The sequence below is a fragment of the Halomonas sp. MMSF_3323 genome (genome assembly GCF_030733595.1).
Lineage (GTDB): Bacteria > Pseudomonadota > Gammaproteobacteria > Pseudomonadales > Halomonadaceae > Halomonas > Halomonas litopenaei.
In genome coordinates, this window is the sequence record NZ_JASHIT010000002.1 from 113,146 (window position 1) to 169,904 (window position 56,759).

The 56,759-nt window shown below is 64.1% G+C and carries 50 protein-coding genes, 2 tRNA genes and 1 other RNA gene (1 of these 53 running past the window's edge); 35 read left to right on the forward strand and 18 right to left on the reverse strand.

Annotated features, from left to right (window positions below; genetic code table 11):
• Positions 1–91: 91 nt before the first annotated feature.
• Positions 92–1,030 (reverse strand): LysR family transcriptional regulator, encoded by a 939-nt coding sequence (locus RBB39_RS01570; protein WP_045993168.1) that lies wholly within the window; start codon positions 1,028–1,030, stop codon positions 92–94.
• A 137-nt stretch (positions 1,031–1,167) separates the two neighbouring features.
• On the opposite strand from RBB39_RS01570, the gene RBB39_RS01575 reads away from it, so the two are divergent.
• Positions 1,168–1,956 carry a transporter substrate-binding domain-containing protein gene (locus RBB39_RS01575; RefSeq protein ID WP_045993169.1) on the forward strand — a complete coding sequence of 263 codons (789 nt, stop codon included), beginning with the start codon at positions 1,168–1,170 and terminating at the stop codon, positions 1,954–1,956.
• Between the two features lie 154 nt (positions 1,957–2,110).
• Here the strand turns inward: RBB39_RS01575 and RBB39_RS01580 are convergent, their stop codons facing one another.
• The 9 genes from RBB39_RS01580 to RBB39_RS01620 all read right to left on the reverse strand — a co-directional run bounded on the left by RBB39_RS01580 (position 2,111) and on the right by RBB39_RS01620 (position 12,674).
• Positions 2,111–3,256 carry a metal ABC transporter permease gene (locus RBB39_RS01580; RefSeq protein WP_045993170.1) on the reverse strand — a complete coding sequence of 382 codons (1,146 nt, stop codon included), beginning with the start codon at positions 3,254–3,256 and terminating at the stop codon, positions 2,111–2,113.
• Positions 3,253–4,401 carry a metal ABC transporter permease gene (locus tag RBB39_RS01585; RefSeq protein ID WP_045993171.1) on the reverse strand — a complete coding sequence of 383 codons (1,149 nt, stop codon included), beginning with the start codon at positions 4,399–4,401 and terminating at the stop codon, positions 3,253–3,255. The genes RBB39_RS01580 and RBB39_RS01585 overlap by 4 nt, the downstream gene beginning before the upstream one ends.
• Complete coding sequence (locus RBB39_RS01590) at positions 4,398–5,234, reverse strand: metal ABC transporter ATP-binding protein (RefSeq protein ID WP_045993172.1); 837 nt, start codon at positions 5,232–5,234, stop codon at positions 4,398–4,400. Before RBB39_RS01590 ends, RBB39_RS01585 begins: the two co-directional genes overlap by 4 nt.
• Positions 5,235–5,289: 55 nt before the next feature.
• Positions 5,290–6,297, reverse strand: a complete 1,008-nt coding sequence (locus RBB39_RS01595; protein WP_052704379.1) for a metal ABC transporter solute-binding protein, Zn/Mn family — start codon at positions 6,295–6,297, stop codon at positions 5,290–5,292.
• Between the two features lie 263 nt (positions 6,298–6,560).
• Positions 6,561–7,007 carry a manganese-binding transcriptional regulator MntR gene (gene mntR, locus RBB39_RS01600; RefSeq protein ID WP_045993173.1) on the reverse strand — a complete coding sequence of 149 codons (447 nt, stop codon included), beginning with the start codon at positions 7,005–7,007 and terminating at the stop codon, positions 6,561–6,563.
• Positions 7,008–7,162: 155 nt separating this feature from the next.
• A complete protein-coding gene (locus RBB39_RS01605; RefSeq protein WP_045993174.1) occupies positions 7,163–9,682 on the reverse strand; it encodes an EAL domain-containing protein in 2,520 nt (839 codons plus the stop codon).
• Between the two features lie 461 nt (positions 9,683–10,143).
• Complete coding sequence (locus RBB39_RS01610; RefSeq protein WP_239452562.1) at positions 10,144–11,559, reverse strand: ATP-binding protein; 1,416 nt, start codon at positions 11,557–11,559, stop codon at positions 10,144–10,146.
• On the reverse strand, positions 11,559–12,233 hold the full coding sequence (locus RBB39_RS01615) for a response regulator transcription factor (RefSeq protein WP_045993176.1): 675 nt from the start codon (positions 12,231–12,233) through the stop codon (positions 11,559–11,561). The genes RBB39_RS01610 and RBB39_RS01615 overlap by 1 nt, the downstream gene beginning before the upstream one ends.
• Positions 12,234–12,485: 252 nt before the next feature.
• Positions 12,486–12,674 carry a DUF3008 family protein gene (locus RBB39_RS01620; protein ID WP_045992303.1) on the reverse strand — a complete coding sequence of 63 codons (189 nt, stop codon included), beginning with the start codon at positions 12,672–12,674 and terminating at the stop codon, positions 12,486–12,488.
• A 592-nt stretch (positions 12,675–13,266) separates the two neighbouring features.
• Between RBB39_RS01620 and thpD the strand changes: the two genes are divergently transcribed.
• A complete protein-coding gene (gene thpD, locus RBB39_RS01625) occupies positions 13,267–14,214 on the forward strand; it encodes an ectoine hydroxylase (RefSeq protein WP_249742732.1) in 948 nt (315 codons plus the stop codon).
• Between the two features lie 511 nt (positions 14,215–14,725).
• Here thpD and ssrA read toward each other — a convergent pair.
• Together ssrA and smpB are read right to left on the reverse strand one after the other, a co-directional pair.
• Positions 14,726–15,105, reverse strand: a transfer-messenger RNA (tmRNA) gene (gene ssrA, locus RBB39_RS01630).
• A 54-nt stretch (positions 15,106–15,159) separates the two neighbouring features.
• Positions 15,160–15,651 (reverse strand): SsrA-binding protein SmpB, encoded by a 492-nt coding sequence (smpB, locus tag RBB39_RS01635; RefSeq protein WP_045992293.1) that lies wholly within the window; start codon positions 15,649–15,651, stop codon positions 15,160–15,162.
• Positions 15,652–15,872: 221 nt separating this feature from the next.
• Between smpB and RBB39_RS01640 the strand changes: the two genes are divergently transcribed.
• Together RBB39_RS01640 and RBB39_RS01645 are read left to right on the forward strand one after the other, a co-directional pair.
• Positions 15,873–16,307, forward strand: a complete 435-nt coding sequence (locus tag RBB39_RS01640; protein ID WP_045992292.1) for a type II toxin-antitoxin system RatA family toxin — start codon at positions 15,873–15,875, stop codon at positions 16,305–16,307.
• A gap of 88 nt (positions 16,308–16,395) precedes the next feature.
• On the forward strand, positions 16,396–16,695 hold the full coding sequence (locus tag RBB39_RS01645) for an RnfH family protein (RefSeq protein WP_045992291.1): 300 nt from the start codon (positions 16,396–16,398) through the stop codon (positions 16,693–16,695).
• A gap of 148 nt (positions 16,696–16,843) precedes the next feature.
• Here RBB39_RS01645 and RBB39_RS01650 read toward each other — a convergent pair whose 3' ends face one another.
• Positions 16,844–17,299, reverse strand: a complete 456-nt coding sequence (locus RBB39_RS01650; protein ID WP_045992301.1) for an outer membrane protein assembly factor BamE — start codon at positions 17,297–17,299, stop codon at positions 16,844–16,846.
• A 72-nt stretch (positions 17,300–17,371) separates the two neighbouring features.
• Here RBB39_RS01650 and fur point away from each other — a divergent pair, with 72 nt between their 5' ends.
• Complete coding sequence (fur, locus tag RBB39_RS01655) at positions 17,372–17,818, forward strand: ferric iron uptake transcriptional regulator (RefSeq protein WP_045992290.1); 447 nt, start codon at positions 17,372–17,374, stop codon at positions 17,816–17,818.
• 228 nt (positions 17,819–18,046) lie between these two features.
• Here the strand turns inward: fur and recN are convergent, their stop codons facing one another.
• Complete coding sequence (recN, locus tag RBB39_RS01660) at positions 18,047–19,720, reverse strand: DNA repair protein RecN (protein WP_045992289.1); 1,674 nt, start codon at positions 19,718–19,720, stop codon at positions 18,047–18,049.
• A 397-nt stretch (positions 19,721–20,117) separates the two neighbouring features.
• Between recN and grpE the strand changes: the two genes are divergently transcribed.
• The 5 genes from grpE to RBB39_RS01685 all read left to right on the forward strand — a co-directional run bounded on the left by grpE (position 20,118) and on the right by RBB39_RS01685 (position 25,593).
• Positions 20,118–20,762 carry a nucleotide exchange factor GrpE gene (gene grpE / locus RBB39_RS01665; RefSeq protein ID WP_045992288.1) on the forward strand — a complete coding sequence of 215 codons (645 nt, stop codon included), beginning with the start codon at positions 20,118–20,120 and terminating at the stop codon, positions 20,760–20,762.
• 159 nt (positions 20,763–20,921) lie between these two features.
• Positions 20,922–22,847, forward strand: coding sequence for a molecular chaperone DnaK (gene dnaK, locus RBB39_RS01670; protein ID WP_045992287.1), 1,926 nt, complete (start codon positions 20,922–20,924; stop codon positions 22,845–22,847).
• Positions 22,848–22,937: 90 nt separating this feature from the next.
• Entirely contained in the window at positions 22,938–24,074 is a 1,137-nt protein-coding gene (gene dnaJ, locus RBB39_RS01675; protein ID WP_045992286.1) for a molecular chaperone DnaJ, read from the forward strand.
• Positions 24,075–24,300: 226 nt separating this feature from the next.
• The gene (locus tag RBB39_RS01680) at positions 24,301–25,215 is read left to right on the forward strand and encodes a DMT family transporter (RefSeq protein WP_124805079.1); all 915 of its coding nucleotides are present in this window, start codon (positions 24,301–24,303) and stop codon (positions 25,213–25,215) included.
• Positions 25,216–25,320: 105 nt separating this feature from the next.
• Positions 25,321–25,593 (forward strand): DUF2218 domain-containing protein, encoded by a 273-nt coding sequence (locus RBB39_RS01685; protein WP_045992284.1) that lies wholly within the window; start codon positions 25,321–25,323, stop codon positions 25,591–25,593.
• A gap of 22 nt (positions 25,594–25,615) precedes the next feature.
• Here RBB39_RS01685 and corA read toward each other — a convergent pair whose 3' ends face one another.
• Entirely contained in the window at positions 25,616–26,581 is a 966-nt protein-coding gene (gene corA, locus RBB39_RS01690) for a magnesium/cobalt transporter CorA (RefSeq protein ID WP_124805080.1), read from the reverse strand.
• Positions 26,582–26,763: 182 nt separating this feature from the next.
• Here corA and RBB39_RS01695 point away from each other — a divergent pair, with 182 nt between their 5' ends.
• The 3 genes from RBB39_RS01695 to RBB39_RS01705 all read left to right on the forward strand — a co-directional run bounded on the left by RBB39_RS01695 (position 26,764) and on the right by RBB39_RS01705 (position 29,182).
• Positions 26,764–27,294 (forward strand): MarR family winged helix-turn-helix transcriptional regulator, encoded by a 531-nt coding sequence (locus tag RBB39_RS01695; RefSeq protein WP_124805081.1) that lies wholly within the window; start codon positions 26,764–26,766, stop codon positions 27,292–27,294.
• Complete coding sequence (locus RBB39_RS01700; protein WP_260425398.1) at positions 27,284–28,219, forward strand: DMT family transporter; 936 nt, start codon at positions 27,284–27,286, stop codon at positions 28,217–28,219. Before RBB39_RS01695 ends, RBB39_RS01700 begins: the two co-directional genes overlap by 11 nt.
• 141 nt (positions 28,220–28,360) lie before the next feature.
• A complete protein-coding gene (locus RBB39_RS01705) occupies positions 28,361–29,182 on the forward strand; it encodes a bifunctional 2-polyprenyl-6-hydroxyphenol methylase/3-demethylubiquinol 3-O-methyltransferase UbiG (RefSeq protein WP_124805082.1) in 822 nt (273 codons plus the stop codon).
• A gap of 16 nt (positions 29,183–29,198) precedes the next feature.
• Here the strand turns inward: RBB39_RS01705 and RBB39_RS01710 are convergent, their stop codons facing one another.
• The gene (locus RBB39_RS01710) at positions 29,199–30,266 is read right to left on the reverse strand and encodes an esterase-like activity of phytase family protein (protein WP_124805083.1); all 1,068 of its coding nucleotides are present in this window, start codon (positions 30,264–30,266) and stop codon (positions 29,199–29,201) included.
• 152 nt (positions 30,267–30,418) lie between these two features.
• Between RBB39_RS01710 and dapB the strand changes: the two genes are divergently transcribed.
• The 4 genes from dapB to greA all read left to right on the forward strand — a co-directional run bounded on the left by dapB (position 30,419) and on the right by greA (position 36,514).
• Entirely contained in the window at positions 30,419–31,237 is an 819-nt protein-coding gene (gene dapB / locus RBB39_RS01715; protein ID WP_045992279.1) for a 4-hydroxy-tetrahydrodipicolinate reductase, read from the forward strand.
• Between the two features lie 376 nt (positions 31,238–31,613).
• Positions 31,614–32,759, forward strand: a complete 1,146-nt coding sequence (carA, locus tag RBB39_RS01720) for a glutamine-hydrolyzing carbamoyl-phosphate synthase small subunit (protein ID WP_124805084.1) — start codon at positions 31,614–31,616, stop codon at positions 32,757–32,759.
• 51 nt (positions 32,760–32,810) lie between these two features.
• Positions 32,811–36,041: a carbamoyl-phosphate synthase large subunit gene (gene carB, locus RBB39_RS01725; protein ID WP_108131793.1), complete on the forward strand. Its 3,231-nt coding sequence runs from the start codon at positions 32,811–32,813 to the stop codon at positions 36,039–36,041.
• Positions 36,038–36,514, forward strand: coding sequence for a transcription elongation factor GreA (greA, locus tag RBB39_RS01730; RefSeq protein ID WP_108131792.1), 477 nt, complete (start codon positions 36,038–36,040; stop codon positions 36,512–36,514). Before carB ends, greA begins: the two co-directional genes overlap by 4 nt.
• 113 nt (positions 36,515–36,627) lie before the next feature.
• Here greA and yhbY read toward each other — a convergent pair whose 3' ends face one another.
• Positions 36,628–36,954 (reverse strand): ribosome assembly RNA-binding protein YhbY, encoded by a 327-nt coding sequence (yhbY, locus tag RBB39_RS01735; protein ID WP_045992299.1) that lies wholly within the window; start codon positions 36,952–36,954, stop codon positions 36,628–36,630.
• Positions 36,955–37,236: 282 nt separating this feature from the next.
• Here yhbY and rlmE point away from each other — a divergent pair, with 282 nt between their 5' ends.
• The 18 genes from rlmE to RBB39_RS01825 all read left to right on the forward strand — a co-directional run bounded on the left by rlmE (position 37,237) and on the right by RBB39_RS01825 (position 56,412).
• A complete protein-coding gene (gene rlmE / locus RBB39_RS01740; protein ID WP_260425397.1) occupies positions 37,237–37,905 on the forward strand; it encodes a 23S rRNA (uridine(2552)-2'-O)-methyltransferase RlmE in 669 nt (222 codons plus the stop codon).
• A gap of 303 nt (positions 37,906–38,208) precedes the next feature.
• On the forward strand, positions 38,209–40,200 hold the full coding sequence (gene ftsH / locus RBB39_RS01745) for an ATP-dependent zinc metalloprotease FtsH (RefSeq protein WP_045992274.1): 1,992 nt from the start codon (positions 38,209–38,211) through the stop codon (positions 40,198–40,200).
• A 113-nt stretch (positions 40,201–40,313) separates the two neighbouring features.
• A complete protein-coding gene (gene folP / locus RBB39_RS01750) occupies positions 40,314–41,177 on the forward strand; it encodes a dihydropteroate synthase (protein WP_045992273.1) in 864 nt (287 codons plus the stop codon).
• A complete protein-coding gene (gene glmM, locus RBB39_RS01755; RefSeq protein WP_045992272.1) occupies positions 41,170–42,519 on the forward strand; it encodes a phosphoglucosamine mutase in 1,350 nt (449 codons plus the stop codon). The genes folP and glmM overlap by 8 nt, the downstream gene beginning before the upstream one ends.
• A gap of 182 nt (positions 42,520–42,701) precedes the next feature.
• A complete protein-coding gene (tpiA, locus tag RBB39_RS01760; protein WP_108131789.1) occupies positions 42,702–43,448 on the forward strand; it encodes a triose-phosphate isomerase in 747 nt (248 codons plus the stop codon).
• A gap of 4 nt (positions 43,449–43,452) precedes the next feature.
• Positions 43,453–43,887, forward strand: coding sequence for a preprotein translocase subunit SecG (gene secG, locus RBB39_RS01765; RefSeq protein ID WP_222516168.1), 435 nt, complete (start codon positions 43,453–43,455; stop codon positions 43,885–43,887).
• A 17-nt stretch (positions 43,888–43,904) separates the two neighbouring features.
• Positions 43,905–43,991, forward strand: a tRNA-Leu gene (locus RBB39_RS01770).
• 136 nt (positions 43,992–44,127) lie between these two features.
• Positions 44,128–44,204: transfer RNA gene (locus RBB39_RS01775), tRNA-Met, on the forward strand.
• A gap of 211 nt (positions 44,205–44,415) precedes the next feature.
• On the forward strand, positions 44,416–44,877 hold the full coding sequence (gene rimP / locus RBB39_RS01780; protein ID WP_045992269.1) for a ribosome maturation factor RimP: 462 nt from the start codon (positions 44,416–44,418) through the stop codon (positions 44,875–44,877).
• Positions 44,878–44,950: 73 nt separating this feature from the next.
• Positions 44,951–46,444 carry a transcription termination factor NusA gene (gene nusA, locus RBB39_RS01785; RefSeq protein WP_108131788.1) on the forward strand — a complete coding sequence of 498 codons (1,494 nt, stop codon included), beginning with the start codon at positions 44,951–44,953 and terminating at the stop codon, positions 46,442–46,444.
• 27 nt (positions 46,445–46,471) lie between these two features.
• Complete coding sequence (infB, locus tag RBB39_RS01790; RefSeq protein ID WP_045992267.1) at positions 46,472–49,009, forward strand: translation initiation factor IF-2; 2,538 nt, start codon at positions 46,472–46,474, stop codon at positions 49,007–49,009.
• Positions 49,010–49,030: 21 nt separating this feature from the next.
• Positions 49,031–49,447: a 30S ribosome-binding factor RbfA gene (gene rbfA, locus RBB39_RS01795; protein ID WP_045992266.1), complete on the forward strand. Its 417-nt coding sequence runs from the start codon at positions 49,031–49,033 to the stop codon at positions 49,445–49,447.
• Positions 49,447–50,400 (forward strand): tRNA pseudouridine(55) synthase TruB, encoded by a 954-nt coding sequence (gene truB / locus RBB39_RS01800; protein WP_045992265.1) that lies wholly within the window; start codon positions 49,447–49,449, stop codon positions 50,398–50,400. The genes rbfA and truB overlap by 1 nt, the downstream gene beginning before the upstream one ends.
• Positions 50,401–50,490: 90 nt before the next feature.
• Positions 50,491–50,760 (forward strand): 30S ribosomal protein S15, encoded by a 270-nt coding sequence (gene rpsO / locus RBB39_RS01805; RefSeq protein ID WP_045992264.1) that lies wholly within the window; start codon positions 50,491–50,493, stop codon positions 50,758–50,760.
• 225 nt (positions 50,761–50,985) lie between these two features.
• Entirely contained in the window at positions 50,986–53,118 is a 2,133-nt protein-coding gene (gene pnp / locus RBB39_RS01810; protein ID WP_306168676.1) for a polyribonucleotide nucleotidyltransferase, read from the forward strand.
• Between the two features lie 109 nt (positions 53,119–53,227).
• Positions 53,228–54,460, forward strand: coding sequence for an MFS transporter (locus RBB39_RS01815; protein WP_045992262.1), 1,233 nt, complete (start codon positions 53,228–53,230; stop codon positions 54,458–54,460).
• A gap of 115 nt (positions 54,461–54,575) precedes the next feature.
• Complete coding sequence (locus RBB39_RS01820) at positions 54,576–54,878, forward strand: hypothetical protein (RefSeq protein WP_222516164.1); 303 nt, start codon at positions 54,576–54,578, stop codon at positions 54,876–54,878.
• A complete protein-coding gene (locus RBB39_RS01825) occupies positions 54,871–56,412 on the forward strand; it encodes a sodium:solute symporter (protein WP_222516163.1) in 1,542 nt (513 codons plus the stop codon). The genes RBB39_RS01820 and RBB39_RS01825 overlap by 8 nt, the downstream gene beginning before the upstream one ends.
• Positions 56,413–56,582: 170 nt before the next feature.
• Here the strand turns inward: RBB39_RS01825 and RBB39_RS01830 are convergent, their stop codons facing one another.
• Positions 56,583–56,759 carry the final stretch of an acetyl-CoA C-acetyltransferase gene (locus tag RBB39_RS01830; RefSeq protein ID WP_108450007.1) on the reverse strand. It continues 999 nt past the right edge of the window, so 177 of the gene's 1,176 nt are visible here — the last part of the coding sequence; its start codon lies beyond the right edge, outside the window — the gene reads right to left on this strand; its stop codon occupies positions 56,583–56,585.

Here is a 56,759-nt window from a genome sequence, read left to right on the forward strand (position 1 = left end):
TGTAAAACGGCATCGTTGCAAGTCGATATCGAGACTAGGCGTTGTCGCGTTGACTAATCAAACCCTATGGCGTTGATCTTCAGGCAACGCCTCAGTAGCGGCAAGCTGCCTTGACGCGAGGGGCGTCATCCTGAAAGAAGCGCATGCCTCGTCTGAGATGGGACAGGCACGCCTCGGCGGCCACCGAGAGCGGTCGATCCTGGCGGCTGACGATCTGGGCGCGGGCACCATTGAGCACCGGATGGGCCAGCGGCAACACCCGGATCAGCCCCTGCTCGATATCGTCGGCAACGGTCAGTTCCGGCATGAAGGTGACACCGATCCCGGAGCGCACGAAGTTCTTCAGCACCGCCACCGAATTGGTGTGCAGCCGTGAGGTCAGATGCAGGCGCTCCTGGTGGGCCACCTGATCGACCATCTGGCGCATGCCGAAGGGGTTGTCCATCAGCGCCAGCGGCCAGTCGCTGATCTCGTAGAGGGTCAGCGGCGTCTGGCGCCGCGTCAGCGGGTGGTCGGCGGGTACGATCAGGTCCAGCGGGTGGCGGCGCTCGACATGGCAGTGCAGCGTCGGGTCCACCGGTGGGGCATAAAGCAGCGCCAGGTCCACCTCGCGATCGCGGATCAGGGCCATGGCCTCGTTGACGCCGGCCATCACCACCACGATGTCGATGCCCGGGTGGGCGGTCATGAAGGTCTGCAGCGGGGCGTTGATCAGATCGGCGATGAAGCCTTCGCCCACCGCCAGACGGACCTCCCCGCTGTTCAGGCTCTGCAGGGCGTTGAGCCGCGACAGGGTGGCGCTTTCGGCGTCGCACTGGGCGCGATGGTGGTCGACCAGCAGGCGCCCGGCTTCGGTCAGCGAGACGCCGTCGGGGTGGCGGGTCAGCAGGGGCGTCGCCAGCTCTTCTTCCTGGCGCCGGATCAATCGGCTGATGGCCGAAACGTCCACATTGAGGTGGACGGCGGCGGCGCGCAGCGAGCCACGGCGCTGCACTTCACACAGATAGGCCAGGGCACGGCCGTTGAGCATCGGAATTCCTTGGTCGTGGTGGGGCGGTGTCTGTCATTGTCCTGCAAGTGGCTTGGCGGCGCAGGCGGAGAGTGGCAGACTCATCAGGCCCAAAAGGCATAGATCAATAACCATAACGCAAAAAAGGAATCTCACGGATGCGATCGTTTTCCCGCCCCCTGCTGCTTGGCGCCCTGATCGGGCTCTCCGCCCTTGCTTCCACCACCGTTCAGGCGGATGAGCCACTCAAGCTGGGGGTGGATATCCCGTTCGAGCCCTTCGAGTATCGTCTTCCCGATGGCACCCTTGCCGGTTTCGAGGTGGAACTCGGGGAAGAGGTGTGCCGGCGCATCCAGCGCCAGTGCGAGTGGGTCGAGCAGAGCTGGGACGGCATCATCCCGGGGCTGATGGCGCGCAAGTACGACGCCATCATGTCATCGATGGCGATCACCGAGGAGCGCAGACAGCAGGTGCTGTTCTCCGAACCCTACTACTCCAACCCCAGCGTGTGGGTGACCCTGCGCGACCAGCAGATCGACCCCGACGATCGTGACAGCCTCGAAGGCCTGACGGTGGGTGTACAGCGCGGCACCATCCGCGATCGCTTCATCACCGACACCTATGGCGACATCATGGAGGTTCGTCGCTACGCCACCGCCGAGGACCTGGCGCTGGACGTCAAGACCGGACGCCTGGACAGCGCCTTCATGTACTACCCGCTGGCGCTGGCCAATCTGCAGGTGGACGAGGCCGACAGCGAGGTGGTGGTCAGCTCCGAGTTGATCCGTGAGCCCAAGTCGTACTTCGGCCATGGTGTGGCGGTGGCCTTCCGTCCCCGCGACAAGGAGCTCGCCGAGCAGTTCAACCAGGCCCTGGCCGAGATCAAGGAAGACGGCACCTACGACGAGCTGATGCACAAGTACGTGGACTACGACATCAAGATCTGAGGATGGTCTGGCCTGGCCGGACCCTCGCCAGGCCCAGTAAGCGATTTTGCTACCGGTAGTTGGAACACGAAAAGGGCGGCCATTGGCCGCCCTTTTTGTTGCGCTAGCTGGGCTTATGTCGCTGCCAGAGGCGTATCCGGGTCCGCGCGGTGCTTCAGGCCCCGGTCTCGGCCTTGGCGCCGGGCTCGAGTATCTCCCGGGCCAGGTTGCGTCCGGCCTGGGTCAGGTGCAGACGCTCGCCCTCCTGGACGACCAGATGGCGCTGGCGCGAGCGCTCCACCACCCGCTCGGCACGGGCGGGGTCCCACATCAGGTGATCACGCAGCGCCATGGTGACGTTTTCTACCGCCTTCTCCGGGCCGTCCTCGTGGTGATAGAGGTGCACCATCAGGGTACGGCTCTCGTTCAGCTCGCGCTGGCGGCGACGTTCGAGCCATTGAGCGAAGACGCCGTAGCGCGGGCCGAGGAGGAAGGCCAGGGCGAGGAAGACGCCGGTCATCACCGCCATCATGCCGCCGATGGAGACGTCCCAGGCCACCGCCAGATAGTAGCCCGAGACGCTGGAGGCGGCGGCGATCAGCGAGGCGTAGACGAAGATCTTCCACAGCCGGTCGGTGAGCAGGTAGGCCGCCGAGGGCGGCACGATGACAAAGGCCACGAACAGCACCGCGCCCACAGCGTCGAAGGCGGCCACCGCGGTGCCGCTGGTCAACAGCAGCAGCGCATAGAACAGCGCGGTCGGCGCGAAGCCCAGCGCCTTGGCCAGGGCGCTGTCGAAGGTGGCGAGCTTCAGCTCCTTGTAGAAGGCCGCTACGAAGGCCAGGTTCAGCGCCGTCATGGCGCCCATGGAGACCAGCGCCCGGGGCACCTCGACACCGCCGATAGGCAGGGTGTCGAGCCACACGAAGCCGATCTCGCCGAGCAGCACGGTGTGGGCATCGATGTGCACGTCGCTGGCGTAGAGGTTGATCAGCAGGACCCCGAGGGAAAACAGCACCGGGAACACCAGACCGATGGCGGCGTCCTTCTTGACCTTCTGGGTCGACACCAGCAGCTCGGTAAGAAACACCGTGAAGATGCCGGTGAGCGCCGCACCGATGATCTGCAGCGGGCCGCTGGCCTGGTGGGTCAGCAACCACACCACCACGATGCCGAAGACGATGGAGTGTCCGATGGCGTCGGACAGCATGCTGGTGCCGCGCAGTACCAGAAAGGTCCCGACCAGGCTGGAGGCGATGCCGACGAGGGCGCCGACCAGCATGATCATCAGCGGAATATTGTTGAACAGCGATGCCATCATGCGCGGCCTCCCCGGCCCAGGTCATCGAGGATGCGTTCGGCCTCGCGACAGCCTTCCGGCGTCAGTACCCAGCGCTTGTGGTCACCGGGTTCGTGGGACGGCGGGGTCTGCTGGGTGATCAGGCCACGGGCGGTCAAGCGCTCCAGCGCGCGCCGGCTGTCGGTGCCCAGGTAGGCGTCCACCATGCGTTTCTCGGAGCGATACTGGCGATCGGCGTGGTGGCTGGCGAGCTGGTAGAGGGTGGTGAGCACCCTCTGGTGACGTAGCTGGCGCCGATCACGCTGAAGCTTGAGGATTTCCCACACAAAGCCCCGGTGAGGCGCAAACAGCAGCGATACCAGCACCACGCTGGACAGGCTCAGGATGATCAGCGGCCCGGTGGCGAGCCCCGGACCGAGGGCACTGATCAAGGCGCCGGTGACGCCACCGACGATACCGAACAGCGCCGACAGCATGACCATGGTCTCCAGTTTGTTGGCCCACTGACGCGCCGCCACCGCCGGGGCGATGACCATGGCAGCCATCAGCACCACGCCGACCATCTGCAGGCCGACCACCACGGCCAGGGCGATCATCACTGTCATCAAGGCCTCGAGCAGTGTGACCGGCAGGCCCTGGGTGGCAGCGAATTCGGCGTCGAAGGACACCAGCTTGAATTCCTTCCACAGCCCACCGACCAGCACCAGCGCCACGCCGCTGACGCCGGCCATGATCCACAGGTCGCTGCGCAGGGTGGCGGCGGCCTGGCCGAACAGGAAGGCGTCGAGCCCCCCCTGGGATGCGTTGCCGGTGCCCTGGATATAGGTCAACAGCACCACCCCTATGGCGAAGAACACGCTGAGCGAGATGCCCAGGGCAGCGTCGGTCTTGAGCCGGCTCATGCGGGTCAGCAGCAGCATCACCAGCGCCGCCAAGGAGCCTGTGAACAGCGCGCCGGCAAGGATGCTGCCCATCTCGCGGCCCCCGGCGATGATGAAGCCCAGGCAGACACCGGGTAGCGCCGCGTGGGACAGGGTATCGCCGAGCAGGCTCTGCTTGCGCAGCACCGCGAAACAGCCGAGCACGCCGCTGACCAGACCCAGCATCGCCGCGCCCATCACCACGTTTTGCAGGGTGTAGTCGCCGAGCAGGGCGTTCAGGCTCATCTCGGCACCTCTTCGCGACTTTCCTGCGGGCGCGCCTCGGGGCGCTGGCCGGCGAGCTCGCGCTCGGCGGGAATGGCGCCGGTGACATCGTCGAGCAGGGCGATCTGGCCGCCGTAGGCGCGGCGCAGGTTGTCGGCGGTATAGACGTCGTTGACCGGCCCCTGGGCGATCACTCGCACGTTGAGCATCAGCATCCAGTCGAAGTAGCTGCGCACCGTCTGCAGGTCGTGGTGGACCACGATCACCGTCTTGCCCTGGTCCCGCAGCCTGCGCAGGATGTCGACGATGGCGCGTTCGGTGGTGGCGTCGACACCGGCCATGGGCTCATCGAGGAAGTAGACGTCGGCCTTCTGAACCAGCGCCCGGGCCAGGAACACCCGCTGCTGCTGGCCGCCGGACAGCTGGCTGATCTGGCGATCGGCAAAGCCGTCCATGCCGACCATCTCCAGCGCCTGCATGGCCTCGTGTCGCTCGCGGCGGCCGGGCCGCCTGAGCCAGCCCAGCCGGCCGTAGAGGCCCATGCCGACCACGTCCTGTGCGGTGGTGGGAAAGTCCCAGTCCACCGTGGAGCGCTGGGGCACGTAGCCGACCCGCCGCCGCGCCTGGCGGTAGGGGCGCCCATGCAGGGTGACGTGGCCGGCGACGCTGGGCACCAGGCCGAGGATGCTCTTGATCAAAGTGCTCTTGCCGGCGCCGTTGGGGCCGACGATGGCGGCCATGACACCGGGCGGTACGTCGAAATCGATGTCCCACAGCACCGGCTTGCCATGGTAGCTGACCGTCAGGTCCTCCACGTGGAGGGCCAGGTCGGGTTCGTGGAGCTGCTCGCTCATGGTGTGGCTCCTGTCGACCTCGCGGTGGCGTTCAAGCGCTGCGGGGTGGTGGTGTTCACTGGTCGGCGTCCTGGCTGGCGGAGGCGATCTGCGCCGCGAGGGCCTCAGGCAAGGGAGCGGGCTGACCGCCCAGGGCGCTGACGATATGCTCGGTGTTGCTCTTGAGCATGCCGATGTAGGTGCCCTCCAGGGTGCCCTTGGCGCCCATGGCGTCGGAATAGAGCTGACCGCCGATCTCGACCCGGTGGTCCTGATCGGCGGCGGCGTCGATCACCGCCTGGACGGTGCGCGGATTGATGGTGCTCTCGACGAACATGGCGGGAACGCCACGCTCGACCACCAGCTCGGCCATGCGGCGAATATCGGCCACGCCGGTCTCGGTGGCGGTGGATAGCCCCTGGATGCCGGCCACCTCGATGCTGTAGGCGCGTCCGTAGTAGCCGAAGGCGTCGTGGGCGGTCACCAGGATGCGCTGCTCGGCCGGGATGCTGTCGATGCTGGCCTGAATCCAGTCATCGAGTTCGGCCAGTGACGCCTGGTAGGCCTCGGCGCGCTGCTGCATGGCCTCGGCACAGTGCGGACGCTGCTCTCCCAGCAGTTCAGCGATGACCGGAACGTTCCGGGCCCAGAGTCCTGCATCCATCCACAGGTGGGGGTCGACGCCATAGGCGTCCTGGGTGTGGATAAGTTGGTCGTCGCCGACGGCCTGTTCACTTACCGCGGCGGTGGGCTTGATCCGGGAAAATCGATCGAACACCTTGCCGAGCTGGCCCTCCAGTGAAAAGCCGCTGTAGAGGATCAGCTCGGCCTTATCGAGATCGTGCACGTCGCGGGCGCTGGCCTGGTACAGGTGGGGATCGATCCCCGGCCCCATCATGGTGTTGACCGCGACGCAGTCGCCGCCCACCTGCTCGACCAGATCGCCGAGCATGCCGACGGTGACGACCACATCCAGCGGCGCCTGCGTCTTCGCGGCGTCGGATTGGGCGTGAACCTGGGTGGTGGTCAGAGCGGCCAGCGAGGCCAGGGTCAGCAGGGCCGAAGCCGGGGCTGAACGACGCATGAACAGGGCTCCTCGGGGCAAGAACGACGCGCAAGCAGCACCGAAGTGCTATTTGGCTATCATTTATAGACGTGGCTAAGTTTTGGCGCCTAAGGCCCCTCGCGTCAAGCGTAGAGCGCTAATCGAGGTGATCGAGTCAGGCTATTCGCGCGTTGGAGCGCACCGACAGGCCCACTAGCCTGGAGGTGGCCAGGGGCTGGCTGAGGGCTGGCATAGTGTTGGCAGAGGGGGGGCACGGAGCCTGATGGGCTCCGGCGATGGCGTCAGCGTTTCAGAAAGCGTTCGAAGGCGGCCAGGGTCTCGGCGCTGACATGGTGCTCGATGCCTTCGGCGTCGACCCGCGCGGTTTCGGGATTGATGCCCAGCTTGATCAGGAAGGCTTCGACGATCTGGTGTCGTTCGCGGCTGGCATCGGCCAGGGCCTTGCCCTTGTCGGTCAGGAAGATGCCGCGGTAGGGGCGCTTGATGATCAGGCCCTCGTCATCGAGACGCTTTAGCATCTTGGCGACGGTGGGCTGGGCGACGCCCAGGCGGCGGGCGATATCGGTCTGGCGCGCTTCACCGCCGTCGGTGATCAGATCCGAGATCAGCTCGACGTAGTCTTCGATCAGTTCGGTGCGGCGGGCGTCTCGTGCCTTGCGAAACCCCTCGACGTGGCTTTCCGGGGAAATCAGCGATGCGCGTTCGTCGTGGTTGAGGGGGTCGTTCATGGGGGATGGAGTCGCCTCGGGTCAGGGTGTCCATCTTGCCAATTGGTGGCGGTAATGCAAGTTCAGCAAAGGTGATACCTCACGTAGAGGTGTTCCGCGGGAAGAGGCGTACCCGCGTCGAGACCTTCTCGCATATGCCCATGTCAGAGAAATCGTCAGCCCTGAAGCAGTGGCATCGCCGATCCACCTGCCGGCAGTCGGCGGCGCGACGACAGGGCCAGGAATTGATGGAGGGGAAGGGGCTTCGAGTACAGGTAACCCTGGAATGAACGACAGCCCAGCTCCAGCAGCCGCTTTTGCTGCTCCACGGTTTCGACACCCTCGGCGATGACACCGAGTTGCAGGGTCTGGGCGAGGGCGATGATGGTCTGGGCGATGGGAGCCGCAGTGGGGTCATCGGTCAGATCGCGGACGAAGGCCACATCGATCTTCAGGCTGTCCAGCGGGAGGCGCTTGAGGTAGGCCAGAGAGGAGTAGCCGGTACCGAAGTCATCGATGGCGAAGCGCACCCCGAGGGTGCGCAGGTGGGTCAGGGTATCGATGACCGGATAGGCCTCACCCAGCATCAAGGACTCGGTGAGCTCCAGGGTCAGCTGGCTTGCAGGCGCCCCGGTATCCGTCAGGGCCCTCTCCACGCCGGTGACGAAGTCGGCGCGCTGGAATTCCCGGGCGCTGACGTTGACCGACAGGGTCCAGGCGCTTCTGTGGGGGTCGTGTTGCCAGTCGGCCAGCAGCTCACAGGTCTTGCGCAGCACCCAGTTGCCCAGTTCGATGATCTGGCCGGTGTCCTCGGCCAGGCTGATGAAGGCACTCGGCGAGACCAGCCCCAGCTCCGGATGCTCCCAGCGCAGCAGTACCTCTGCGCCGGTAATCGTGCCCTGGTGATCGACCTGAGGCTGCAGGTACTGGCGCAATTGCTCGCCGACGACCGCGTCCTTGAGCTGTCGCTCGAGCCTGAGTCGAGCATTCAGGCGCTCGACCATGCTGGCTTCAAAGGCGCAAGGACGCTGGGCGGCCTCGCTCTTGCTCTCGAGCAGGGCCAGGCCAGCGCGCTTGAGCAGTTCGCTGACGCCGAGGTCACCGCCACGAAACAACAGGTAGCCGCCGCTGACGCGGCAGCTGTGGCGCTCGCCGGCCAGCGAATAGTCGCCGTTCAAGGATTCCAGTACGCTGCGTGCCTTTTCCCTGGCCTGCCCCATGGCATTCTCAGGGGAGACCGAGAGACCGTCGTAGAGCAGCGCAAATTCATTGCTGCTCAGCCGCGCCAGATCGTTGGCTTGCCTGGCCCAGGGCCTGAGACGGGCCGCCAGCGCCTTGAGCAGGCGATCCCCGGTGGCCTGACCGAGGGCATCATTGATGCCCTTGAAGTTGTCGATATCCACCAGCAGCAACATGATGTGCCGGCCACTGATGTCGCTGGCCAGTTGCAGGGCGTGGATGCGCTCCTGCAGCGAGCTGCGATTGGGCAAGGTGGTCAGACCGTCGTGATAGGCCTGGTAACGGATATGCTGCTGGGCGTCATGGTGGGCGGAGGTATCGCTGAGGGTGGCGACAAAATGCCCACTTCCTTCCTCGTCGGCGCGTACACGATTGATGCTCAGGCGCGCAGGGAAGCGGCGACCTTGGCGGTGTCGGACCTCGACATCGCCGATCCAGGCGCCATTTTCTCGCAGCGAGCGCAGTACCTGGCTGCGATGCTGATCGAGCCGCAGCAGGGTGTTGAGCTTGAGCATCGAGTGGCCCTGGAGGTCGGTGTGGGGCACTCCTGTCAGGGTCTCGAAGGCGTGGTTGCACATGATCATGCGGGCACGCTGATCCAGCAGTACGACGCCATCGTGCATCGATTCGATGACATCCACCAACTGGCGGCGTGAGACCTGCATGCGCATGGCGCTGTCCTGTAGTCGCCTGTCGACAAGCACCGTGACCAGGGTGGCCACCGCAAACAGAAATGACAGCACGGCGACGGCGGTGGCCAGTAGCGAGCCGTGATGGGCCATTGGTGCCGTCGCCTGCCAGCCTGGGTCCGGCAGAAAGTACACCGCCATCATGGCCGAATAGTGCATGCTGCAGATGGCCAGGGCGGCGAAAACTGCTGCCAGCAGGCTGCCCAGGCGAATGCCCTGCACGCGGGGCAAATGTCTGGACGCATGGAAGCTGTAGATGCTGGCGATACCAAAGGGCAGCGAGATCACCAGTGACAGCAGCAAGGGAATGGGAGCGAAGCGCATGCTGGCAGGCGCCTCCATGGCTGCCATGCCGGTGTAGTGCATGGTGGCGATACCCAGCCCCAGCAGGCATCCCGCGATGATCTTGCGCGTGGTGGACAGTCCCCTGCGAGCCATCGCCGCCACGGCGATCAGGCCGGCGACCACCGCCGGCAGCAAAGAAGCCAGGGTCAGCCACAGACCATGATGGGCGGGAAAGGGCAGACGATAGGCGAGCATGCCGGTGAAGTGCATGCTCCAGATGCCTAGCCCCATCATGGTGCCACCGGCCAGCCACCAGGCCCTGCGTCGATGTTGCCATCGCGCAGAGTGAACGCGTTCGCCGACGGCCATGGCCGAATACACCGATACCAGTGCCACCAGACACGACAGGACGACGAGCCAGGGCGTGTGTACTCCTTGTATGGCCTGGGCGACCTGCGGGTAGGTAATAAAGATGGGCGGCATGGGTCGGGGTGGGTCCCTTGTAGTAAGGCCTTAAGACAACCTCTTCATTGATTAGCATGACCTGGCGCGTAGAGCAAAGGCTCCTGCCGGGCTGAGTGGTCGCCACGCCAGCATGATGGATCCGCGTTTGAGTATAGAATTGTCGGTCAATGCTTGCGTGATACAGGGCGCTATATTGTTGTCCTGGCGGTGAAAAAAGTGTAAATGCCGGCGTCTGGCTCAGAGAAGAAAATCATAGTAGGCAGGCGTTGTCAGGCGCTGAGACAGCGCTGATAAAGTGCCGTTGTCTTTAGTCGAGTCGACCTTGGTTGCCGATTCGGGCAAAGCTTTACGTGGCCCCCTGTTACATCAGGAAAGCATTCTGGTATTTCCGTGCCTCTTCACGATGAGCTTTGGAGCAAATGGGCGGACAGCTGTGACGTTTTCCTCCGGGTGGGCCGGTGACGGCCAGTGAAAGCGCTTCACCTCGCGGCGCTGGCGTGCTGACGCCAGCGGAGCGTGGCGTTCAACCCTCCAGACTCACGGTTGTTCAGGCTGACTTCGACCTCTTGCTGATGAGCCAGTGCAAGCACGATGGAAAGGCCCAGACCGCTACCGGTGATGGTGGCGTCGCTGGCGCGATGGAAGCGCTCGGCGACACGCTCCATGTGCGTATCGGGAATGCCGGGGCCGCTATCGAGGATGCTTAGGCGAACACCCTGGGGCTCTGCCTGGAGGATGGCTTCGATGGTGCCACCGTCGGGTGTGTAGCGCAGCGCGTTGTCCAGCAGATTGCGGATCATGATGCCGAGCTCCGTGGCATTGCCCATGACCGTGGTCGGGTCGACGTCTTCCAGGCGGAGTTGCTGGCCACGGGCGTCGGCCAGCGGCCAGAGCTCGGCCGCGAGGTCCAGCAGCAGGGAGCGCAGGTCTACGCTTTCCGGTGCCGCGGCGGTGTGGCGATCGACCCGTGCGAGTACCAGAAGCTGCTCTACCACGCGCTGGAGTCGTTCGACACCCTGACGAGCCTTGGGCAGGGCGTCGCCTTCGCCCGCCAGGGCGTTGTCCAGGTGGATCTTGAGGGCTGCCAGCGGAGTGCGCAGCTCGTGGGCGGCATCGGCGGTAAAACGTCTCTCCTTTTCCAGGGTCGCCTTGAGTCGCCCGATAAAGTCATTGAGCGACCCTCTGAGGCCAGCCAGTTCCGTCGGTACGTCCAGTGCTATGCGGCTGAGGTCGGCGGAGTCGCGATGCTCCACCTGCTGCGATAGTCGCTCGATGGGGCGCAGGCCGCGCCGGATATGACGCAGCGCCAGCAGCAGGCACAGCGGCATCAGCAGTAGCATGGGCCAGAGGTGATTGAGCGCGATGCGCTCGATGATGTCGAGAAAGAAGTCCTGCTCGATACCGATCTGTAGCCACAGACCACGACCCGGGTCATGCAGGGCAAAGACCCGCCAGCGAGACTCGCCCAGCGATCGCCACTCGAAACCCTGCTCACCAGGTGGCGGCATCTGGGGCTGGCGATCGACGTCTTGCCATCCAGGGCCAATCACCACCGGCTGGCCGGTCTCGGTCCACAGTCCGAAGCCCATCTTGCGCTCTTCGTGGTGATAGGTCTGGCCGGGTGCCACCGGCAGGTCATCGGACGTGCCGCTGTCGGTGTACAGGTGGGCGCTGGCCTTGCGCTGGTCCATCCATCGGGCCAGACGTTGATAGTCGTCTGCCTCGGGTGCCTCGGGGAGCATGCTCATCAGCCCCCTGCCGGTGAAGGCGAGCTGGGCATCGAGGATCTCCTCCAGCTCGTTTTGCGAGATCAGCCAGGCGGCCACCACCGACAATAGCGCCACCATGGCCAGGGATAGGGCCAGGGTGCGGAAAAGATAGCGATGGATCGACATCACGGGGTGATGGCCAGGAAGTCGGTATTGAGGCGATAGCCGATGCCACGCACCGTGGTGATCATCTCCTTGTGCAGCTTCTTGCGAAGATGATGTACGTGAACTTCCAGCGCGTTGGACTCGAGTTCTTCGCCCCAGCCGTAGAGCAGGCTCTCCAGGCGGGGACGCGACAGTACCTGGCCGGGATGACGGGCGAGCTCGATCAGCAGGGCGAACTCGCGACGACTCAGGGCGATACCGCGTCCCTCCCAGTCGACACAATGGCGAGCCTCATCGATGCACAGTGTGCCGACGTCGATGGTGGAACTGGCGCGACCGGCCGCTCGTCGAATCACCACGCGCAGGCGCGCCAGCAGTTCCTGGAGGTCGAAGGGCTTCAGTACATAGTCGTCTGCCCCGGCGTCCAAGCCCTGGATACGTTCTTCCACGGCGTCACGGGCGGTCAGGATCAGGACCGGCAGGGCAGTTTGCTGGCGCAGGCGTCTCAGGACCTCCAGTCCATCGCAGTCGGGCAGGCCAAGGTCGAGGATCACCACCGAGAACGCCTCCAGGGTCAGCGCCTCGAGGGCCGGCTTGCCGCAGGTGAACCAGTCGACTGCATAGCCCTCTCGTTCAAGTGCGACCTTGATACCGTCCCCCAACAGAGGGTCATCCTCCACCAGTAGTGCCCGCATGGCGTCTTCTCCGTCGATCTACCCAACTGTCTCTCAGGCAGTATGGGGCGCAAAACCTTAATCTACGCTTAAGGATCGACGGGAGCCTTGATCCGGCGCTGTTCTCTGGCTAGGCGCTGTCCGAAAAGTCGACGATCGAAGGTTAGACAAGGCAAAAATCGGTGAGAAAGCGCAGTTTACGGGGTGTAAATGAGCATTTTGATCCGATTTTTAACGCCGTATTACCGAGCGCAGGCACTTTTCAGACAAGCCCTAGGACTGCGAATCGTGCCTGGGCTTGCCGGTACGCTCGGCCGACGCCATCTTTTCCAGTTCGTCTTCGCTCATCGAGTCGTACATCGACCGGGCGGCACCGTCGAGTTCGCTCACCTTCTGTTCTCCGCGCTTGGCAGCGAGGGCCGCTCCTGCCGCCATCTGCTGGGCTTTCGATTTCGCTGGCATGGTTACCTCCTTGAAGGGAAAGAAGATTGTCGTACCGGCGTTAATAGTTTGCTGCCTGGCAGGCTCGACAGACCCAACGACGAAAAGCCAGACTCCGCCAGGTTCGACCCGGATCAGTCCCAGCATAATCACTTGCCATTTACGTCTTCAACGCCAGTTGCCTGAATACCGAAACGTATCCAGAGGCGAGTGGGCGAAATCATATGAAAGGAAGAGCGACGTTCGCCAGGGAGTGTGTCGGCCTGTGTTCTTTCGTGGAGGTGTCCTTTCGCTGGAGGTTTTTGCGCTTTTGCCTGGGCACAGCGGTGCTACCTTGGCCGCCGCTGAATCTGACCGTCGAGATTCGAAGTAATGTGAAGAAGTGAAGTCACACGGCGTTACAACTCTTTTCAATAAGAAGTACGAAACAGCGCCCTGCTCTGGCAGCGTCTGATGGCGACGTAAAGGATTACCTTGATGACTTTCGAATTGACGTTGTTTAGACGCTATTGCAACAGCTTTGACATAAAGCGCCCATCGAGTCTTGTCCGCGACGGTTTATTGGTGACTCGGGCAGGCGTGGCGTCTTCGTCTTTCGTTCAGCGATTCTGCCATGACAAGGGAGCAAGCCACCATGCGAGATACACAGGATCTTTTTCCGACACGCCTGGAGCGCAAGCTGGGCATGTTCGAGCGCATCGACCCGGTCGTTCATTGCGATGAACAGCAGCGAGCGAACGGCCCCCTCAGCGAAGAAGAGCTTGATGAGTTTGATAGAAAAGGCTTTCTCTCTTTCGAGAACTTCTTCGACAAGGAGGAGATGGATGCCTTTATCCAGGAATTGCGGGAGTACGAGGAAGACGAGGACCTCAAATTGTCCGAAGGGACGGTGCTGGAGCCCGGAAAACAGGAGATCCGGTCGATCTTCGGCATACATCAAGTCTCGGATCGTTTCAGCCGTCTGACACGGGACCCGAGGCTATTGGCCATGGTGCAGCAGATACTCGGTAGCGACGTCTACATCCATCAGTCGCGTATCAACTACAAGCCCGGCTTCAAGGGGAAAGGTTTTGACTGGCACTCGGACTTCGAGACCTGGCATAGCGAAGACGGCATGCCTCGGATGCGGTCACTGAGCTGCTCGATCATCCTGACGGATAACGGTGAATTCAACGGCCCATTGATGCTGATTCCCGGGTCCCACAAGCAGTTCGTTCCTTGTGTCGGACGCACCCCGGAGGACAACTACAAGGAGTCATTGAAGAGCCAGGACATCGGTGTTCCTGATGCCGCCAGCCTGAAGAAACTGATGCTGGAGAACGATATAGAGGCGCCGAAAGGCGATTCTGGCTCATTGGTGATGTTCGAGTGCAATACGCTGCACGGCTCCAATATCAATATGTCCTGCTGGCCGAGGAGCAATCTGTTCTTCGTCTATAACAGTGTCGAGAATACCCTCCACGATCCCTACTGCGGCAACAAGCCTCGCCCCGAGTTCCTGGCCACGCGCAAGGACTACAGCCCGCTCACACCTGTCGAAGGAAAGCGTCAGGAAGAGTGAGAGCCGACGCCACCTACCTCTCCGCCATCACAGGCACTGTCACGCGCTTACCTGGCCATCGTCGCTGGGGCTCGAGATCTTCCAGCAGCAAACGCCACCTTGATACACAAGGTGGCATTTTCGTCGGTGTTGATGGAGGCAGCGGGAATCGAACCCCTGGGTCTGTAGAGAGCGCCGACTTTGCCCTTGGCTCTGCTTTTCTGGGGGTGTGCCCTGAAACGAAAAATGCCACCTTTGGGAAGGTGGCATCTTTCTGGTGTTGGTGGAGTCGGCGGGAATCGAACCCCCTGGGTCTGTAGAGAGCGCCGACCTCGCCCTTGGCTCACCGTATCTTCCGGGTACAAAAAAGCCACCTTCAGATGAGGTGGCCTTTTCGTCGGTGTTGGTAGAGGCGGCGGGAATCGAACCCCTGGGTCTGTAGAGAGCGCCGACCTCGCCCTTGGGTCTTCTTTGCCTTTGGAAACTGTCGGGCACAAAAAAACCTCCACAAGGGAGGTTCTTTCGTCGGTGTTGGTGGAGGCGGCGGGAATCGAACCCGCGTCCGCCGACACTCGCCCATTGGCTCTACATGCTTAGTTCCGTCATTTGATTTAACGCCTCGGGCTCCGACGGGCAGGATCCCGAAACGCGATTCCTCCAAAGTTTAGCGATTGACGAGAGGACAGCGCCAACCGCGATCTCACCTATCTTGGCTCGTAGCCCATTGGCAACGGATGAGCACGTCGCCGCCGGGTAGGACTAGAAGCTAGCAGTTTTTACGCTGCCAGCGCGCCCTGAGCGTAGTTTTCGTCGTTTGCGACTATTTAGTCGTGATGTTGGATTTACGAGATACATCACGCTCTCGGCATGCACCTCAGGGGTTGTCATCGGCGTCGAAACCATGTCGCCCCCGTAACGCCCCGCCAGTGTACCAAAGATCCGGCGGTCTGTACTACATCTGACGGCTCAGGCGCGGTTTTGTTCCCGCATGACGCGGCCCTTCTGACGCTGCCAGTCGCGATCCTTCTCGGTGGCGCGCTTGTCGTGGAGCTTCTTGCCCGTCACCAGCGCCAGCTCACACTTCACCCGGCTGCCTTTCCAGTACAGCTTCAGCGGCACACAGGTGTGCCCCTTGTCCTGGGTGCGCGAGAAGATCTTGGCGATCTCCTTGCGATGAAGCAGCAGCTTGCGCGTGCGCGTGGGGTCCGCCACCTCGTGGGTGCTGGTGGTGTTGAGCGGCATGATATGGCTGCCGAGCAACCAGGCCTCGCCGTTCTTCACTAGAATGTAGGTGTCGGTGAGCTGGGCCTTGCCGGCACGCAGGCTCTTGACCTCCCATCCCGCCAGCACCAGCCCGGCCTCGAAGGACTCGTCGATATGGTATTCGAAGCGCGCCTTCTTGTTCTGAGCGATGGTGTTGTTGCCGGGACCCTTGTCCTTTCCCTTCTTGCTGGCCATGGAACCTCTTGATGTCTGAATCGGTCGTGGAAGCGGTGTCGTAACCGATGTGGCCCGATGTGTAGCCTTCCGGGTCGACGCCAGGCGGTTGCCACGGCGGCGCTGCCCGTCGGTCCCCCTTTCGGCTGTCTCCAGTTCTGCCGGGGAAGCGTGCTACCATTTGAGGCCGAAATAACCGCTCATGATACGCCCTGGGCTTCTGGAAGTCAGCGGAGAGGTCAATGCCAACCGTCAATCGGTCCGCCATGGTGCGGCACACCCCCAAGCAGATGTTCGATCTGGTCAACGATTTCGAGCGCTATCCGGAGTTTCTGCCGGGCTGTCGTCGCGCGCGGCTGCTGGAGAAGGACGAATCGCACCTGATCGGCGAAATGACCCTGGGGCGGGCCGGCATCGAGCAGACCATCGTCACCCGAAATGACCTGCACGAACCTGACCGTATCGAGCTGTCGCTGGTAAAGGGGCCGTTCAAGCGACTGGACGGACGCTGGAAATTCATCACCATGGGCGAGAACGTGTGCAAGGTCAGCCTGGAGATGGACTTCGAGTTCTCCAGCCGGCTGCTCGGCATGGCCTTTGGCAAGGTCTTCCAGCAGATCGCGGGCCAGCAGGTGGATGCCTTCACGCGGCGTGCCGATGAGCTCTATGGGCGCTGACAGCGCAAGACCCTCGACTCCTCGCGTCGAGCCGGCACCCGCCGATCACTCGGCGGGGCCAGATATAAAGGAAGACGCAAGCGACGAGGTGCTTCGCGTGGAAGTGGCCTTTGCCTTGCCGCACAAGCAACGTCTTGTCGCGCTGCGCGTCGCCAAGGGCACGACCGCCAGCGAAGCGCTGGCGTTGGCCGACCTGCCGTCGCTGTTTCCCGAACTGCCTGTGGAAACCTTCAGCGAGGCCAGTCTCGGTATCTTCGGCAAGGCGTTGAAAGAACCCTCACGGCAGATACTGCGTGACGGTGATCGCGTAGAGGTCTATCGACCGTTGAAGATCGATCCCAAGGCGGCGAGGGCAGAGAGGGCGGCTCGTAGCCGCTCTTCCTCCTAGCGACCCTGGGCGGCCGGGGCAGGTGCGTCGCCGTCTGAGCGAAGGCGCTGCGCATGGAAGCACCTAGGTGTAGAACCAACCAGGCGTAGAACCAACCAGGGTGGCCGTTGTGGCCACCCTGATGCGTGTTCTCGCTGGCGCCAACGGCTTACTCGCGCTCGGGGTCCACGGTGCGGTTGTAGATCGGCTCGATATTGGCTTCGCCCTCGGGGTTATCGTCGCCGCCGCCGCTGGTGGGGCCTACGCCGTAGCTATGCTTGCCTGCCACGTCCGGGTTCATGCTGAAGTCGCCTTCCCGGTCGATATTGACCAGGTTGTTGCCGGCGAAGGTCAGGGTGACGCGTCTTTGCATCACGTCGCCGTAAGCTTCGTCGAGACGGTAGACGTAGTCCCACTGGTCGGCGCTGAACGGGGCCTCCAGCAGCGGCGAGCCCATGAGGTTGATGACCTCCTGTCGGGACATGCCGGGGCGCAGCTGTTCGACCATGCTGTTGGTCACCAGGTTGCCCTGTGCCAGGTCGCGCTTGTACACGCTGAAGTAGGTGCAGCCGCTGGTCAGCGCCAGGGCCAGTGAAAGGGTGACAATTCCGGTCAACTTTTGCATTTGCGCCTGTTCTTCACTATCGTGGGGTCGGTCGATCATACCCGACCCTACCTGATACTGCGAAGAGCAACCATGGCCGACAAGAACCATGAATTGCGCAAGGCTGGACTGAAAGTCACTCTGCCGCGCGTAAAGATCCTGCAGATCCTCGAATCTGCCACCGATCAGCACCACCTCAGCGCCGAGGACGTGTACAAGACGCTTCTCGAAGCCGGTGAAGATGTGGGCCTGGCGACGGTGTATCGCGTGCTGACTCAGTTCGAGTCGGCGGGCCTGGTGATCCGACACAATTTCGACGGTGGCCATGCGGTCTTCGAGCTCTCCCAGGAAGAGCATCACGACCATATGGTGTGCCTGGAAAGCGGTGAGATCATCGAGTTCTTCGACGAGACCATCGAGCGTCGGCAGCAGGAGATCGCCGAGGAGCACGGCTTCGAACTCGTCGATCACGCGCTGGTCCTCTACGTCAGACCCAAGGGTTCCAAGGCGACGCGTCAGGAAGGCATCGCCAAGAAGTAACGGATCCCTCTGCGCGTAGCGCTGAGCAAGAGTCTCTGCCCCCGGGCGGAGGCTTTCTCGTGTCTGGAAGATGTGATCAGCGCTGTGCGGTCAGTGGGTACACAAAAGCGCCACGTCCCCGTCAGTTGGGGGCGTGGCGCTTGCGTTGTGGGCTCACTGTAAAATGCTGCTTTTTCTTGCGTACTGCTCTTCAGTAGCGCTTTTCTGTGCTGCCTGGGTTCGCCGGGCCTAGTGGTGCGCCCTTTGGCTTGCGTCGAGCATCTCGCGGGCATGGGCCAGGGTCTGGTCCGAGAGTTTGACGCCGCCGAGCATGCGTGCCAGCTCGCCGACCCGCCCGGCTTCGTCGAGGTGTGCCATGCGGGTGCGGGTGGAATCCTTGCGTGCCTTCTTCTCGATGTGCAGATGGTGGTGGGCCTGGGCGGCGACCTGGGGCAGGTGGGTCACCGTCAGTACCTGGCCGCCCTGGCCCAGTCGCTTGAGCAACTGGCCGACGATCTCGGCGGTGGCACCGGATACCCCGACGTCGACCTCATCGAACACCAGGCTGGGGATGGTGGAGTGCTGGGCGGCGATCACCTGGATGGCCAGGCTGATACGCGACAGCTCGCCACCGGAGGCTACCTTGGCCAGCGGGCGTGGCGGCTGGCCGGGGTTGGCGGCGATCAGGAAGCGCACCCGGTCCATGCCCTCTGGGGTAGCGGCATCGCGCCGACTGACGTCGACCTCGAAGCGGGCCTTGCCCATGGCCAGAAACGCCAGTTGCTGCTGGACTTCCTTGCCGAAACGCTTGGCGGCCTTGTGGCGAGCGGCGCTGACGGTCTCTGCCAGGGCACGCCATTCTGCCTTGAGGGCGTCGGCCTTCTCGGTCAGCGCCTCGAGGTCCTCGTCACCGCCCTCCAGCCCCTGAAGTTCTGCCGTCAGGCGCTGGTGCAGGGCGACGATCTCGTCCGGCAGTACATGGTGCTTGCGAGCGATGCGGTGAGCCTCGCCCAGGCGCTGCTCTACCCAGGCCAGGCGCTCCGGGTCCAGCTCCACGTCGGCGACCACCTGATGCAGTTCGCGGCCGGCTTCCTCGAGCTGAATGCTGGCGTCACCCAGCAAGGCGATGGCGTTGGCCAGGGCTCCCTTGTCGCTGCCGGGCAGGGCGGCCAGGTGTTGGCTTGCCTGGTGGAGCAGGGGTAGGGCACCGCCTTCCTCGCCATCGCAGCAGTCGAGCGCGAACTGGGTCTCCGCCAGGCGCGACTCGGCGTGGGCCAGCAGCTCCTGTTCACGTTCGAGCTGTTCGAGCTCGTCTTCGCCCAGGCCGAGTTGGTCGAGTTCTTCCACCTGATAGCGCAACAGCTGGCGACGGGCGCGGATTTCATCGCCGTCGTCGGCCAGCCGTTTCAGTTGTCGCCGGGTGGACTGCCACTCACGGTAGAGCTCGGCCAGCCGACTCACCGATTCACGGTGGCCGGCCAGGTCGTCGAGCAGGCGCAGGTGGGTGTCCTCGGCCAGCAGGGCCTGGTGGGCGTGCTGGCCGTGGATCTCGATCAGGGTCTCGCCCAGCGACTTGAGGTCGGCGATGGTGGCCGGCTGGCCGTTGATCCAGGCCTTGGAGCGACCGCTTTTAGTGACCACGCGACGCAGCAGGCAGTCGTCATCGGGCAGTTCTCGGTTGGCAAGCCAGGCCCGGGCGTTGGGCAGGTTGGCAATGTCGAAGCGCGCGCTCAGGTCGGCTCTGGACTGGCCGTGGCGCACGCTGCCGGCGTCGGCGCGTTCGCCGAGACACAGGCCCAGGGCGCCAAGCAGGATCGACTTGCCGGCGCCGGTCTCGCCGGTGATGGCAGTCATGCCGCCCTCGAGCTCGAGTTCGAGGTGGTCGACGATGGCGAAGTCCTGGATCGAGAGTTCGGTCAGCATGCGTGCCTCCTGGTGGCGTCACCGAGCGGTGCGACGGTCAGTGCAAGGGTGGCGGTCGTACAGGGCGATGGGTGCGGCAATCGCTCGCGCAATCGCTAGAGCATCGATATGGCGCAATGGATGGGGGGTGGCATTACTGTTTATCCATCCATGTGGTGTCTGTTTATACAGTAGTCCAGGCGCGCCCTCAATGCATCCTTGCGCAGCAACTTCAGTGGTTGCGGGTCAGCGCTGCGGCAAATCCTGGGCCTGCCGGGGAAAGTCTGATCAGGATCTGCGTCTTTCCCCTTGAGATTGTTGTGGCCAACCCCATATACCTCTGCAACCTCTGGTCCCCGGACCAGCCACTGTACAGGCGGTGCTACCGCAATTGTTGGACTTCTTCAGGAGGCTGCACATGGCCAAAGATCCCCAGACCCCGTTGGATGACGAACTCGCTCGCCAGGAGCAGGAAGGCGAGCCGGAGCAGGCGGTCGATGCTGCCGAGGCCGTCGAGGGCGAACTCGAGGACATCGTCGATCAGGCTGAGGATGAGGCACAGGCCGAGGCCGTGGAAGGCGGTGACAACCCCGAGGCCGAGGTGCTGGCGGCCCGCGTCGAGGAGCTCGAGCAGAGCGTGACCGAGGCCAAGGACCAGGCCCTGCGTGCCGCCGCCGAGGCGCAGAACGTGCGCAGGCGGGCGGAAGCCGAGGCCGAGAAGGCGCGCAAGTTTGCGCTGGAGAAGTTCATCAAGGACCTGCTTCCGGTGGTCGACAGCCTGGAAAAGGCGCTTGAGGCCATGGGTGAGGACGCCTCCGAGGTGCATCGCGAGGGTGTCTCCATGACCCTGAAGATGCAGCTCGACGTACTGGCCAAGTTCGGCGTCGAGATCGTCGAGCCCCAGGGCGAGCCGTTCGACCCGCAGTACCACGAGGCCATGGCCATGGTGCCGAACCCCGAGGTCGACCCCAACACCGTCATCGACGTGATGCAGAAGGGCTACGTGCTCAACGGACGCCTGGTGCGCCCGGCGATGGTGGTAGTGAGCCAGGCGGCCGGCTGAAACATCCGGCCCACGGGGCCTGACCGATACGGGTTGTCGACAGGAGTTGAACATGGGGCCTTGAAATCGGCGGAGACGCCCCCCAGATAGTCGGCAACCCCGCGGCGAACGCCGCAAGCCAAACTTCAGTTACGCAAGACACGAATTCGAGGATTTCCTATGGGACGCATCATCGGCATTGACCTTGGTACCACCAACTCCTGTCTGGCCGTGCTCGACGGCGACAGCGCCAAGGTGATCGAGAACGCAGAAGGCGCACGTACCACCCCGTCCATCATCGCCTACACCGATGATGGCGAGACCCTGGTGGGTCAGGCGGCCAAGCGTCAGGCGGTGACCAACCCGGAAAACACCCTGTACGCGATCAAGCGCCTGATCGGCCGTCGCTTCAAGGACGACGTCGTCCAGAAGGACATCAAGATGGTGCCCTACACCATCACCGAAGCCGACAACGGCGACGCCTGGGTCGAGGTCAAGGGCAAGAAGCTGGCACCGCCCCAGGTCAGCGCGGAAGTGCTGAAGAAGATGAAGAAGACCGCCGAGGACTACCTGGGCGAAGAAGTGACCGAGGCGGTCATCACCGTGCCGGCCTACTTCAACGACAGCCAGCGTCAGGCCACCAAGGACGCGGGTCGCATCGCCGGTCTCGAGGTCAAGCGCATCATCAACGAGCCGACCGCGGCTGCCCTTGCCTATGGCATGGACAAGTCGCGCGGTGACAAGACCATCGCGGTCTATGACCTGGGTGGCGGTACCTTCGATATCTCCATCATCGAAGTGGCCGACGTCGACGGCGAGACGCAGTTCGAGGTGCTGGCCACCAACGGCGACACCTTCCTGGGTGGTGAGGACTTCGACCTCAAGCTGATCAACTACCTGGTCGACCAGTTCAAGGCCGACAGCGGTATCGACCTGTCCGGCGACAACCTGGCCATGCAGCGCCTGAAGGAAGCCGCCGAGAAGGCCAAGATCGAGCTGTCCAGCGCCCAGCAGACCGACGTCAACCTGCCTTACATCACCGCCGACAACACCGGTCCCAAGCACCTCAACGTCAAGGTGACCCGGGCCAAGCTGGAGTCGCTGGTGGAAGAGCTGGTGAGCCGTTCACTGGCGCCGTGCAAGACCGCACTGTCCGACGCCGGCCTGTCCGCCTCCGAGATCGACGACGTCATCCTGGTCGGTGGCCAGACCCGTATGCCGATGGTTCAGGCCAAGGTCGCCGAGTTCTTCGGCAAGGACGCCCGCAAGGACGTCAACCCGGACGAAGCCGTGGCCGTGGGTGCTGCGATCCAGGGCGGCGTGCTCGGCGGTGACGTCAAGGACGTGCTGCTGCTGGACGTGACTCCGCTGACACTGGGTATCGAGACCCTGGGTGGCGTGATGACGCCGCTGATCGAGAAGAACACCACCATCCCGACCAAGAAGACCCAGGTGTTCTCCACCGCGGACGACAACCAGACCGCCGTGACCATTCACGTGCTGCAGGGTGAGCGCAAGCAGTCCAGCGGCAACAAGTCGCTCGGTCGCTTCGACCTGTCGGACATTCCGCCGGCGCCGCGCGGTGTGCCGCAGATCGAGGTCGCCTTCGACCTGGACGCCAACGGTATCCTCAACGTGTCCGCCAAGGACAAGGCCACCGGCAAGGAACAGTCCATCGTCATCAAGGCCTCCAGCGGCCTGTCCGACGATGAGATCGAGCAGATGGTCCGCGACGCCGAGGCCCACGCCGACGAGGACAAGAAGTTCGAGGAACTGGTGGCGCTGCGCAACCAGGCCGACGGCATGATCCACGCCTCTCGCAAGACCCTCGAGGAAGCCGGCGACAAGGCCTCCGAAGACGAGAAGCAGGCCATCGAGAGCGCCATCAAGGAGCTCGAGGAAGCGCTGCAGGGCGACGACAAGGATGCCATCCAGGCCAAGCTCGACGCCCTGACCGAGGCCTCCGGCAACCTGGCGCAGAAGATGTACGCCGAACAGGCGGACGCTGGCCAGCAGGCGGGTGACGCCGACGCTGGCGCCAAGAAGGAAGATGACGTGGTCGACGCCGAGTATGAAGAAGTCAACGACGACCAGAAAAAGCAGTAACCACGACATCTGAACCTCGGATGACGCCAACGCGGGAGCCGGACTCCCGCGTTGGTGTTGCTGAGCGTCGCGACGGAGGCGGACAGACCCATGTCCAAGAGAGACTACTACGAGGTACTAGGTGTCGAGCGCGGTGCCGATCAGAAGGACATCAAGAAGGCCTATCGGCGCCTGGCACAGAAGTACCACCCGGACCGTAACCCGGACGATGACACCTCAGCGGAAAAATTCCGTGAAGTGTCCGAGGCCTACGAGGTCCTGACCGACAGCGAGAAGCGTGCGGCCTACGACCAGTTTGGCCATGCCGGCGTCGACGGCCAGGGCGGTGGTGGCTTTGGCGGCGCCGGGGCTGGCGGCTTCAGTGACATCTTCGGTGATGTCTTCGGTGACATCTTCGGCGGTGGCGGCGGACGTCGTAACCCCAATGCGCCCCAGCGGGGCAGCGACCTGCGCTACAACCTCGAGCTTGACCTCGAGAGCGCGGTGGCCGGCACCAGTGTCGACATCCGTGTGCCGCGTCACATCGAATGTGAGCGCTGCGACGGCGAAGGTGCCGAGCCGGGTTCCACCAAGGAAACCTGCCCGACCTGTCACGGACACGGTCAGGTGCGCATGCAGCAGGGCTTCTTTGCCGTGCAGCAGACCTGCCCGACCTGTCACGGCAGCGGCCAGCACATCAAGGTGCCGTGCCACGCCTGTCATGGCGAAGGTCGCGTGCGCGAGACCCGCACCCTGTCGGTGAAGATTCCGGCCGGCGTCGATTCCGGCGATCGCATTCGTCTCAATGGCGAGGGCGAAGCCGGTATCAACGGCGGTCCGCCCGGGGACCTGTATGTGCAGGTCGCGATCAAGCCGCACCATATCTTCGAGCGCGAAGGGCGTCACCTGCAGTGTGAGGTACCGATCAACTTCGTCGACGCCGCCCTTGGCGGTGAGCTCGAAGTGCCGACGCTGGATGGTCGGGTGAAGCTGAAGATTCCGGCGGAAACCCAGACCGGCAAGCTGTTCCGGCTGCGCGGCAAGGGTGTCAAGCCGGTGCGCGGCGGCCCCGCCGGCGATCTGTTGTGCCGGGTGGTGGTGGAAACCCCGGTCAAGCTCAGCGAGGAACAGAAGGATCTGCTGCGCAAGTTCCAGGACAGCCTGGGTGGCAGCAACGCCCAGCACTCGCCGAAGAAGTCGAGCTTCTTCGACGGGGTGAAGAAGTTCTTCGAAGATATGAAGCTGTAAGTCGCGTACCCTCGGGCCAGGAGTGATCCTGCGCCGACCAGGGCTTAGTGACGATGATCGACCCCCGACGCCTGGCGCCGGGGGTCGGTTTTTTTTGTCGGCAGCACAAGGGCCGTCAGCGGGGCGTCGCGCTCGGGCGGTTCTCGTGGGCGCTTCTGCTGGGCGGCTTGATTGGGTGGGGCAGGGCTTGTGGACGGCGCGGCTCTTCTGAACAGGGACGATGATCATGAGTGATAGGGATAGGCCCCTGGCGGGTATCGTGCTGCGCATCGCCTCCGGGGTGCTGTTCGCCGCCATGCTGGTCTGCGTGAAGTGGGTGAGCGACGAGGTGCCGCTGGGCCAGGTAGTATTCTATCGCTCCGCCTTTGCGCTGTTGCCGATCGTGCTGTTTCTGGCCTGGCGTCGAGAGTTTCCGGCGGGGCTGGCGACCCGTCGCCCCTTGGGCCATCTGTTGCGCTCGAGCCTCGGCGCCGCTTCGATGTTTGCCACCTTTGCGGCCCTGGCGCGTCTGCCCGTAGCCGAAGCCACCCTGCTGGCGCAGCTGGCACCGGTACTGATGGCGATCGGCGGCGTGGTGTTGCTGGGCGAGCGCCTTACCCCGTCGCGGGCGCTGGCACTTGTGCTCGCCTTGGGCGGGGTGGCGGTGCTGGTGGTGCCGGATATCGGCAACGCCGACAAGGCCGGCCAATTGTCGGGCTACGCGCTCGGTGTGCTGGGGGCGTCGTTGACCGCCGCAGCGCTGGTCACGGTGCGGCGCATCTCGCGCACAGAGGGGGCCGGTGCCATCGCCTTCTACTTCGTGCTGGCCTGCACCCTGGCGGGGCTGGCGACCCTGCCGCTGGGCTGGGTAGCACTGCCGACCCAGACGCTGACGCTGCTGATCCTGGCCGGGTTGCTGGGGGGCGCGGCGCACATCTGCATGACGTTGGCGCTGCGCTTCGCCGAGGTGTCGAGGCTTGCCCCCTTCGAGTACATCGCCCTGGTGTGGCCGGTGCTGGCCGATCTCTGGCTGTTTGGCCAGCCGTTGTCGAGCGGCTTTCTGCTGGCGCTGCCGCTGTTGCTCGGCGGTGCCGCCCTGGCCGCCATGGAAGGCCGTCGCCTGGGGTGGCCGCGCCGGCGCTCGCCGCCCGAGAACGGCTAGACATGCGTGGGTACGATGAACAGCAACACGCCGTTGCCTGACGCCGAGATGACATGGGGGATATGATTCTGCGATATATTCGTATTCTCAGAAACGGTGGAAAGCATGGTGGAATCCCGAGCCTTCGTCGAGACCGCATCAGGGCAACGCTTGATCAATCGCCTGTGCAAGCACTGGGCCCACAAGCTCGAGGTGGATGCCGAGAGCGGTCACGTGGTGTTCCCCGGCGGCGAGTGCTGGATGAAGGCGTCCGACTCGCAGCTCAGCGTCGATCTCCAGGCCGAGGACGCCGAGCGGCTGGAGCGCCTCAAGGACGTGGTGGCCAGCCACCTGGAGCGGATGGCGGGCAAGGAGCCGCTCAGCGTCGTCTGGCAGTGAGTTTGGCTGGACGCGATTGGCGCTATAGCCAGCCGGTGCGACGGAAGCGTCGGTAGAGCGCGCCGCAGCACAGGACCATCATTCCCAGCGCCAGCGGATAGCCCAGCCGCCAGTCCAGTTCGGGCATATGGGTGAAGTTCATCCCCCAGATGCCGGCGAGGATGGTCGCCACCGCGAAGATCGCCGCCCAGGAGGCCAGGCGCTTGTGCACCTCGCTCTCGTCGATGGCCACCATCGACAGGTTGACCTGGATGGCGGTAATGATGGTTTCGCGAATGGTGTCGATGGCCGCCTCGATACGATGCAGGTGGTCGTAGACGTCGCGGAAGTAGTCCTGGGTCTCGTAGCACAGCGCCGGGACGCGTCCGCCGAACAGATGGGAGCTGGCTTCGGCCAGTGGGGTCACCGCGTGCTTGACGCACATGGTGCGGCGCTTGAGCTGATACAGCCGCTCCAGGCTGGCGCGGGCGCTGCCGCGCACGAAGATCTGGTCCTCGATGCTTTCCAGTTCTGCCTCGAGTTCTTCGAGTACCGGAAAGTAGCGGTCCACTACGACATCCATCAGCGCATAGAGCACGAAGGCCGGCCCTTGCTTGAGCAGCTCGGGCTCGCGCTCGCAGCGGGCGCGTACATCGGCGAAACCACGCCCGGAGTGCTGACGTACCGACAACACATAGCCGGGGCCGGCAAAGATGGCTAGCTGGCCATGCTGCACCTCGCCCTGGCTGACGCTGATCACCTGGGTGACGACGAACAGAGCGTCGCCGTATTCCTCCACCTTGGGGCGCTGTTCGCCGACCAGGGCATCCTCCACGGCCAGTTCATGCAGCTCGAAGATGTCCTGAAAGGTGGACAGCTCCTCGGCATCCGGGTCGTGCAGCGCCACCCAGACAAAGCAGTTCGAGCGCGAGCGGTAGTCATCGATCTCGCCTCTGTCGATGTTGCAAAGACGCCGTCCTTCTTCATACGCCACGCAGTTGACGATCATCGTTGTCCCCTTGCGGTTGTTATCGTGGTTCTGAGGAAAAGGTAGACGCTACGTCGCGGTTGCCGGCTGCATGTTGCGCCCAGGCGACCATCGCTGTTCGGCGTTGTGGGCATGAGGGGCTTGGCATTTTGCGTCGGAATAACTATCTTCAAGTGAAGATACTTTTCTTGGAGATAAGTGATATGCAGGTTCCGTCCACCGGGCCGAACGATGCCATCGATCGACTGATGGCGGAGTGGTGCAGGGTTCTCCCGGATCGCGACCCTGGCGACATGGGCATCTTTACCCGGCTGTATCGCGTGCTGAAGCATGTCGACCGTCGGGTTCAGGCGGTATTCCGGCAGCACGGCTTGAAGGAAGGCGAGTTTGACCTGCTGGCGACCCTCTACCGGCGCGACGTGCACGAGGGGCTGACACCGAACGCCCTGTGCGAGGCGGTGGTGCTGAGTTCAGGGGCCATGACCCACCGCCTCGATCGGCTCGCCAGTCGTGGCCTGGTGGAGCGTGTTGCCAACCCTGAAGATCGTCGCAGTGTACTGATTCGTCTCAGTGAGTCGGGAAAGGCCATGATGCCGGCGCTGCTGGACGCCTACCTGGCTGAACTCGCTTCGATGCGCGCCACCCTGGCAGATGATGAGGCGGCAGGCCTGGCGGCTGGTCTACGCCAGTTGCTGTTGGCGCTGGAAGGGGAGGTCAGCCGTGATGACGACTGATTGCCGGGTGTCCAGCGATAGCAGTGTGTGGTGGGCCCACGCCGGGATGCTGGTGTGGGCGACGCTGGTGGGGCTGTCCTTTCCGGCGGTGGGGATGTTGAGTGAAGGGCTTCCGCCACTGTCGCTGACCGCACTGCGCTTCGTGATTGCCGCTCTGGCGGTGTTGCCGCTGGTGTGGGGTGCGCCTGGTCTCCGGCCGAGTCTGGCCGGGCTCGGGCTCTATGGGTTGATGGGGCTCTGTCTGGCGAGCTTCTTCGGCACCATGTTCTGGGCAGCGCACCTGACCACGGCGCTGTCCATGGCCACGCTGTTCGTCAGCGTGCCGCTGCTGGCCTACGGCCTGGGCCGGCTGGTGGGGGTCGAGCACCGTGCTTTGGCGCTGCTGGCCTTGCTGGTACTTGGCGCCGTCGGCGCCGTGGGGCTGGCCTGGGCCGAGGCCGGTGGCTCCTTTGCCCGCATGCAGTTCGGCGTGGGCGAAGCCGCCTTCTTCGCTGGTTGCATCGCCTCGGCGATGTATCCGGTGTTGTCCAAGTTGGGGTTGGCGAAGGGCTGGCTATCCGAGCACGCGGGGGTGCGTACCTTGTGGAGCCTGGTGATGGGGGCACTGCTGATCGGGTGTTCGGGTCTGGTCTTCGGGGATCCGGCCGCGCTGGGCCGCATGACGCTGTTCGATCTGGCGGTGGTGGCCTATCTCGGGCTCTTCTCCAGCGGAATGACCTTCTGGCTGCAGCAGCGGGCGACCGCCATCCTGACCCCGGCGGCGGTTACCGCCTACGGCTATCTGGTGCCCTTTGTGTCGATGCTGTTGCTGTTTGCCCAGGCGCCTGAACGCCTTGCACTCGAATGGCTGCCGGGCAGTCTGCTGGTCGTGCTGGCCATCGCGCTGCTGCTGCGGCGGGACGTCAAGCTGCGCAGCCAGGTGTGAACAGGCGAGTTTTACTCAGACATCTTTGCATCATTGGGCAAAGAGGTGGGCGGTGTACGGATTTAGCCTAGTGCGGTGTGGTGGTGGTTATATGAAGCTGTAAAGGTGGGGCAAAGGCGCATCAATGCCAAGGAGCCTCCCATGCCGTCAGCCAGCCCCCTTCTCGGCGCACAAGCCGTTTCCCCTTGTCAGCAGCCTGGCGACCGCGGCCTTGCCAACGACGTCTTCTCCGAGGCGCTGAGCGAGCGCTACGACCAGCTGGCCCGCGACGAGCGCTACGGCACCTTCACCGGTTCCGTTCTTCACTATCTCAATCTGGAAGAAGATCTGGTCGGCAAGCGTCTTCTTGATGTGGGCTGTGGCAACGGAGCGCTGGCGGCCGAGCTCAAGAGCAAGGGGGCGCAAGAGGTGCTGGGTATCGACATCAGCCCCTCCCAGGTCGCGCTGGCCAGCCGGCGCCACCAGGCACCGGGCCTCGGCTTTCGGGTCGAGGACGCCTATCGCAAGCTTGTTCTGCCGGAGGCGCCCTTCGATACCCTGGTCAGTGTCTTCGCCTTCCACTTCATCCAGCACCAGGCCATGCTCACCCGTGCCTGCCGTAACCTGTTCGAGGCGCTCAAGCCTGGTGGTCTGCTGGTGTGGCTCGATATCACCCACGACTATGTGCTTGACCCGGCGCGTATGGATCGCCTCGAGGCGTTGACCAGCTATCGCTACGACCCGGGTGTGGCGCCGGGTGAGCGGCCCCGGCCCTGGAGTCTGGTGCCTGGTCAGGTGCGCGCCGGTGACGACGTCTTGCCGGTGGACCACGTGGCGATCCCCGGGCGTACCGTGGTCAAGACGCTGCGGTCGGTCGGCTTCTCCCAGGTCCGGCGCGAGCCGCTGCGCTTCACCGATGCTGAGTCGGCCTGGCTGTGGGGCCCCGACGGGTTCAATCACCACCTGTTGGTGGCCCGCCGCTGATCAGCGGGCAGTGACATCACCGGCCGTTGGCACGGGCAGATCCAGTGTCGAGAGAGAGCGCCTTATCAGGCAGTCGAAAGCAGGCGAGCAGGTTGCGCTGCAGGGCGCTGAAGTTGTCGTCGCTGACCATCAGCAACTCACCACCGGGCAATCGCGCCAGCCCCTCCATATTGTCGACGCGCCAGCCTTCTCCGGCGGACAGGCTGGCCAGGCGTGTCACCCGTACCTGCGGCGGTGGCAGCAGCTCCACCAGGCTTAAGCTGATGGTCAGCGGACGTGGCGGGGAAAAGGCCCGTTCCAGCGCCAGCAGTCGCGGTGGCGTCTCGGTTACAGTGTCCTCCAGCGCCAGCAGGTCGGTCAGGGCGCTGTCGACCGGTGAGGCCAGTGGGTAATGCCACCGGCGCGTGTCGCTACCGTCCTCTGCCAGGCTGAACAGAAGGGTGTGTCTGACGCCATCTTGCGCGGTCATGTCGGCGGAGGGTGACTCCAGGCCCGCTACCAGCCCGATGCCCGGCACCCGGGCCAGCGCTTCCAGGCTTTCGTTATCACCGGCGTTGTGGCTGGCCGTGGAGCGCAGTGGTTCTCCTTTCGGCGTGCCGTCGACGGAGAAGCGCTGTAGCCGATGGTCCTGCTCGAAGCCGATCAGTAGTTCGGTGTTGCCGATGACTCCATCATCGGCCCGCGCCAGCACCAGCGACTCGGCGTCTGCGGCCTTGCCTTCCAGCAGCGTACCGTCCTGCGCCTTCAATCGGTGGCTGGTGATAGGGCGCAGGTCCACCAGGCGGCCGTCTTCAAGCACCGGCCTTGCCTGGTGCACGCGCCCGCGATCGGATACCAGGTGCAGCAGGTTGTCGTCTTGGTCCCAGGCCATGGCCGAGAGACCACCCAGGGGAACGCTGGTATCGTTTTCGGTGGGGCGCCACTGGCTCGGCAGTGCCAGGGTGCCGCACATGCTCAGCCCCGGCTGGGCGGGGGCCTCGCCCTGCAAACTGGTCGGCTTGACCTGGGCGGTGCAGCCGCCAAGCCACAGGGTCGCTGCCAGCGTGCTGATAAGGGGCAATCGGAGCATTTTTCTGAACGGCATGGGGCGGTCCTGTCGGGCGGGAATGTCAGCGTGATGGCCAGGGCGAGGCAAGAGAGAGCGACGTTGGTATACTGCGCCGAATCCCTTTACATTTTGGCGTATCTACGTTGATCCGCCTGTCTGTTCGAACTCTCGATTCTCCAGGAGATTGCATGAGCCGTACCGCCCCCCGTATCGCCATCGTCGGCGTCGCCGGCCGCATGGGCCGCACCCTGGTCAACGCCGTGATGCAGGACGACGACGCCGTCCTCGCCGGCGGCATCGTCGAGCCGGGCAGTTCGCTGGCTGGCGCCGATCTGGGCGAGCTGGCCGGCGTCGGCCGCCAGGGCGTGGCGGCGGTGGACTCCCTTGAGGCCATCGTCGATGACTTCGACGTGCTGATCGATTTCACCGCACCCAAGGTGACCCTGGCCAACCTGGCCTTCTGTGCCGAGCATGGCAAGGCCATCGTCATCGGCACCACCGGCCTGTCCGATGACGAGCAGGCCGAGCTCGACGGTTATGCCGAGCGAGTGCCCACGGTGTTTGCGCCCAACATGAGCGTCGGCGTCAATCTGACCCTGAAGCTTCTGGAGACTGCAGCGAAGGCGCTGGGCGACGAGGGCTATGATATCGAGGTCATCGAGTCCCACCATCGTCACAAGGTCGATGCGCCGTCCGGTACCGCCCTGCGCATGGGCGAGGTGGTCGCCGGGGCGCTGGATCGCAACCTCAAGGAGCACGGGGTGTTCGAGCGGGTAGGCCAGTGCGGTCCTCGCGATCCCAAGGAAATCGGCTTCGCCACGGTGCGTGCCGGCGATATCGTCGGGGAGCACACCGTGATGTTCGCTACCGAAGGCGAGCGCATCGAGATCACCCACAAGGCGTCCAGCCGCATGACCTTCGCCCGGGGCGCGGTGCGTGCTGCGCGCTGGGTCGCCGAGCGCGAGGCAGGACGCTACGGCATGTCCGACGTGCTGGGCCTGGACTGAGTTTTGTGGGCCTCTGGCGACGTCGGGGGTGGTGTTGCCCATGGCAAAGTGCTTGTTCCGGGGTAGTCAGCCCGGCCCAGATGCTGTAACATTCCAAAAATTTTGGCCGGGCCGGGCATGAAAGTGTCGCGTCGAGAGCGTTCAGTACGTCTCTCGCAGCATAGGTGCCGGCTCTGCATTCCGAGCGAATGACAACAAGCGGGATGAAACCGGTCAAACACCGGGTTTCGTCCCGCTTTTTTACGGCCCGGCTCCTTGTGTGCTTGACGCACGATGGGCCGGGTCGGTGCCGAATGGCCTGGCGACAGGTCGCCGACGCCGGCGAGCGGATGGCGGCGGTCGTAGATACCTTGACGAGCTTTGGGAGGACGTAGCGTTGAACAAACCCGCAATCTTGGCCCTGGAAGATGGCAGCGTATTCCACGGCACGGCCATTGGCGCTGATGGGCAGACCAGTGGTGAGGTAGTGTTCAATACGGCCATGACCGGCTATCAGGAAATTTTGACCGACCCCTCCTATTCCCGACAGATCGTCACCCTCACCTATCCCCATATCGGCAATACCGGCATCAATCCCGAGGACGTTGAGTCCGCCAGCATCGCCGCCGCGGGCCTCGTCATCCGCGATCTGCCGCTCGTCGCCAGCAACTTCCGATCTACCCAGAGCCTCTCGGACTATCTCGCCAGCCAGAACGTGGTGGGCATCGCCGACATCGATACCCGTCGGCTGACCCGTATCCTGCGCGACAAGGGTGCCCAGAACGGTGCCATCGTGGCCGGCGACGAGGCCCTGGGTGACGACGCCGAAGCGCGTGCCCTGGAAGCCGCCCGCGCCTTCCCCGGGCTCAAGGGCATGGATCTGGCCAAGGTGGTGTCCTGCAGCGAGCGCTACGTCTGGAACGAGGGCGAGTGGACGCTGGGCAAGGGCTACGCCGATACCGAAGGGGCCGAGCGGCCCTTCCATGTGGTGGCCTACGACTACGGCGTCAAGTTCAACATCCTGCGCATGTTGGCGAGTCGCGGCTGCAAGCTGACCGTGGTGCCGGCCCAGACCCCGGCGTCCGAGGTGCTGGCGCTCGACCCCGACGGCGTCTTTCTGTCCAACGGACCCGGCGACCCCGAGCCGTGTGACTACGCCATCGACGCCATCCGCGAGATCCTCGAGACGGAAGTGCCGGTGTTCGGCATCTGCCTGGGCCACCAGTTGCTGGCGCTGGCCAGCGGTGCCACTACGGTCAAGATGAGTCACGGCCACCACGGCGCCAACCATCCGGTGCAGGATCTGGACAGCGGCCACGTGATGATCACCAGCCAGAACCACGGCTTTGCCGCCGACGAGACCACGCTGCCGGATAACCTGCGCGCCACCCACCGCTCGCTGTTCGACGGCACCCTGCAGGGGATCGAGCGTACCGACCGTCCGGCGTTCAGCTTCCAGGGCCACCCCGAAGCGAGCCCCGGTCCCCGCGATGTGGCGCCGCTGTTCGACCGCTTCATCGACATGATGCGCAGCCGTCGCTAAGGCGCCGACACAGACTCCGGTTCATCGTCCAATTTTCTTGCGGGAAGCACCATGCCCAAGCGTACAGACCTGAAAAGCATCCTTATCATCGGCGCTGGCCCCATCGTCATCGGCCAGGCCTGCGAGTTCGACTATTCCGGCGCCCAGGCCTGCAAGGCGCTGCGCGAAGAGGGTTTTCGCGTCATCCTGGTCAACTCCAACCCGGCCACCATCATGACCGATCCGGCCATGGCGGATGCCACCTACATCGAGCCGATCACCTGGCAGGCGGTGGAGAAGATCATCGAGGCCGAGCGTCCCGACGCCGTGCTGCCGACCATGGGCGGCCAGACCGCGCTGAACTGCGCGCTGGATCTCGATCGCCACGGCGTACTGGAAAAGTACGGCGTGGAGATGATCGGCGCCAACGCCGACACCATCGACAAGGCCGAGGACCGCGATCGCTTCGACAAGGCGATGAAGAACATCGGTCTCGAGTGCCCCAAGGCCAAGGTCGCCCACAGCATGGATGAGGCCTGGGAGATCCAGGGAGAGCTGGGCTTCCCGGTGATCATCCGGCCGTCCTTCACCATGGGTGGCTCCGGTGGTGGCGTGGCCTACAACAAGGAAGAGTTCAAGGAGATCTGTGGGCGCGGCTTCGAGCTTTCGCCGACCCACGAGCTGCTGATCGACGAGTCGTTGCTGGGCTGGAAGGAATACGAGATGGAGGTCGTTCGTGACAAGAACGACAACTGCATCATCGTCTGTGCCATCGAGAACTTCGACCCCATGGGCGTGCACACCGGTGACTCCATCACCGTGGCGCCGGCCCAGACGCTGACCGACAAGGAATACCAGATCATGCGCGACGCATCCCTTGCGGTGCTGCGCGAGATCGGCGTCGAGACCGGTGGCTCCAACGTCCAGTTCGGCGTGGACCCCGAGACCGGCCGCATGGTGGTCATCGAGATGAACCCGCGGGTGTCGCGTTCCTCCGCCCTGGCCTCCAAGGCCACCGGCTTCCCGATCGCCAAGATCGCCGCCAAGCTGGCGGTGGGCTACACCCTGGACGAGCTGCAGAACGACATCACCGGCGGTCGCACCCCGGCGTCCTTCGAGCCGTCCATCGACTACGTCGTCACCAAGATTCCGCGCTTCACCTTCGAGAAGTTCCCCCAGGCCAACGACCGTCTGACCACCCAGATGAAGTCGGTGGGCGAGGTCATGGCCATCGGCCGCACCTTCCAGGAGTCGCTGCAGAAGGCGCTGCGTGGCATGGAGACCGGCAACGACGGTCTCGATCCCATCGTCACCGAGTTCAGCGACGAGAACATGGCGCTGATCAAGGGCGAGCTGCAGGCCGCCGGCGCCGAGCGTATCTTCTTCATCGCCGATGCCATGCGCTCCGGCATGTCGGTGGCAGAAGTGTTCGAGCTGACCAACATCGACCCCTGGTTCCTGGTGCAGCTCGAGGATCTGGTCAAGATCGAGCAGGATCTGTCCAGCCGTCCGCTGTCGTCGCTGGACGCGCGCGAACTCTATCGTCTCAAGCGCAAGGGCTTTGGCGATGCTCGCCTGGCCAAGGTGCTGGGCGTGTCCGAGGACGATGTGCGCAGGGCGCGCCATGACGCCGGTATCCGTCCGGTCTACAAGCGCGTCGACACCTGCGCCGCCGAGTTCGCCTCCGACACCGCCTACATGTACTCCACCTACGAGGAGGAGTGCGAGGCCGAGGTCAGCGATCGTAAGAAGATCATGGTGCTGGGCGGTGGCCCCAACCGTATCGGTCAGGGCATCGAGTTCGACTACTGCTGCGTCCACGCCGCCTTCGCCATGCGCGACGACGGCTACGAGACCATCATGGTCAACTGCAACCCGGAGACCGTGTCCACCGACTACGACACCTCCGATCGTCTGTACTTCGAGCCGGTGACCCTGGAGGACGTGCTCGAGATCGCCGACAAGGAGAAGCCGGTCGGGGTGATCGTGCAGTTCGGCGGTCAGACGCCGCTGAAGCTTGCACGTGCGCTCGAGGCCGCCGGTGTGCCGATCATCGGTACCACCCCGGACGCCATCGACCGCGCCGAGGATCGCGAGCGCTTCCAGCAGATGATCGACAAGCTGGGCCTCAAACAGCCGCCCAACGCCACCGCCAGAAGCTTTGACGAGGCCTTCAGCAAGGCCGAGGCGATCGGCTACCCGCTGGTGGTGCGCCCGAGCTACGTGCTCGGTGGGCGCGCCATGGAAATCGTCTATGACGCCAGCGAGCTGGAGAACTACATGACCCACGCGGTCAAGGTCTCCAACGACTCGCCGGTGCTGCTCGATCACTTCCTGAGCGCCGCCATCGAGATCGACATCGACGCGGTGTCCGACGGTGAGCAGGTGGTGATCGGCGGTATCATGCAGCACGTCGAACAGGCTGGTGTGCACTCAGGCGACTCCGCCTGTGCGCTGCCGCCGTACTCGCTGCCGGCGGAAGTGCAGGACGAGATGCGCGAGCAGGTCAAGCGCATGGCCGTGGAGCTTGGCGTGAAGGGCCTGATGAACGTCCAGCTGGCCTGGCAGGACGGCGAGATCTACGTCATCGAGGTCAACCCGCGCGCCTCGCGCACCGTGCCCTTCGTGTCCAAGTGCATCGGTACCTCGCTGGCCCAGGTGGCGGCCCGTTGCATGGCCGGCGTCAGCCTCAAGGAGCAGGGCTTCGAGCGCGAGATCGTGCCGCACTTCTACAGCGTCAAGGAGGCGGTGTTCCCGTTCAACAAGTTCCCTGGCGTCGACCCGATCCTGTCGCCGGAGATGAAGTCCACCGGCGAGGTAATGGGGTCCGGCGACACCTTCGCCGAGGCCTTCTACAAGGCCCAGCTCGGTGCAGGTGAGGCGATTCCGGCGCTGACCGGCGATCGCAAGGCGTTCCTGTCGGTTCGCGAGCCGGACAAGGCGGGTGTTATCGAAGTGGCGCGTTCTCTGGTAACATTGGGCTTCACACTCTGTGCGACCCGAGGAACGGCGGCAGCCCTTGAACAGGCTGGTCTGCCCGTCGAGGTCGTCAACAAGGTTTACGAAGGCCGGCCACACATCGTCGATTCCATCAAGAACGACGAGATCGCCTATATCGTCAATACCACCGAGGGCCGCCAGGCCATCAATGACTCCTCGGTGATCCGCCGCACCGCACTCGCCCGCAAGGTTCCCTATGCCACGACGCTGGCAGGGGCCAGTGCCGTTTGTTTGGCGCTCGAGTACGGCAATGCCGTGACCGTGCGGCGGCTACAGGAACTGCATGCAGGAGCGAATACATGAACAAGGTCCCGATGACCGTCGCCGGTGAGCAACGCCTGCGTGAAGAGCTCGAACAGCTCAAGAGCGAGGCTCGCCCGACAGTGATCGCTGCCATCGCCGAAGCGCGTGAGCACGGCGACCTCAAGGAGAACGCCGAGTACCACGCCGCGCGCGAGCAGCAGGGCTTCATCGAGGGGCGTATCCAGGAGATCGAGGGCAAGCTGTCCAACGCCCAGGTCATCGACGTCACCAAGCTGCCCAAGACCGGCAAGGTGATCTTCGGCGTGACCGTCGAGCTTCTGAATCTGGATACCGACGAAGAGGTGACCTACCGCATCGTCGGTGAGGACGAGGCCGACATCAAGCAGCGTCGCATCTCGGTCACCTCGCCCATCGCCCGTGCCTTGATCGGCAAGGAAGAGGGTGAGGTCGTGCTGGTCCGCACCCCAGGTGGTGAGGTCGAGTACGAGATCACCGGCGTCGAGCACATCTAGACCCGGATCCGTCGATCCAGACGACACCGCCCCGCCAGGATTCCTGGCGGGGCGGTGTCTTTTCTGGCGACAGGCTCGTCGGCGCCCGGTGGTAGCGCAGCGACGCCGGTGCGTCAGTGGCGGCCGTGGTGGTTCTCGAAGCGCGTGATGTTGGACAGCTTCGGGTTGGCCTTGGGGTTCTTGCGGTACAGCAGGGCCACCTTGCCGATCTTCTGGATCAGCTCGGAGCGGCTCTGGGCGACGAGTTCGTCGAGCACTGCGGTGCGGTCGTCGCGATCGGGGATCGCGAGCTTCACCTTGACCAGTTCGTGGTCGTTCAGGGCTCGTTCGAGCTCGGCCAGCATACCCTCGGAAATACCGTTCTCCGAGGCCGTCACCACCGGGTCAAGGTGGTGGCCGATGCTGCGCATTGCTTTCTTTTGTGCCTGTGACAAGCTCATGGTATCTTGCTTCATTCCGTTTTGGCCGTAGGGCGCGTGACAGCACATGGTACGGGGATTCCCCGTGCGGTGAAAGCGCTTGTGCATGACAATCTCCAGGCAGCCGTTCGTCGGCGGTGGCAAAGGTGCTCGATGCGTCGTGCAGCCCGCCCCTCGGTTCCTGCGGCGAGCCTCCCCGCCACGCGGTTCGGCTCCGGCGGCCATGCCGGGTGTCCGCAGCAAATGCACTTCGAGCAACGCCCGTCCGGCAATTGTTCAGGAAATCTTCTTTCAGGTGGCTCAGTGGCAGCATCCCGTCCCCCCTCCGGTAAAAAACCCTCATCCGGCAAGAGCAGCGCGAGCAAGACCAGCGCCAGCTGGTTGAAGGAACACTTCGATGATCGCTACGTTCAGCAGAGCTGGCAGGACGGCTACCGTTCCCGGGCCAGCTATAAGCTGGTGGAGCTGGACGACAAGGACAAGCTGTTCAAGCCGGGCATGACCGTCATCGATCTGGGTGCGGCGCCAGGCGGCTGGAGCCAGATCGCCGCAGAGCGTGTCGGTGACGCCGGTGTGGTCATCGCCTCGGACATCCTCGAGATGGACGCCCTGGCCGGGGTTGACTTCGTTCAGGGTGACTTTACCGAGGAAAGCGTGCTGGAAGAGGTGCTGGCAAGGCTCGGTGATCGCCCGGTGGACCTTGTGATGTCGGACATGGCCCCCAATATGAGTGGTATGGCGGCCATCGATCAGCCCCAGGCAATGTACCTGGTGGAGCTGGCGCTCGACCTGGCTCGTCAGACGCTGCGTCCCGGGGGTACCTTCCTGGCCAAGGTGTTCCAGGGCGAAGGCTTCGACGAATATCTCAAGGAGCTGCGCGGCGCCTTTCAAAAGGTGGTGACGCGCAAGCCGGGGGCATCGCGGGCACGCTCCCGCGAGGTCTACCTGCTGGCCCAGGGATTCAAGGGCTGAGCATCGGCGCCGGTCGACGTCTGATAGACCGCGCCTACCGGAGCGATACCGGCAAAAGTGGCCTGGCTGTGCCAGTCTTGAGGCATGGTACAGGCAGAAAAGGACACATGATGGCGTGCGATGGCCTGCCAGGCAGTCATCGCATCGACATTTTTTCGGCATTTTCCGAGGGTGAGTCCCGGCGGAAGGGGCGCTTGCGCCGCTTCGTTGGATCCGATCAGGCTGGCTGAACCAGGCCGGGTCATGTAGTGTCGAACCCTTAGGCACCTAGGCCGACAGATTCTTGCAATTGAGGGTGGTCCCTTGAACGACATGGCGAAGAACCTGATTCTGTGGTTGGTCATCGCGGCGGTGCTGCTGACGGTGTTCAACAACTTCAGCGTCGAGAACGCACCCAACCAGATGAACTACTCCCAGTTCGTCGAGCAGGTGCAAAACGAGCAGGTACGCAGTGTAACCATCGACGGTTACACGATCAGTGGTGAGCGCAACGATGGCTCCAGCTTCCAGACCATCCGCCCCTCGGCGGAGGACCCGAAGCTGATGGACGATCTGTTGTCCAACAATGTCACCGTGGTGGGCAAGAAGCCGGAACAGCAGAGTCTGTGGACGCGACTATTGATCGCGAGTTTCCCGATTCTGCTGATCCTGGCCATCTTCATGTTCTTCATGCGCCAGATGCAGGGCGGTGGTGCCGGCAAGGGCGGCCCCATGAGCTTCGGCAAGTCCAAGGCCAAACTGCTGTCCCAGGATCAGATCAAGACCACCTTTGCCGACGTGGCGGGGTGTGACGAGGCCAAGGAGGAAGTCGAGGAACTGGTCGACTTCCTGCGTGATCCGACCAAGTTCCAGCGGCTGGGTGGCACCATCCCCCGCGGTGTCTTGATGGTCGGGCCTCCCGGTACCGGCAAGACCCTGCTGGCGAAGTCCATCGCCGGCGAGGCCAAGGTGCCGTTCTTCTCGATCTCAGGCTCTGACTTCGTCGAGATGTTCGTCGGTGTGGGTGCTTCCCGTGTGCGCGACATGTTCGAGCAGGCCAAGAAGCAGGCACCCTGCATCATCTTCATCGACGAGATCGACGCCGTGGGTCGTTCGCGCGGCGCCGGCATGGGCGGCGGCAACGACGAGCGCGAGCAGACGTTGAACCAGCTGCTGGTCGAGATGGACGGCTTCGAGGCCAATGAAGGCATCATCGTCATCGCTGCCACCAACCGTCCCGACGTGCTCGACCCTGCGCTGCTGCGCCCGGGCCGCTTCGACCGTCAGGTGGTGGTGCCGCTTCCCGATATCCGTGGTCGCGAGCATATCCTCAACGTGCACCTGCGCAAGGTGCCGCTGGCCGATGACGTCAAGCCGACCTTTATCGCCCGTGGTACCCCTGGCTTCTCTGGTGCCGACCTGGCCAACCTGGTCAACGAGGCTGCGTTGTTCGCCGCTCGTCGTAACAAGCGTCTGGTGGGCATGGAAGAGCTTGAGCTGGCCAAGGACAAGATCATGATGGGGGCCGAGCGCCGCTCCATGGTCATGACCGAGAAGGAAAAGCTCAACACCGCCTACCACGAGTCGGGCCACGCCATCATCGGTCTGGTGATGCCGGAGCATGACCCGGTCTACAAGGTGACCATCATTCCGCGTGGCCGCGCCCTGGGTGTGACCATGTTCCTGCCGGAGCAGGATCGTTACAGCCTGTCGCGCCAGCAGATCATCAGTCAGATCTGTTCGCTGTTCGGCGGCCGCATCGCCGAGGAGATGACGCTGGGGCCGAACGGTGTCACCACCGGCGCCTCCAACGACATCAAGCGTGCCACCGAGCTTGCCCACAACATGGTGGCGAAGTGGGGCCTGTCCGAGGAGATGGGGCCGATCATGTACGACGAGGACGAGTCTCACCAGTTCCTCGGCGGCCCGGGCCAGGGCGGTGGCAAGCTGAAGTCGGGCGAAACCACCTCGCGTCTGGACAAGGAAGTGCGCAAGATCATCGACGGCTGCTACGAGCAGGCGCGTCAGATCCTCGAGGACAATCGCGACAAGCTCGACGCCATGGCCGAAGCGCTGATGCAGTACGAGACCATCGACGCGGATCAGCTCAAGGACATCATGGACGGACGCGATCCACGTCCGCCCAAGGACTGGGATGAGCCCGGTTCCGGCGGAGGTTCCCCGGTCACCGGTGATCCCGAGCCGTCGAAGGAGCCGGAGTCCAGCGCCGACACCAGCGACGGGGACGAGGAAGAGGATGACAAAGGCTCCGGCCGTCGCCCCTCCGACCCCCTTGGCGGCCCCGCCGGTAGCTGACGGCCCGCCCGCTCACAGAGGCGCCCCGCGGGGCGCCTCTGGCGTTGCATGACCCGCCTCTCGTATTAGTATTCTTTGGTGAATACCCAGATTTTCCCAGGACATCCTCTTCGATGGACGCTCGTTACCCCGCTGTACTGCCCTGTGGTCGACACCGCCTCGATCTGACCTTTCCCCGCATCATGGGGATCCTCAACGTCACTCCCGACTCCTTTTCCGATGGTGGCCATCACGTGGTCATCGACGACGCCCTGCGCCATGCCGAACAGATGCTCGCCGAGGGTGCTGCCATCATCGACGTGGGTGGCGAGTCCACGCGACCTGGTGCGACGCCGGTCACCGCGCAGCAGGAGCTCGACCGGGTGATCCCGGTGGTCGAGGCGCTGGTACGGGAGCTGGATGCCCTGGTGTCGGTGGACACCTCGACGCCGGAGGTCATGCGCGAGAGCGCCCAGGCCGGGGCTGGCATGATCAATGATGTACGCAACCTGCGCCGTGAGGGCGCCGTCGCGGCGGCGACCGGTACCGGGCTGCCGGTGGTGCTGATGCACATGCTCGGTGAGCCGGGCGACATGCAGGATGCGCCCAGCTATGACAGGCCGGTGGAGGAAGAGGTCGCAGACTTTCTCGAAAGGCGCATCGCCGAGTGCGAGGCGGCGGGTCTCAAGCGAGAACGCCTGTTGCTTGACCCAGGTTTTGGCTTCGCCAAGACCGTGGAGCATAATCTTCGCCTGTTGCATCGCCTGGAGCGCCTGGAAGCCCTGGGGCTTCCGCTGCTGGTGGGGATGTCGCGCAAGAGCATGATCGGCAAGGTGCTTGACCGGGCAGTCGAGGAGCGCCTGTCGGGCGGTCTGGCCTTGTCGGCACTGGCGGTGGAGCGAGGCGCACGGATACTACGCGTTCACGATGTGGGGCCCCATGTGGACGCGGTGAACATGACCTGGGCCGTTCTCGAGGAAGGAGAACACCATGGCTAGACGCTATTTTGGCACGGATGGCATTCGCGGTACTGTCGGTCAGGCGCCGATCACGCCGGACTTCATGCTCAAGCTGGGCTGGGCTACCGGCCGCGTGCTCGAGCCACGCCGTCAGCGGGCGCGGGTACTGATCGGCAAGGACACCCGGATCTCCGGCTACATGTTCGAGTCGGCCCTCGAGGCGGGACTGTCGGCGGCGGGCGTTGACGTGATGCTGCTCGGTCCGATGCCGACACCGGGTATCGCCTACCTGACGCGGACCTTTCGCGCGGATGCGGGGATCGTCATCTCCGCTTCCCACAACGCCTACCAGGACAACGGCATCAAGTTCTTCTCGGCCGAGGGCGCCAAGCTGGGCGATGAGATCGAGGAGCGCATCGAGCGCGCACTGGATGAGACCCTGACCACGGTGTCACCGAGGGAGTTGGGCAAGGCCAGCCGGGTCGACGACGCCGCCGGGCGCTATATCGAGTTCTGCAAGTCGACGATCCCCGACCGGGTCAACCTGCACGGCCTGCGTATCGTGCTGGACTGCGCCCATGGCGCGACGTATCACATCGCGCCGGCGGTGTTCAAGGAGCTCGGGGCCAAGGTCAGCCTGGTCGGGGCCGAGCCCGACGGCCTCAATATCAACCAGGAGGTGGGCTCGACCCATCCCGCGGCGCTGCGCGCGGCGGTGATCCAGCAAGGCGCCGATCTGGGTATCGCCTTCGATGGCGACGGCGATCGAGTACTGATGGTGGACGCCGACGGTCACGAGATCGACGGTGACGACATGCTCTACCTGATCGCCAAGGACCGTCACGAGCGTGGCGAGTTGGGTGGTGGGGTGGTCGGTACCCTGATGAGCAACTTCGGGCTGGCTGCAGCGCTGGAGTCCATGGGCGTGCCCTTCGAGCGTGCCAAGGTCGGCGATCGCTACGTGATGGAGCGCCTGGCCGCCAACGACTGGCAGCTGGGTGGCGAGTCCTCGGGGCATATCGTCTGTCGCCACGTGCAGACCACCGGCGACGGTATCGTCTCGGCGCTGCAGGTGCTGTCCTACATGGTGCGTGAGGAAAAGCCGCTGTCACGTCTGCTGCACGGCTTCGAGAAGGCGCCCCAGTCGCTGGTCAACGTGCGCTTGTCGGCGGGCGTCGACGCCAAGGCGGTGATGGCCGACCCGAGTCTCGAACAGGCCACCCGTGCGGTCGAGGCCGAGCTTGGCGATGAGGGCCGCGTGCTGCTGCGCCCCTCGGGTACCGAGCCGCTGATTCGCGTCATGGTCGAGGGGCGCCCTCATCTGGATGTCGAAGGGCTGGCCAGGCGTCTGGCCGATGACGTGCGTGAGCTGGTCGGCTGAACCCTGATCTCACCGCCCGGTTTCGCGGTGCCATGACGCGAGGCCTGGTGGACCCTGATGCCGGCGAGAGCGCCTTGTCGGCTTGCTCCAGCGCGGGACCGAAGGCTTCGATCCCGCGGCAAATCTTGTCTTGACAGGGCCGCTCCTATACCATTTCGGCCCACCTTGAAAGAGGATGTTCCATGCGTGCACCGCTGATCGCCGGCAACTGGAAGATGAATGGCTCGCTGAGCCTGATCGATACCTTCGCCGAGGCGCTGTCCGGCGCTGAATTGCCGCAGGCGGTGACGCTGGCCCTGGCGGTTCCCTTTCCCTATGTCGGGGTGGCCAGGGAACGGTTGCCGCAGAGCGTCAGGCTGGCCGGCCAGACCCTGAGCGACCAGCCGAGCGGAGCCTTCACCGGCGAGGTGAGCGGCGCCATGCTTGCTGACGTCGGCGCCGACATGGTGCTGGTCGGACACTCCGAGCGGCGTACCCTGTTCGGAGAAGACGACGCGGCGGTGCTGGCACGGGTGCAGGCCGCGCTGGGTCAGGGGCTGACGCCGGTGCTGTGCCTGGGGGAAACCCTGGAAGAGCGCGACGCCGAGCGTACCGAGGCGGTGGTGCTCGGTCAGCTCGAGGCGGTGATGGAAGCCCTCGACAGTGACGAGCGCGCGCGCCTGGTATTGGCCTACGAGCCGGTCTGGGCGATCGGCACCGGTCGTACCGCAACGCCTGAGCAGGCGCAGCAGGTGCATGCGGCGATTCGTGCACGACTCGAACGTTACGATGGCGCCCTGGCGGCGTCCATGCAGGTTCTCTACGGCGGCAGCATGAAGCCCGACAACGCGGCGGAATTGCTGGCCCAACCGGACATCGACGGCGGCCTGATCGGCGGAGCATCGCTGAAGGTCGACGATTTTCTAGCCATTTGTCAGTCAGCAGGTTGAATCCATGCAAGTTGCCATTCTCATGATCCATGTGGCGATCGCCATCGCCCTGGTCGTTCTTATCCTGCTGCAGCAGGGCAAGGGCGCCGATGCCGGCGCCTCCTTCGGTGGCGGTGCCTCCCAGACCGTCTTCGGTTCCCGTGGCAGCGGCAGTTTCCTGTCCAAGGCGACCGGGGCGCTGGCGGCGTGTTTCTTCGCCACTTCCCTGACCCTGGCCTACTTCGCATCCGAGGCGGGCAATTCCGCGCCAGAAGCGGGTATTCCCGACGCCGAGGTGATCGAGCGGCAGAACAGCGCGCCGACCCTGGATGACGAAAGCACCCAGAACAGTGCGCCTGCGCTTGAGGAAGAAAGTCAGGAAAATTCTGCGCCTACGCTTGACGAAGGTTCAAGCGACGTGGATAATGCAGCGCCAGTGCTGGAGGACAGCCAAGGCTGATCTCCGGAACTCCCCTAGCCGAAGTGGTGGAATTGGTAGACACGCTATCTTGAGGGGGTAGTGACCTTACGGTCGTGCGGGTTCAAGTCCCGCCTTCGGCACCATCCTCGTCTTCTGCAATGACGGCGTGGATGACAAGCTCTCCCGGTGATGACCGGTGATCTTCTCTCAGGGTTGGCGGTTCGGTGAAATGCCTTGACGCCCTGGTCAAGGCGCAGTATACTCACCGGCCTAGATTGATGCGGGGTGGAGCAGTCTGGTAGCTCGTCGGGCTCATAACCCGAAGGTCATCGGTTCAAATCCGGTCCCCGCTACCATCTTCTTGGCAGGCATGCAGGTATCCTCAAGGGGCATGCGAACTTCTGCCAGATGGTGACAGGTTTCTTGGAAAAAGCCCCTTCCTGTGAAGGGGCTTTTTGTTAGCAGCTTGCCGGGGCTCGCCCGGCGGCGCGAACGCCAATCAGCCACCTGACTTTCCTGTTCACTCCCGGCCAGGTGCTGATGCAACGGCTGTAGGAGCTTTCATTCGTGGCGACCAAAGATGCTGCGCTCAATGCGTTGATCGAACCGGTGGTAACGGCCATGGGGTTCGAGCTCTGGGGTATCGACTATCTGTCCCAGGGAAAACATTCCCGTCTGGTGATTTACATCGATCACGCCGATGGCGTCAGTGTCGACAACTGTGCCGATATCAGTCGACAGGTCAGCGCCATCATGGATGTCGAGGATCCCATCGCCGGGGAGTACCGTCTCGAGGTGTCTTCGCCCGGGATGGATCGTCCGCTGTTCCGTCTCGATCAGTTCTCCCGTTACGCTGGCCATCACGTGGCTCTGAAGCTGCGCGCTCCCTTCGAGGGTCGGCGCAAGTTCCAGGGCGTGCTCGCCGGAACCGAGGGTGACGAGGTGCTGGTGCAGATCGACGGTGAGGAATACTGCTTTCCGATCGACGGCATCGATCAGGCGCGGGTGGTTCCTCAGTTTGACGAGTGACGCTCACTGATGCGCGACGACTGATGCGCGACAAGAGAGAACAAGGATCGGTTTTTTGGCGAGGCTTTAAGGCATGAGTAAAGAAATTCTGGCGGTCGTTGACGCGATCTCCAACGAGAAGGGTGTCCCCCGTGAGGTCATCTTCGAAGCCGTCGAGGCGGCGCTGGCCAGTGCCTCGCGCAAGCGCTTCGAGGATGAGGAAGCCAGCGTCCGCGTACACATCGACCGGATGACCGGCGAGTACGAGACCTTCCGCCGCTGGGTGGTGGTCGAGGACGATGACTTCGACGGACCCGACGCCGAGATCAAGCTGACCTTCGCCGAAAAGCGGGATCCGCCGCTGGGCCTGGGTGACGTGGTCGAGGAGCGCATCGAGAATGCGGCCTTCGGTCGTATCGCCGCCCAGACCGCCAAGCAGGTCATCGTGCAGAAGGTGCGCGAGGCCGAGCGTGCCGAGGTCGTGCGCATCTATGCCGAGCGTGAAGGTGAACTGGTCGCGGGTATCGTCAAGAAGACGACACGTGACGGCCTGATCATTGACCTGGGCGACAACGCCGAGGCCTTCCTGCCGCGCAGCGAGATGATCCCCGGTGAGCGCTACCGCATGAACGAGCGGGTGCGCGCACTGCTGGTCAAGGTCGACGCCGAGGCGCGTGGCGCCCAGTTGATCCTGTCGCGCACCAACCCGCAGATGATCATTGAGCTGTTCAAGATCGAGGTTCCCGAGATCGCCGAGCAGCTTATCGAGATCAAGGGTGCGGCGCGTGATCCGGGCTCCCGGGCCAAGATCGCGGTCAAGACCAACGACCGTCGCATCGACCCGGTGGGCGCCTGCGTCGGCATGCGCGGTTCGCGCGTGCAGGCGGTGTCCTCGGAGCTGCAGAACGAACGCGTCGACATCGTGCTGTGGGACGACAATCCCGCACAGCTGGTGATCAACGCCATGGCCCCGGCCGACGTCGCCTCCATCCTGGTGGATGAGGATGCCCACGCCATGGACGTGGCCGTCGCCGAGGACAACCTGGCCCAGGCCATCGGCCGTAGTGGCCAGAACGTGCGTCTCGCGTCCGAGCTGACCGGCTGGCGTATCAACGTCATGACCGAAGCCGACGCCGAGGCCAAGCGCGACCAGGAAATCGACAGTCTGGTCGAGCACTTCGTTCAGCACCTGGACATCGATGATGATGTCGCTCGGCTGCTGGTCGAGGAAGGTTTCACCTCGCTTGAAGAGGTGGCCTACGTACCGGTCGAGGAAATGCTGGAAATCGAAGAGTTCGACGAAGACCTCATCGAGGAGCTTCGAGCTCGCGCCAAGGACGAGCTCTTGAACCTGGCCATTGCCTCCGAGGAGGAACTGGACGGAGCCCAGCCGGCGGATGATCTGCTGGAGATGGACGGAATGGAGCGCCATCTGGCCTTCATCCTGGCCAGCCGTGGCATCAAGACCATGGAAGATCTGGCTGAACAGTCTGTCGATGATCTGGTGGACATCGAAGAGGTGGACGAAGAGCGCGCCGCGGCATTGATCATGACCGCCCGTGCGCCTTGGTTCGAGAGCGAACAGTAACAGGGTCACGGGCTGAGGAGGGTCGTAATGTCAGAGATGACCGTTAAGGATTTTGCAGCGAAGGTGGGGCGTGAAGTGCCCCGTCTGCTGGAACAGATGAAAGAAGCCGGACTCGAGCACAAGTCGGAAGCCGACGCCGTGTCCGAGGAAGACAAGCGCAAGCTGTTGGACTTTCTGACCAAGAGCCATGGCGGTGGCAGCGGTGTGGGCGCGGCTGCGCGCAATCGCATCACCCTGACCCGCAAGACGCGCAGCAAGATCAAGACCAGCGAGCGCGGCAAGACCATCGAGGTCCAGGTCCGCAAGAAGCGCACCTACGTCAAGCGTGACGAGGCCCAGGAAGAAGCCCCGGCGCCGGTCGAGGACCACGGTCCGCGTCAGCTGGTCGGCGACATGGCCGATTCCCGTGCACGTCGCGAGGCTCAGGAGGCCGAAGAAGCCAAGCAGCGCGCCGAGCAGAAGGCGAGCCAGGACGCCGAGCAGGCCGCCAAGGCCAAGCGCGAGGCCGAAGAGGCCGCCGTCGTGCCCGACATTCCGGTGCCCGAGCTCGACACCTCTGCCCCGGCTGGCGACGAGCCGCCGGCGCCGCCCAAGGAAGGTCGTGGCGACGTGCGTCGTGCCGCCGTCAAGAAGGCCGCCGCCAAGACCGGCAAGAAAGGCCGTGGCGAGCGTGACGACGACGATCGCAGCGACCGCGAAGAGCGTCGTCGTGGCGGTGGCAAGAAGGCCAAGCGCGCCGAGCGTCGTGGCAGCCGTCGTGGCGGCAGCCAGGGCAACGGCAAGCATGGCTTCCAGAAGCCGACCCAGCCGATCGTGCGTGAAGTCTCGATCCCCGAGTCCATCTCGGTGGCCGAACTGGCCGACAAGATGTCGATCAAGGCCAACGAGGTCATCAAGGCCATGTTCACCATGGGCGCCGCGGTGACCATCAACCAGACCATCGACCAGGACACTGCGGCTATCGTGGTGGAAGAAATGGGCCACACGCCCAAGCTGGTCAAGGACGATGCCCTCGAGACCGAAGTGCTCGAAGCCATCTCCTACGAGGGCGAGGAAATCACCCGCTCTCCGGTGGTCACGGTCATGGGTCACGTCGACCACGGCAAGACCTCGCTGCTCGACTATATTCGTCGTGCCAAGGTGGCCACCGGTGAAGCCGGCGGTATCACCCAGCACATCGGTGCCTATCACGTCGAGGACGACAGCGACGGTGTGACCTTCCTCGACACCCCTGGTCACGCGGCGTTTACCGCCATGCGTGCCCGTGGTGCCAAGGCCACCGACGTGGTCATCCTGGTGGTGGCGGCCGACGACGGTGTCATGCCCCAGACCATCGAGGCGGTAGAGCACTCCAAGGCTGCCGAAGTGCCGATGGTGGTCGCGGTCAACAAGATCGACAAGCCGGAAGCCGATCCCGACCGGGTCAAGAATGAGCTGTCCCAGCACGGCGTGATCTCCGAGGAGTGGGGTGGCGACACCCAGTTCGTCCACGTCTCCGCCAAGTCTGGCGAAGGCATCGAGGAACTGCTGGAAGCCGTTCACCTGGTCTCCGAGGTGCTCGAGCTCAAGGCGGTCCCGAGCGCGCCCGGCAAGGGTGTGGTGGTCGAGTCTCGCCTCGACAAGGGTCGCGGCCCGGTGGCCACCGTGCTGGTCCAGAACGGTACCCTGAAGAAGGGCGACATCGTACTGGCCGGTCTGCACTACGGCCGTGTGCGTGCCCTGACCAACGAACTCGGCAAGCAGGTCGACGCCGTGGGTCCCGCCATGCCGGTGGAGATCCAGGGTCTCGATGGCACCCCGGAAGCCGGTGACGACTTCATGGTCGTGGCCGACGAGAAGAAGGCGCGTGAAGTCGCCAACTTCCGCCAGGGCAAGTACCGCGAGATTCGCCTGGCACGCCAGCAGAAGGCCAAGCTGGAGAACATGTTCTCCCAGATGGGCCAGAGCGAGGCCGCCAAGGTCAACATCGTGCTCAAGGCCGACGTCCAGGGTTCCCTGGAAGCGATCAAGGGCGCCCTCGAGGAGCTGTCCACCGACGAGGTGCAGGTGTCCGTGGTGTCCTCCGGCGTTGGCGGTATCACCGGTACCGATGCCAACCTGGCGCTGGCCAGTGAGGCCATCGTGGTCGGCTTCAACGTGCGTGCCGATGCGGCCGCCCGCGAGATCATCGAGCGTGAAGGTCTGGAGCTGCGCTACTACAGCGTCATCTACCACCTGATCGACGAGGTCAAGCAGGCCATGAGCGGCATGCTCGAGCCCGAGTGGAAGGAAGAGATCGTCGGTATTGCCGAGGTCCGTGACGTCTTCCGCGCGCCCAAGATCGGTGCCGTGGCTGGCTGCATGGTGGTCGAGGGTACGGTCTTCCGTAACAAGAAGATCCGCGTGCTGCGCGACAACGTGGTCATCTACGAAGGCGAGCTCGAGTCGCTGCGCCGCTTCAAGGACGACGTCCAGGAAGTGCGCAACGGCATGGAGTGTGGCATCGGGGTGAAGAACTACAACGATGTCCAGGTCAACGACAAGATCGAGGTCTTTGACCAGGTCAAGGTCGAGCGCACGCTGTAAGCGTTCGAGGAGTCGTCATCCATGCGCGAATTCAAGCGTACCGACCGAGTGGCCGACCAGCTCCAGAAGGAGCTGGCGGTCCTGATCCAGCGCGAGGTCAAGGACCCGCGCCTGGGGATGGTCACCGTGAGCGGGGTCGAGGTCAGTCGTGACCTCGGCTACGCCGATGTCCACATCACCCTGCTGGGTGAGCAGGACCCGGAACGGATCAAGGAAAACCTCAAGGTGCTCAAGCGCGCCGGCGGTTTCCTGCGTAGCCAGGTGGCGCGTCGCATCAAACTACGTCACGTGCCGGAACTGCGCTTTCACTATGACGAAAGCGTGGTGCGTGGTCAGCACCTGTCATCGCTGATCGAAGAGGCGGTGGCCAGCGATCGCTCTCGCCACCCCGAGGGGGATGACGAGAACGACAGCGGCGAGGACGGGGCCAAGGACTGATGGCCCGTCGTCGTCGAGGACTGCCGATCGATGGTGTACTGCTGCTGGACAAGCCCAAGGGCATGTCCAGCAACTTTGCACTGCAGCGGGCGAGGCGCCTGTACCAGGCCCAGAAGGCCGGTCATACCGGTACCCTGGACCCCATGGCGACAGGGCTTCTGCCGGTGCTGTTCGGCGAGGCTACCAAGTTTTCCAACCAGCTGCTCGAGGCCGACAAGGTGTACCGCACCCGGGTCGAGCTCGGGCAGAGCACCGATACCGGTGACGCCGAAGGCGAGGTCATCGCCGAGGCGCCGGTGCCGGCGCTGGTGCGCAGCGACGTCGCGTCGGTAGTGGCGGATTTCATCGGCGAGCAGGATCAACTGCCGCCGATGTATTCCGCGCTCAAGCACCAGGGGCGCAAGCTCTACGAACTGGCGCGAGAGGGCAAAAGCGTAGATCGTGCAACCCGGCGGATAAGGGTGTATGATGCTCGGCTACTTTCCGCCAGCCTCGAGGGCGAGTCCCCAGGATTCGACCTGGAGGTCCGGGTCAGCAAAGGCACCTATGTGCGTACGCTGGCCGAGGACATGGCCAAGGCGCTGGGTTGCGAAGGGCATATCTCGCAGCTCAGACGGCTGAAGACCGGCCCCTTCGATGCCGATGGCATGGTCGATTTCGACACGCTCGAGGCCCAGGACGACGGCCAGCGCCAGGCGCGCCTGGCACCGATCGACAGTCTGCTTCAACACCTCCCGGCTCATCGCCTCAGTGAGGCAGGTGTCCAGGCCCTGCGCTTTGGACGCCCGGCACGCGGTGAGCTCGAGGGCGGCGATTCGGCCATGGCCGAGGAGTCGTTGTATCGCCTCTATCAGGGTGAGTCCTTTATCGGTCTCGGTCTGGTCGAGCCTACCGGGGATATCGTGCCCCGGCGCCTTCTGAGCACGTTCGTCGCGGGCTCAGGGCAAGACTGACCCCCTCAAGGGGTTGCGGCAGCTGGAGACTGCAAATATGCGTGGTCTCCGACATTCATCATTCAGGCATATTGCTTACTGGAGAGACAGATGGCACTTACCGCCGAACAGAAGGCCGAAATCGTCAACGAATACGGCCGTGGTGACAGCGACACCGGTTCCCCCGAGGTTCAGGTGGCCCTGCTCAGCGCCAACATCAACGGCCTGCAGGATCACTTCAAGACCAACAAGCAGGATCACCACTCCCGTCGTGGCCTGATCCGCATGGTCAACCAGCGCCGCAAGCTGCTTGACTACCTCAAGCGCAAGGACTTCGAGCGCTATCAGTCCCTGATCCAGCGTCTGGGTCTGCGTCGCTAAGACGCAAGCGCGACAAGGCTTCCTTCGGGAAGCGGCGTCAGATAACGGGCAGCCCCACGGGGCTGCCCGTTGTCGTTGGTGGTACAGCGTTGTGCGCGGTCGCGGCAGGCAGCGGCGGCCACTTGAAACTCCCTTGACCTTTGTGGTGGCCCTCACGGGCTTGACCCCCTAAAATAGTCGCCGAGTCAAAAACGACCCAAACATCGAAAAGTAAAGGAAGTCGCCGTGAATCCGGTCAAGAAGACGTTTCAGTACGGTCGCAGCACCGTCACCCTGGAAACCGGGCGCATCGCCCGCCAGGCCACCGGTGCCGTGATGGTCACCATGGACGACACCGTGGTGCTGTGCACCGTGGTGGCCAGAAAGGAGGCCAACCCGAGCCAGCCTTTCTTCCCGTTGTCTGTCCACTACCAGGAAAAGACCTACGCGGTCGGCAAGATTCCCGGCGGCTTCTTCAAGCGTGAAGGGCGTCCCACCGAGAAGGAAACCCTCACCTCGCGACTGATCGACCGTCCGATCCGTCCGCTGTTCCCCAAGGGCTTCATGAACGAAGTCCAGGTCATCTGTACCGTGCTGTCCACCGATCGCAACCACGATCCGGACATCGCCGCGATGATCGGCACCTCGGCGGCGCTGGCGATTTCCGGCGTGCCCTTCAATGGTCCCATCGGCGCCGCTCGTGTGGGCTTCAATGAAGAGCGTGGCTACTTCCTCAACCCGACCGTCGAGGAGCTCGGCGGCTCCGAGCTGAACATGGTCGTGGCCGGTACCGAGAAGGCCGTGCTGATGGTCGAGTCCGAGGCCGAAGAGCTGCTCGAGGACGAGATGCTGGGCGCCGTGCTGTTCGGCCACCAGGAAATGCAGACCGTCATCCAGGCGATCAACGAGCTGACCGCCGAGGCCGGCAAGGCCAAGTGGGAGTGGCAGCCCGCCGCCGAGAACACCGCGCTCAAGGAAGCCCTGGCCCAGGGCTTCGAAGCCAAGGTCGGCGAAGCCTACCGCATCACCGACAAGATGCAGCGCCAGGATGCCCTGTCCGCACTCAAGACCGAGGCCGTCGAGAAGCTGGCCGGTGAAGAAGACGGCAAGTTCGAGGCCTCCGAGGTCGAAGGCGCCTTCGCCGGTCTCGAGAAGCGCGTGGTACGTGCCCGCGTGATCAAGGGCGAGCCGCGTATCGACGGCCGTGACCACAAGACCGTGCGTCCGCTGGCCATCGAGGCCGGCACCCTGCCCAAGACCCACGGCAGCGCCATCTTCACCCGTGGCGAGACCCAGGCGGTGGTCGTCGCGACCTTGGGCACCCTGCGTGACTCCCAGCTGATCGAGTCGCTGGAAGGTGAGCGCAAGGACCGCTTCCTGCTGCACTACAACTTCCCTCCGTACTCGGTGGGCGAGGCTGGCTTCATGGGCGGTCCCAAGCGTCGCGAGATCGGCCACGGTCGTCTGGCCCGTCGTGGTGTCCAGGCCATGCTGCCGGCGGAAGAGGACTTCCCCTACACCATTCGCGTGGTCTCCGAGATCACCGAGTCCAACGGCTCCAGCTCCATGGCCTCTGTCTGCGGCACCTCGCTGGCACTGATGGACGCCGGCGTGCCGATCAAGGCACCGGTAGCGGGTATCGCCATGGGCCTGGTCAAGGACGCTGACGGCTACGCCGTGCTGACCGACATCCTCGGCGACGAGGATCACCTCGGCGACATGGACTTCAAGGTGGCCGGCAGCGCCGAGGGTGTCACCGCCCTGCAGATGGACATCAAGATCGAGGGTATCGATGAGCAGATCATGGAAACGGCCCTGAACCAGGCCCATGAGGCGCGCATCAGCATCCTCGAGCAGATGAACACCGTGATCGCCGAAAGCCGTGCCGAGGTCTCCGACAACGCGCCCTCCATGGCCACCATCAAGATCGACCCGGACAAGATCCGCGACGTCATCGGCAAGGGTGGCGCCACCATCCGCAAGATCTGCGACGACACCGGCGCCTCCATCGATCTGGACGACGACGGCACCGTGCGCATCTACGCCGAGGACAAGAAGGCCGCCAAGAAGGCCATCGATACCGTGCTGGCGATCACCGCCGAGGCGGAAATCGGCAAGCTGTACCGTGGCAAGGTGGTGCGTATCGCCGACTTCGGCGCCTTCGTCAACATCATGCCGGGTACCGACGGCCTGGTGCACATCTCCCAGATCGTGCCCGAGCGCGTCAATGACGTGCGTGACTACCTCAATGAGGGTGACGAGATCGTGGTCAAGGTGCTCGACATCGACAACCGCAATCGCGTCAAGCTGACGATCAAGGAAATGACCGAAGAAGAGAAGGCTGCCTTCGAAGCCGAGGAAGCCGAAACCGAGATCTGATCGCACTCGGTGTCTGACGCCCCCGTCGCTGACGCCACGGGGGCGTTTTTGTGTGTGTCCCGCTGATCTCGGCCTGTCGGCGCGATCACCGGGCGGTAATGAGATGGACATGACGCAACTCGATTCCTCTTCGGCCGCGCCCGCCAAGGCCACCACCCGTCGCCGCGACTGGTGGGCCGTGGTCAGTGTGATGGCCGGCATCTTTCTGCTGGTGACCGCCGAGCAGCTCCCCATCGGGCTGTTGTCCCAGCTCGCTTCCTCGCTGGACGTCAGCGAGGGCAAGGCGGGTTTGATGATCACCGTGCCCGGCGTCGTGGCGGCGTTCGCCGCGCCGCTGTTGCCGGTGGCGGTGGGGCGCCTCGATCGCCGCTACCTGCTGACCGGGCTGATGGCCTTGATGGCCCTGGCCAGTGTCCTCGGTGCATTGATGGACAGCTTTGGCTGGCTGCTGGCCACCCGGGTGCTGATCGGCTGCTGCATCGGTGGCTTCTGGGCCATCGCCGGCGGACTCGCCGGCAGACTGGTGGCGCTCGAGCAGGTGCCGCGGGCGATGTCGCTGATCTTCAGCGGTGTCGCTGCTGCCACGGTGCTGGGGGTGCCGGCGGGGACCTGGCTGGGCGATGTCAGTGACTGGCGCACCGCCTTCGCCGCCCTCGGCGGCCTGAGTGTGGTGGTGTGCATCGGCCTGTGGCACCTGTTGCCGAGCCTGCCCGCCCGCAAGCCGGTACGGCTGGCGAGTCTTGGTGGCCAGCTCAGGGTGCCCGGCGTGTGCATCGGCGCCCTGGCGACCGCGCTTATCGTGGTCGGCCATTTTGGCGCCTACACCTTCGTCAGCCCGATCCTGCAGCGTCTTGGCGGGGTAGCGCTGGGCGATGTCTCTCGCCTGCTGCTGCTGTTTGGCGCGGCGGGGCTCGCCGGCAACTTCATTGCCGGTAGCCTCGCCGGTGGCCGGCCCTACCTCACGGTGCTGCTGATACCCTTGGTGCTGGCGGCCACGACCCTGGCCTTTCCCTGGCTGGGTACCCGCCCGTTCAGCGCCACGGTGTTGCTGATGCTGTGGGGGCTGGTGTTCGGCGGTATCTCGGTCAGCCTGCAGACCTGGATCCTGCGCTCGGCCACCAATCCCGAGGCCGCCACCGCCATGATGGCCTTCGTGTTCAACCTGTCGATCGGCCTCGGCGCCTTGTCCGGCGGCCAGGTGGTGGATGCGCTCGGACTGTCGGCGGTGCTGCTGGCGGCGGGAGGGCTGTTCGTGGCAGCGGCGCTGCTGATCGCAGTGACCCCTGCGCGGGTGGTCAGCCGGCAGGAAACCAGGCCGCCCGGGTCGACGCCGCGGACTTGATCCCGGGCATGACGCAGGGCGTCAGCCCTTATGGCGAGTCGTGGCAGAGGGTAACCTCGGCTCGCTTTCGTTCTTGTTGTTTGATGATGGACTTACCGTGAGTCGAGGAGCCTCGATGTCTTCTTCCCTTGTTGTGCCAGCGAGCCTGCGTGGCTGGCTGGTGCTGGTGGCGGCCGTCGCCGTCTTTGCTGCGGGTATCTGGCCCGTGATCACGCTGGTCAATCAGGCGCGGCTGGTGCTGGGCCTGCCGGCGCTGGTGGCCTGGAGCTACCTGATCCTGGTCGGCTGTACGCTGACGATGCTGCTGGGCAATCGTCTGCTCCATCGGGGTCAGGACGAAGCCGGCGAGCAAGCTGGCAATGGCGAAAAAGGCGCAAGGATCGGAAAAGTGGGAGAGGGCGAGGTCGACGATGAGTGAGTGGTTGCCGCTGAGTCTGACCCTTGGCTACGTCCTGCTGGCCCTGGTCATCGGCCTGGGCGGTCGCGCCGGGCGCTCGTCGAACGCGCTGGAGGAGTGGGGCGTGGCCGGGCGCAGCATGGGCCCGGTCACACTGTATCTGTTGATCGCCGCCGGCAGCGTCAGTGCCTACACCTTCATGGGGGCGCCGGGCTGGGCCTACGCCAAGGGCGTGCCGGTGTTCTACGTGGTGGTCTACCTGGGCTATCTGGCACTGGTGGCCTGGTACTTCGGCCCCCGGGTGTGGGCTTTCGGTGCCCACTTCGGCCATGTTACCCAGGCCAGTGCCATCGCCGATCGTTACCAGAGTCCGGGGCTCGGTGCGCTGGCGGCGCTGGTGATGGCGATCGGCTCGCTGGCCTACGCGGTGCTGCAGACCATCGGCTCGGCCTACATCCTCAATGTGATGAGTGGTGGGCGCATCCCGATCTGGCTGGGGGTGGTGATCGTGCTGGGCGCTATTGCGGTCTATCTCACCCTGCGCGGACAGCGGGCCATCGGTCGTACCAACGTCTTCCAGGGCATATTGATGTTCGCGGTGGCCTGGTCCGTCGGTCTGTGGGCCACCCACAGCGCCACCGGTCAGTGGGGATTTGACGAGGTGTACCGTCAGGCCCTCGCCGAGCGCCCGGCGTTTCTGACCCTTCCCGGCGCCGGTGGCGACATGAGCTTTGCCTTCTGGACCACCTCGATCATCGTCTCGATGCTGTCGTTCATGCCGCCGGTGTGGACCCAGTGGATGAGCGCTACCTCGGCGCGCACCCTACGGCTCTCTGCCACCTGGCTGCCCAGCTACTATCTGGTGATCCTGCCGCTGGTCACGGTGGGCTTTATCGGCGTCTTCGCCCTGCCGGGGCTCGAGCGTGCCGATACCGTGGTGCTCGAGTACGCCATGGCCAACTTGCCAGTGCTGCTGGTAGGGCTGCTCGGCGCCGGCACCCTGGCCGCCTCGATGTCCTCGTCCGAGCCCTTTATCCACTCGGTGGCGCTGAGCCTCAGCCGCGACGTGATAGGGCCCTGGGCCGGCTTCAGCGATGAGCGTGCCGGGCGCTGGGCCAAGCGCTTGATCGTGCCCTTGATGGCGTTGGTGATCGCGCCGCTGGCGATCGCCGAGCCGGGGAGCCTGGTGATGATCCTGCTGATCGGTCTCGGCTTCGCCTCCCAGGTGCTGCCAGCCTTCATCGGCATGTTCTTCTGGCCCCGGGCCAACGCTCGCGGCGTGACCGCCGGCATCCTGGCGGGCTTTGTGGTGACGGTGGCCTGCATCACCCTGTGGCCGCATCCGCTGGGCATCCATGCCGGCTTCTGGGGGCTGTTGGTCAACCTGCCGGTGTTCGTCGTGACGAGCCTTGCAAGCGCCCCCACCGATGAATCAGTGGTCGAGCGCTTCTTCCGTCTGGCGGCGCCGGCCTGGTCGCAGAAGCGGTGGGGAGCCCACCGGGAAGAGCGTCATGGCCGAGCGACAAGAGGAAGGGCGGTAGACAACGGGGTGTGATCCCTGGCGCCCGAGGCGACAGCGAGCGCGTCATGGGGGGGCGCTCAACGTGGCATGAAAAAGGCCCCTGCTGGGCAGGGGCCTATCTGGGCAGTGCTTACTTCGCAAGTGCTTGATTGACGAGGGCCTGTCGGTCAGCGCCCTCTGGCGTCGAGGCGTCGAGGCGCCGATCAGCGCTCGATGGCGAGCGCCACGCCCTGACCGCCACCGATACACAGGGTAGCAAGGCCCTTCTTGGCGTCGCGGGCGATCATCTCGTGGACCAGGGTCACCAGCACGCGGCAGCCGGAGGCGCCGATCGGGTGGCCAAGGGCGATGGCACCGCCGTTGACGTTGATCTTGTCGGT

Coding starts and splice junctions, on each gene's coding strand:
- RBB39_RS01570 (WP_045993168.1), bottom strand. CDS start 1,030: ATGCTCAACGGCCGTGCCCTGGCCTATCTGTGTGAAGTGCAGCGCCGT.
- RBB39_RS01575 (WP_045993169.1), top strand. CDS start 1,168: ATGCGATCGTTTTCCCGCCCCCTGCTGCTTGGCGCCCTGATCGGGCTC.
- RBB39_RS01580 (WP_045993170.1), bottom strand. CDS start 3,256: ATGATGGCATCGCTGTTCAACAATATTCCGCTGATGATCATGCTGGTC.
- RBB39_RS01585 (WP_045993171.1), bottom strand. CDS start 4,401: ATGAGCCTGAACGCCCTGCTCGGCGACTACACCCTGCAAAACGTGGTG.
- RBB39_RS01590 (WP_045993172.1), bottom strand. CDS start 5,234: ATGAGCGAGCAGCTCCACGAACCCGACCTGGCCCTCCACGTGGAGGAC.
- RBB39_RS01595 (WP_052704379.1), bottom strand. CDS start 6,297: ATGCGTCGTTCAGCCCCGGCTTCGGCCCTGCTGACCCTGGCCTCGCTG.
- mntR (WP_045993173.1), bottom strand. CDS start 7,007: ATGAACGACCCCCTCAACCACGACGAACGCGCATCGCTGATTTCCCCG.
- RBB39_RS01605 (WP_045993174.1), bottom strand. CDS start 9,682: ATGCCGCCCATCTTTATTACCTACCCGCAGGTCGCCCAGGCCATACAA.
- RBB39_RS01610 (WP_239452562.1), bottom strand. CDS start 11,559: ATGTCGATCCATCGCTATCTTTTCCGCACCCTGGCCCTATCCCTGGCC.
- RBB39_RS01615 (WP_045993176.1), bottom strand. CDS start 12,233: ATGCGGGCACTACTGGTGGAGGATGACCCTCTGTTGGGGGACGGTATC.
- RBB39_RS01620 (WP_045992303.1), bottom strand. CDS start 12,674: ATGCCAGCGAAATCGAAAGCCCAGCAGATGGCGGCAGGAGCGGCCCTC.
- thpD (WP_249742732.1), top strand. CDS start 13,267: ATGACAAGGGAGCAAGCCACCATGCGAGATACACAGGATCTTTTTCCG.
- smpB (WP_045992293.1), bottom strand. CDS start 15,651: ATGGCCAGCAAGAAGGGAAAGGACAAGGGTCCCGGCAACAACACCATC.
- RBB39_RS01640 (WP_045992292.1), top strand. CDS start 15,873: ATGCCAACCGTCAATCGGTCCGCCATGGTGCGGCACACCCCCAAGCAG.
- RBB39_RS01650 (WP_045992301.1), bottom strand. CDS start 17,299: ATGCAAAAGTTGACCGGAATTGTCACCCTTTCACTGGCCCTGGCGCTG.
- fur (WP_045992290.1), top strand. CDS start 17,372: ATGGCCGACAAGAACCATGAATTGCGCAAGGCTGGACTGAAAGTCACT.
- recN (WP_045992289.1), bottom strand. CDS start 19,720: ATGCTGACCGAACTCTCGATCCAGGACTTCGCCATCGTCGACCACCTC.
- grpE (WP_045992288.1), top strand. CDS start 20,118: ATGGCCAAAGATCCCCAGACCCCGTTGGATGACGAACTCGCTCGCCAG.
- dnaK (WP_045992287.1), top strand. CDS start 20,922: ATGGGACGCATCATCGGCATTGACCTTGGTACCACCAACTCCTGTCTG.
- dnaJ (WP_045992286.1), top strand. CDS start 22,938: ATGTCCAAGAGAGACTACTACGAGGTACTAGGTGTCGAGCGCGGTGCC.
- RBB39_RS01680 (WP_124805079.1), top strand. CDS start 24,301: ATGAGTGATAGGGATAGGCCCCTGGCGGGTATCGTGCTGCGCATCGCC.
- RBB39_RS01685 (WP_045992284.1), top strand. CDS start 25,321: ATGGTGGAATCCCGAGCCTTCGTCGAGACCGCATCAGGGCAACGCTTG.
- corA (WP_124805080.1), bottom strand. CDS start 26,581: ATGATCGTCAACTGCGTGGCGTATGAAGAAGGACGGCGTCTTTGCAAC.
- RBB39_RS01695 (WP_124805081.1), top strand. CDS start 26,764: ATGCAGGTTCCGTCCACCGGGCCGAACGATGCCATCGATCGACTGATG.
- RBB39_RS01700 (WP_260425398.1), top strand. CDS start 27,284: ATGACGACTGATTGCCGGGTGTCCAGCGATAGCAGTGTGTGGTGGGCC.
- RBB39_RS01705 (WP_124805082.1), top strand. CDS start 28,361: ATGCCGTCAGCCAGCCCCCTTCTCGGCGCACAAGCCGTTTCCCCTTGT.
- RBB39_RS01710 (WP_124805083.1), bottom strand. CDS start 30,266: ATGCCGTTCAGAAAAATGCTCCGATTGCCCCTTATCAGCACGCTGGCA.
- dapB (WP_045992279.1), top strand. CDS start 30,419: ATGAGCCGTACCGCCCCCCGTATCGCCATCGTCGGCGTCGCCGGCCGC.
- carB (WP_108131793.1), top strand. CDS start 32,811: ATGCCCAAGCGTACAGACCTGAAAAGCATCCTTATCATCGGCGCTGGC.
- greA (WP_108131792.1), top strand. CDS start 36,038: ATGAACAAGGTCCCGATGACCGTCGCCGGTGAGCAACGCCTGCGTGAA.
- yhbY (WP_045992299.1), bottom strand. CDS start 36,954: ATGAGCTTGTCACAGGCACAAAAGAAAGCAATGCGCAGCATCGGCCAC.
- folP (WP_045992273.1), top strand. CDS start 40,314: ATGGACGCTCGTTACCCCGCTGTACTGCCCTGTGGTCGACACCGCCTC.
- glmM (WP_045992272.1), top strand. CDS start 41,170: ATGGCTAGACGCTATTTTGGCACGGATGGCATTCGCGGTACTGTCGGT.
- tpiA (WP_108131789.1), top strand. CDS start 42,702: ATGCGTGCACCGCTGATCGCCGGCAACTGGAAGATGAATGGCTCGCTG.
- secG (WP_222516168.1), top strand. CDS start 43,453: ATGCAAGTTGCCATTCTCATGATCCATGTGGCGATCGCCATCGCCCTG.
- nusA (WP_108131788.1), top strand. CDS start 44,951: ATGAGTAAAGAAATTCTGGCGGTCGTTGACGCGATCTCCAACGAGAAG.
- infB (WP_045992267.1), top strand. CDS start 46,472: ATGTCAGAGATGACCGTTAAGGATTTTGCAGCGAAGGTGGGGCGTGAA.
- rbfA (WP_045992266.1), top strand. CDS start 49,031: ATGCGCGAATTCAAGCGTACCGACCGAGTGGCCGACCAGCTCCAGAAG.
- truB (WP_045992265.1), top strand. CDS start 49,447: ATGGCCCGTCGTCGTCGAGGACTGCCGATCGATGGTGTACTGCTGCTG.
- rpsO (WP_045992264.1), top strand. CDS start 50,491: ATGGCACTTACCGCCGAACAGAAGGCCGAAATCGTCAACGAATACGGC.
- RBB39_RS01815 (WP_045992262.1), top strand. CDS start 53,228: ATGACGCAACTCGATTCCTCTTCGGCCGCGCCCGCCAAGGCCACCACC.
- RBB39_RS01820 (WP_222516164.1), top strand. CDS start 54,576: ATGTCTTCTTCCCTTGTTGTGCCAGCGAGCCTGCGTGGCTGGCTGGTG.
- RBB39_RS01825 (WP_222516163.1), top strand. CDS start 54,871: ATGAGTGAGTGGTTGCCGCTGAGTCTGACCCTTGGCTACGTCCTGCTG.